Origin of the sequence: Amycolatopsis solani (assembly GCF_033441515.1) — a bacterium.
GTDB classification, from domain to species: domain Bacteria; phylum Actinomycetota; class Actinomycetes; order Mycobacteriales; family Pseudonocardiaceae; genus Amycolatopsis; species Amycolatopsis solani.
Map to the genome: position 1 here is coordinate 1,427,605 of NZ_JAWQJT010000003.1, position 57,671 is coordinate 1,485,275.

Consider the following 57,671-nt stretch of genomic DNA (forward strand, 5'->3'; position numbering starts at 1 on the left):
GTCGGCGTGCTCGGCCTCGCCGTGCCGGTCACCGCGAGCTTCATCATCGCCTGGGTGGTGATCGGCCCCGCGCTGGAGACGCTGGGCGTCGCCGACGCCGAGCGCGCGATGTTCATCTTCTACTACGCCGTGCTGTCCGAAGTCACGCCGCCGACCGCGCTCGCCGCCGTCGCTTCGGCGGCGATCACCGGCGGCTCGGTGCTGGGAACCATGTGGCAGTGCTGGAAGTACACGCTCCCGGCGTTCCTCGTGCCGATCGCCTTCGTGCTCACCGACAACGGCGCCGCGCTGCTGCTGGAATCCGACGCGCTGACCGCCGTCTGGGTGGCGGCGGTGTCCGCGCTGGCCGTCGCCGCGCTGGCGGTGGTGACCGGCGGCTGGCTGTTCGGGCCGGTCAGCACGCCCGTGCGGCTGCTGTTCGTCCCCGCCGCGCTGTGCCTGCTCTACCTGGAGCCGGTGCCGATCGCGATCGGTGCCGCGTGCGGTGCCGCCGCGCTGCTCGCCCACGCCGTGATCAAGAGGAGGACAGCATGAAACGCGCACTCGTCACCGCCGCGGTGCTCGCCTTGGCCGTCACCGGCTGCGGCGGGAAGCAGCAAACGGACTCGGCCGCACCCGGCGGTTCGCAGTCCTGCGAGGCCGGCGAAGGCCGGATCACCATCGCCACCGGCAACAGCGGCGGCGTCTACTACGTGCTGGGCGGCGGGCTGGCCCAGCTGATCAGCGGCACCACCAAGCTGCGCGCGACGGCGGCGGAGACCGGCGCGTCGGTGCAGAACATCCAGCAGCTCGTCGCCGGCAACTACGACGTCGCGTTCTCGCTGGCCGACACCGCGGCGGACGCGGTGAACGGCAAGGGATCCTTCGACGGCAAGCCGCAGAAGGTCCAAGCGCTGTCCCGGATCTACCCGAACTCGACGCAGGTGCTGGTCCGCGCCGACGCCGGCATCGACTCCGTCGCGGACATGAAGGGCAAGCGGATCTCGACCGGCTCGCCGAAGTCGGGCACCGAGGTCATCGCGAACCGCCTGCTGCAGGCGGCCGGCCTGAAACCGGACACCGACGTCCAGGCGCAGCGGCTCGACCTGGCCAAGACCGCGGACGGGATGAAGGCGGGCACCCTCGACGGGCTCGTCTGGTCCGGCGGCCTGCCGACCGCGCAGATCACCGACATCACCACCGCGTTGAAGGACAAGGTGAAGTTCCTCGACGTCACGCCGCTGCTGCCGAAGCTGAAGGCGGTCAACCCGGTCTACGACCAGGGCGTGATCCCCGCGAAGACGTACGCACAGCCGTCCGACGTGCCGACGGTCGTGGTGCCGAACCTGCTGCTGGTGCGCGAAGACTTCCCGGCGGGCAACGCGTGCGCGATCACGAAGCTGATCTTCGACAAGCAGGCGGAGCTGGCGAAGGTGCACCCGGCGGCGAAGGAGATCAGCAAGCAGCTGGCGCCGCGGACCGACCCGGTTCCGCTGCACCCGGGCGCGAAGCAAGCACTCGGCTAGGGTCGGGGGTGTGGACGCCGGCGAGTACCTCGAGACGGCGGTCCGCGACGTCCTGACCGCCGCCGACCCGAACGTCGACGCCCAGGTCGGGTACGCGGCTTTGCTGCTTGCCGTCTCCGGCGCGCTCGACGAGGCCGACCGGCTCGTGGCGCAGTGGCTGGCCCGCACGGAACGGCCGGTCGGCGCGCTCGCCGCGGACCCGGTGCGCGCCCGGGCGTGGGCGATGCTCTTCGAGGCCCGCGGCTCGCGCCCGGAGTGGGCCGAGGGGTTGCCGCCGCTGGACCTCGACGCCGAGGAGCGCGCCCACGCGGTGTCCTTGCGCCGTCCGGTTTCCGACCTCGAAGGTGTGCTGCCGCCGGGGCCGATCGCGGAGGTCGTCAAGCACGTAGCTCCTTCGCGCCCGGACCGCGTCCGCACGGCTCTGCTCGACGGCGACCTCGCCGGCTGGGCCGCGCTCGCCGGGCCCCACCCGGACGTCGCGACCCTCGCGGCGACGCGGGCACTGGCCCCGGCACTGGTGGCGGGCGCGGACCCGCTCGGGTTGCGCGACTGGGCCCCGGCCTGCGCGGGCGCGGTGATCGCGGCCATGCACGAGCGCTACCCGCCCGCCCTCGGCACGTGGCCCGAGCTGATCGCGGAGATCCGGCGCCTGCGCGGCGGTTCGCCGGCCCCTCCCCCGGCGTCCGAAGCGGCGATCCGCTCGGCCGAGCTGCGCCTCGGCGCCGACCTGCCGGACGACCACCGCGAGTTCCTGCGCACCTGCGACGGCCTGCCCGCCGACGTCGTCTTCCCCCGCCTGCTCGGCACGGCCGACCTGCGCGCCGAGAACGGCGTGGTCGTCCTGGCGGACCCCGCGATCCTGCTGCTGTCGGCCGGTCACGTGGTCGAGGTCGACCCGGTCCTCGGCACGACGGTCCACCCGTCCTTCCGCGCGGCGCTGGTCAAGCACGCCACCCTGCTCGCCCAGGCCGCCCGGTGACCACCCTCACCGCGGAGCCGATCACCCCGGCCAACGTCGCCGCCGCGTGCCAGCTGGCCGTCGAGCCGCACCAGAGGGACTTCGTCGCCCCCGTCGCCGTCTCCCTCGCCGAGGCCTACACCCAGCCCGAGGTCGCCTGGCCGCGCCTGATCCTCGACGACGGCGAACCGGTCGCCTTCGTGATGGGCGGCTTCGACCCGCACGCCGAGCTGGGCTTCTTCCGCTGCGGCATCTGGCGGCTCAACGTCGGCGCCGGCGTCCAGGGCCGCGGCTACGGCCGGTTCGCCGTCGAAACCGTGCTCGAGGAGGCCCGCCGCCGGGGCAACACCGCCGCGACCGTGCTGTGGATCCCGGCCGAAGGCGGCCCGGAGCAGTTCTACCTCAAGCTGGGCTTCCGCCCGACCGGCGAGCGGTTCAACGGCGAGGTCGTCGGCCGGATCGAGCTCTGAGTCGCCGCCGAACGGGCCGGCCGGTCCCCACGCCTGGCGCGGCACGGGTGCCGAGCCGGGAATCATCCCGAACCGGGCCCGGCCGCGGGCCTCGAGCTCTAAGCCTGCCCGCGCTTCTTGCGCTCGGTGTACTCGCGCATCCGCTTCGGATACCCGACCCGCGCGACCTCGTAGACCGGGATGGACCGGCGGTGGCCGAACTGCTGCGCGGCCTCCAGGCTGCCGATGCGGCGCCGGGTCCACTCGCCGTCGTGGGCGATCAACACCACTGTGGTCTCGGTGACATTGGTCCGAGGCTCCACGTAGGCCTCCACCCCCTGCCTCGAGGCCACCCACTCCTCGAGGTGACGGGTGTCTTCGGAGCTGGCTTTCCGCAGCGTGCCGGCCCGTTGCCCACCCTTGGCCCGCCTGCGCAGCGAGTCGAAGAGCCCCACCACGACCACCTCTCCTCCCGAGACATACCCCACTCATTATCCCGATGTCCGCGTGTGGTCGGCGTCGCACACCCGGCTAGGTCGCAGCCCCGTCCGGCGTAGTGACAAGATGGCGGGTGTCGCGCGCGCGGTTATACCGCGCACGGGCGACGACAGAGCACCACCCCACTGCTTGCCGAGGAGTTATACAAGTGACCGACACCTCCGCCGACCTCGTGATCCTGGGAGGCGGATCGGGCGGCTACGCCGCGGCGTTCCGCGCGGCCGAGCTGGGCCTTTCCGTCACGTTGATCGAGAAGGACAAGCTCGGCGGGACCTGCCTCCACCGGGGCTGCATCCCGACCAAGGCCCTGCTGCACGCAGCCGAGGTCGCCGACGAAACCCGCGAAGCCGAGGCGGTCGGCGTCAAGGCCGTCTTCGAGGGCATCGACATCGCCGGGGTCAACAAGTACAAGGACGGGATCGTCTCCCGGCTGTACAAGGGCCTGCAGGGCCTGGCCAAGGCGCACAAGGTGAACCTCGTCGAGGGCAGCGGCACGTTCGTCGGCGGCACGACCGTCGAGGTGGACGGCACCCGCTACACCGGCAAGAACGTCATCCTCGCCACCGGCTCCTACTCGCGCACGCTGCCCGGCCTGGAGCTCGGCGGCCGCATCATCGCCAGCGAGCAGGCGCTGTCCCTCGACTACGTCCCCAAGAAGGTCGTGGTGCTGGGCGGCGGCGTCATCGGGGTCGAGTTCGCCAGCGTCTGGGCATCCTTCGGCGTCGACGTCACCATCGTCGAGGCCCTGCCGCGGCTGGTCCCGAACGAGGACGAGTTCGCGTCCAAGCAGCTCGAGCGCGCGTTCCGCCGCCGCAAGATCGCCTTCAAGACCGGCGTGCGGTTCACCGGCGCGAAGCAGGACGACAACGGCGTGAGCGTTTCGCTGGAGTCCGGCGAGACCATCGAGGCCGACCTGCTGCTGGTCGCCGTCGGCCGCGGGCCGAACTCGGCCGGCCACGGCTACGAGGAGGCCGGCGTCAAGATCGAGCGCGGCTTCGTCATCACCGACGAGCGGCTGCGCACCAACCTGCCCAACGTCTACGCCGTCGGCGACATCGTCCCCGGCCTGCAGCTCGCGCACCGCGGCTTCCAGCAGGGCATCTTCGTCGCCGAAGAGATCGCCGGGCAGAGCCCGCGCGTGATCGACGAAAGCGGTATCCCGCGGGTCACCTACTCGCACCCGGAGGTCGCGTCGGTCGGGCTGACCGAGTCCCAGGCCAAGGACAAGTACGGCGCCGACGTCACGACGTTCACCTACGACCTCGGCGGCAACGGCAAGAGCCAGATCCTCAAGACCTCCGGCGGGGTCAAGCTGGTCAAGGCCCCGGACGGCCCCGTCGTCGGGGTCCACATGGTCGGCGACCGCGTCGGCGAGCTGATCGGCGAAGCGCAGCTGATCTACAGCTGGGAGGCTTTCCCGGAGGACGTCGCACCCCTCATCCACGCCCACCCGACCCAGACCGAGGCCCTCGGTGAAGCGTTCCTCGCCCTCGCGGGGAAGCCGCTGCACGTGCACAGCTGACGTCCCACCAGCAGAATCCAGACCACGCAGAACTTGGAAGAGGAGTCAGCGAACGATGGCCTACTCCGTCACATTGCCGGAGCTCGGGGAGAGCGTCACCGAAGGCACCGTCACCCGGTGGCTTAAGCAGGAGGGCGACACCGTCGAGGTCGACGAGCCGTTGCTCGAGATCTCGACCGACAAGGTCGACACCGAGGTCCCCTCCCCGGTGGCGGGCACGGTCGTGAAGATCAGCGCCGCGGAAGACGAGACCGTCGAGGTCGGCGGCGAGCTCGCCGTGATCGACGACGGCAGCGGCGGCGTGCCCGAGTCCTCCGCCCCGGCGCAGGAAGAACCGCAGGCCGAGCCGGAGCCCTCGCAGCCCGAGCCGCAGGCCCAGGACAGCGCCCCGAGCAAGCCGGACACCGCGCCGGCCGCGGGCGGCGAAGGCACCGAGGTGAAGCTGCCCGAACTGGGCGAAAGCGTCACCGAGGGCACCGTCACGCGCTGGCTGAAGGCCGTCGGCGACTCGGTCGAGGTCGACGAGCCGCTGCTCGAGATCTCCACCGACAAGGTCGACACCGAGGTGCCGTCCCCGGTGGCGGGCACGGTGCTGGAGATCCGCGCGGGCGAGGACGAGACCGTCGAGGTCGGCGGCGTCCTGGCCGTCATCGGGGCCGCCGGTGCGGCGCCGAAGGCCGAGGCCCAGCCGGAGCCCAAGCCCGAGCCGAAGCCGGAACCCAAGCCGGAGCCGAAACCCGAGCCCAAGCCGGAGCCGGTTCAGGAGTCCAAGCCGGAACCGAAGCCCGAGCCGCAGGCCGCGCCCGCGGCGAAGGCGACCGAGTCGGCGCCCGCCGCCGCTTCGAAGGACGGCTCGGCGGACGGCCCGTACGTCACGCCGCTGGTCCGCAAGCTGGCGACCGAGCACGGCATCGACCTCGCGTCGCTGACCGGCAGCGGGGTCGGCGGCCGGATCCGCAAGCAGGACGTCCTGGCCGCGGCCGAGGAGAAGCAGAAGGCGGCCGCCGCCCCGGCGCCCGCCGCTGCCGCTCCGGCGGCCGCTGCGGCCCCGTCGGCGCCGGCCGCTCGTCCCGCGGCCCCGGTGTCGCCGGAGCTCGCGGCGCTGCGCGGCACGGTCCAGAAGGCCAGCCGGATCCGCCAGATCACGGCCACCAAGACCCGCGAGTCGCTGCAGATCGCCGCGCAGCTCACGCAGGTCCAGGAGGTCGACGTCACGAAGATCGCCAAGCTGCGCCAGCGCGCGAAGGCGGCCTTCAAGGAGCGCGAGGGCGTCAACCTGACGTTCCTGCCGTTCTTCGCGAAGGCCACGGTCGAGGCGCTCAAGCAGCACCCGAACGTCAACGCGTCCTACAACGAGGACACGAAGGAGATCACCTACCACGGCGCCGTGCACCTGGGCATCGCGGTGGACACCGAGCGCGGGCTGCTCTCGGTCGTGATCCACGACGCCGGCGAGCTGAGCCTGGCCGGTCTCGCGCACCGGATCGCCGACCTGGCGGGCCGCGCGCGGTCGGGCCAGATCAAGCCGGACGAGCTGTCCGGTGGCACGTTCTCGATCACGAACATCGGCAGCGTCGGCGCGCTGTTCGACACGCCGATCATCGTGCAGCCGCAGTCGGGCATCCTCGGCACGGGCGCGGTCGTCAAGCGCCCGGTCGTGGTCGCGGACGCCGACGGCAACGACACGATCGCCGTCCGCTCGATGGCGTACCTGCCGCTGACCTACGACCACCGCCTGGTGGACGGGGCCGACGCGGGCCGCTTCCTGACGACGATCAAGCAGCGCCTGGAAGAGGGCAACTTCGAGGGCGAACTCGGCCTCTGAGTTTCCGCTGACGAAGGCCGCCACGGAACTTCCGTGGCGGCCTTCGCCGTGTCCGGGAATGCGGGCGCGCAGCGGATGCGCAACGATCGGGGCATGCGAGTACTGATCGCCGGAGCGAGCGGCTTGATCGGGTCGGCGCTGGGCGAGCGCCTGCTGAGCGAGGGCCACGAAGTCCGCCGCCTGGTGCGGCGGGAAGCGCGCGGCGGCGGGGAATTCCGCTGGGACCCGCCGTCCGGCACCATCGCCGCCGGCGCCTTCGAGGGCGTCGACGCCGTCGTCAACCTGGGCGGGAAGCCGCTGTTCCCCGGCCGGTGGAGCGCGATGCGCAAGCAGGAGCTCACCGACAGCCGCGTCGAGCCGACCGAGGTGCTCGCCGAAGCCGTCGCCGAGCACGGGGTCGGCGTGTTCGTCAACGCTTCCGCCGTCGGCTACTACGGGAACCCCGGATCGTCCACTGTGGACGAAACGGCGCCCCGCGGCCAAGGTTTCCTCGCCGAGCTGTGCGAAGCGTGGGAAGCGGCGACGGCGGGCGCCGGCGACGCACGCGTGGTCACCATCCGGACCGGGCTGGTGCTGTCCGCGAAAGGCGGGCTGTACGGCACCCTGCGGCCGCTCTTCCAGCTCTGCCTGGGCGGCCGGCTCGGCGACGGCCGCCAGTACATGCCGTGGATCGCCCTCGAAGACGAAGTCGGCGCGATCGTCCACGTCCTGACGCACGACGTCTCGGGCCCGGTGAACCTGACCGGGCCGGCCCCGGTGACCAACGCCGAGTTCACCCGCGCGGTCGGCCGCGCGCTGCACCGCCCGGCGCCGTGGTGGGTGCCCGGGTTCGCGCTCAAGGCCGTGCTCGGCCAGGCCGGCGAGGAGATGGCCCTGTTCGGGCAGCGGGCCGTCCCGGCCGCGCTGGAGCGCTCCGGCTACGCGTTCCGGCACCCGACCCTGGACAGCGCGCTCGCGGCGGCATGACGATCCCGCTGAAACGCTGGCTCGTTGTCGGCCTCGCGCTGACGGCGGCGTTCGTCGTGCTCGGGCTCAGCGTGGCGCGGCAGCCGCTGACCCTCGATTCCCAGGTGGCGAACGCCCTCCACGACGTCTACACGCAGCCGCTCGGGCGGGTGGCGCAGCTCGGCAGCGACGTCCTCGGCCCGGTGCTCCCCTTCGTGCTCGGCACGGCGCTGCTGGCGCTGGCGTTGCGGCAGCGCCGTCACACGGGGTTGTGCGTGCGGCTGGCCGTGGTGCTGGTGCTGTGCCGGCTGACGAGCGTCGTGTTCAAGCCGGTCTTCCTGCGGGAACGCCCGCGCGACTACCCGGACCTGAGCTACCCGAGCGGGCACGTGACGGCGGTGGCAAGCACCGGGTTCGTGCTGGTCCTGCTGTGCGCGTGGCTGTGGCCGCGGCTGGTCCGCCGGGTCGCGGTGGTGGCGGCGGTGGCTGTCGTGCTCAGCGCGGCCTGCCGGGTGGTGCTGGGCGTGCACTGGGTGTCCGACACGATCGGCGCAGTGCTGGCGGTGACCGGTGTCGGCCTGCTCTCAGCGTGCGCCTTGCGGCTGCTTCCCCCGGGTGACGGGCGTAGCCTCGACGGGTGAGTTCTTCGCGTACCACCTGCCGCGCCAGCACCGAAGCCGTCGACGTCCGGGAGCTCGGCACGATCGACTACACCGAAGCTTGGGAGCTCCAGCGGAGCCGGCTCATCGAGCGCGCCGACGGCACCGCGCCGGACACGATGTTCCTGCTGCAGCACCCGTCGGTGTACACCGCGGGCAAGCGCACGGAGCCGGCCGACCGCCCCACGGACGGCACCCCGGTGATCGACGTCGACCGCGGCGGCAAGATCACCTGGCACGGCCCCGGCCAGCTGGTCGGCTACCCGATCGTGAAGCTCGCCGACCCGATCGACGTCGTCCACTACGTCCGCCGCCTGGAAGAGGCCCTGATCCACGTGTGCGACCAGCTGGGCGTGACCAGCGGCCGCGTCGAGGGCCGCAGCGGCGTCTGGATCCCGGCCGACGACCGCGGCATCGAGCGCAAGATCGCGGCCATCGGCATCCGCGTCCAGCGCGGCGTGACGATGCACGGCTTCGAGCTGAACTGCAACGCCGACCTGGCGGCGTTCGACAGCATCGTCCCCTGCGGCATCCGCGACGCGGGCGTGACGTCGTTGTCCTACGAGCTCCAGCGCGACGTCACGGTGGAAGCGGTGCTCCCGCTGGCCCGCGACGCCGTCCTGGCGGCACTGGACGGCGAGCTGCCGGTGAGCGAGGACCGCTGGCTCCCCCGCCCGGCCGCCCCCGAAGCCCCCGGCGTCACCTTCGCCCTGCAGAACTGAAAAGCCGTGAAGGCCTCCTTACCGGCCATAAGAGCCGGTAAGGAGGCCTTCACGGCTTTTCTCAGTCCAGCTGCGGCGCGACTTCAGCGGCGATGAGGTCGATCTGGTCCAGGTCGGACATGTCCATCAGCTGCAGGTAGAGCCGGGTAATCCCGGTCTTCTCGCGCCACTGGCCGATCCGCTCGACGACCTCGCCCGGCGTCCCCGCGAGGCCGTTGGCCTTCAGCTCGGTGACGTCCCGGCCGAGCGTCGACGCCCGGCGCGCGACCTCGGCGTCGTCGCGGCCGACCGCGATCACCAGTGCCGCGGACCGCAGGATCTCCTTGGGGTCGCGGCCGATCTCCACCGCCGCCGCCTCGACCCTGGCGAACTGCGCGGCCGCGGTTTCGGCGTCGGCGAAGGGCAGGTTGAACTCGTCGGCGAAGCGCGCGGCCAGTGCCGGCGTGCGCTTCTTGCCGGCCCCGCCGATGATCACCGGCGGGGCCGGCTGCTGCGCCGGCTTCGGGAGCGCGGGCGAGTCGGTCAGCGTGTAGTACTGGCCGGCGAAGGAGTACGTCGACCCGACCGGGGTCTTCCACAGGCCGGTGACGATCTCGAGCTGCTCGGCGTACCGGTCGAAGCGCTCCTTCAGCGGCGGCAGCGTCAGGCCGTACGCAGTGTGCTCGGCGTCGTACCAGCCGGAGCCGAGCCCGAGCTCGACGCGCCCACCGGACATCTGGTCGACCTGCGCGACCGAGATGGCGAGCGGCCCGGGGTACCGGAACGTCGCCGCGGTGACGAGCGTGCCGAGCCGGATCCGGGTCGTCTCCCGGGCCAGGCCGGCCAGGGTGATCCAGGCGTCGGTCGGGCCGGGCAGGCCGTCGGCCGAGCCCATCTTCAGGTAGTGGTCGCTGCGGAAGAAGGCGTCGTAACCCGCCGCTTCGGTGGCCTTGGCGGCCCGCAGCTGGTCGTCGTAGGTGGCCCCTTGCTGGGGCTCGGTGAAGATCCTCAAGTCCACGACGTCAGCCTATCGACGGTGAGACCTCCGCGCCGTCCTGCTCGGTCCGCCGCAGCCGGACGAGCATGCGGACGATCACGTCCTCGATCTCGGCGCCGACCCGTTTCGGGTCCGGCGAGCTGGCGATTTCGGTCGCCGCGCTGGACAGCGCGCCGAACAGCAGCCGCGCGGTGACCTCCACCGGCACCGGCTCGACCTCGCCCGCGTCGATCAGCGACTGCAGGCCCGAGCGGACCAGCCCGAAGCTGCACCGCTCCTCGGCCTCGCGCCAGCGCTCCCAGCCCATGACCACCGGCGCCTCGTGGATGGCGATCCGCTGGTAGGCGGGGTCGAGGCAGCTGCGGATGAACGCGTTGAGCCCGCCGAGCGCCCGCTCCCACGGCGAGCCCTCGCCGGTCATGATCTTGTCGAGCCGGTCGTAGACGAGGCTCTCGACCTGGTCGAACGCGGCTTCGAACAACGCCTGCTTGCCGCTGAAGTGGTGGTACAGGGCTCCCTTGGTGACCCGGGCGCGTTTGGCGATCTCGTCGAGCGAGGTACCCGCATAGCCGCGTTTGGTGAACAGTTCGACCGCGCTGTCGACCAGCGCGGACCGGGTCGACTCGGAGTAGTCGAGTCGTCTGGACCTCATTGTCGCCACCTTCACAACTTTACGCCCGGAGGATCTCTCCATACTCATGGTATGTTCGCCGGGTCAGGTCCGTACCGGGAGTATGCCGCAGACCCGCGGTATGACCCGGGCCACGGAAGGGGAGCCACACCATGAGCTGGACAGACTTCTACCGACGTCAGGAAATCCTCGAAGCCGCCGTCCGCGTGGCCGCCCGCAACCCGGGCGCGCCGCTGCCGCTCGAAGAGGTGCCGGGCGCCGAGGAGCACTTCGGCACCGAAGAGAACGTTCTCACCGCCCTGCAGTACCAGTGGACGCGGACGCTCGGCGGGCGCCTGCGTGCCGAGGTCGCCGACCCGGACGAGGCCGACGGCCTCACCGACCACGTCGACGCCGTCACCCGCGCTTGGCGCGCCGCCGTCGAAGAGCACGCCGACCTGCGCGCGGTCCTCGACGGCGCGTACGAGCGGCACGCGTCGCTGCGCCGCATGCACGAAGGCGAGCTGCGGATGCTCGCCGTCACGGCCGGGCTGGCCGACCCGCGCGAGCCCGCCGACGAGATCGTCAAGGTGGGCCACGCGCTGGAGGCGTTGCTGCACACCAGCCGCGAGGAGCCCGCCCGGCGCCGTCCGGTGATGGGACACCTGCGGCGGCTACTCGCGCCTAGTGCGTAAACGGAGTTAAGTGTCACGCATGACACGGTGGACCGAGAACGACATCGCGGACCAGAGCGGCCGGACCGTCGTGGTCACGGGGGCGAACTCCGGGCTCGGTCTCCGCACCGCCGAGGTGCTCGCGGGCAAGGGGGCCCGCGTGTTCCTCGCCTGCCGTTCGCCCGAACGCGGCGCGAAGGCTTTGGACCAGGTCCGCGCGGCCGCCGCGGGCGCCGAACCCGAGCTCGTCCCATTGGACCTGAGCGAGCTCGCGTCGGTGCGCGCGGCCGCCGCGTCGGTGCGCGAACGGGCCGGTGACGCCCTCGACGTCCTGATCGCCAACGCCGGCGTGATGGCGACCGCCCGCGGCCGCACCGCCGACGGGTTCGAGCTGCAGTTCGGCACGAACTACCTCGGTCACGCGGTGCTGACCTGGCTGCTGCTCCCTGCCCTGCGCGGCGGGACGCACGCCCGCGTCGTCACGCTGTCGAGCCTCGCCGCGACCGGCGCCCGGATCGACCTCGAAGACCCCAACGGCGAGCACCGCCGCTACAACCCGGCGACCGCGTACGGGCAGTCGAAGCTCTCGAACCAGGTGTTCGCCCTGGAACTCGACCGCCGGCTGCGCGCGGCGGGCGACGACGTCCTGAGCGTCGCGGCCCATCCCGGCTACACCGCGACCGGTCTCGGCAGCGGCATGGCCCGCTCGTACTCGAACCCGGTCGTCCGCGGCGCCATCGCGGGCGGCCATCGCATCGGCGAGGCCCTGTTCGCCCAGAACGTCCGCCAGGGCGCGCTCCCGCAGCTGTACGCGGCCACGGCGGACGGCGTCGAAGGCGGCGACTACATCGCCCCCGGCGGCCTCGGCGGCCTGCGCGGCCACCCGGTCAAAGTGCGTCCGCTCACGCCCGCGCTGAGCGAGTCGCTGGGTGCCGCGCTGTGGGACGTGACGGCGAAGCTGACCGGCGTCACCCCCGACCCCGCTTAGCCCGGACGGGCGTACGGTTGAGGGTGTGAGTGCTGCGCCTGAAGGCCGGAAGCTGCTGCGTCTCGAGGTTCGCAACAGCGAGACGCCGATCGAGAAGAAGCCGCCGTGGATCAAGACGCGGGTGCGGATGGGGCCCGAGTTCACCGAACTCAAGGGCTTGGTGCGCCGCGAGGGTCTGCACACGGTGTGCGAAGAAGCCGGTTGTCCCAACATCTACGAATGCTGGGAAGACCGCGAAGCCACCTTCCTCATCGGTGGCGATCAATGCACCCGGCGTTGTGACTTCTGCCAGATCGACACCGGCAAACCCGCCGAGCTGGACCGCACCGAGCCCCGCAAGGTCGCCGAATCCGTGCAGGCCATGGGTTTGCGGTACTCGACCGTCACCGGCGTCGCGCGCGATGACCTTTCCGATGGTGGCGCGTGGCTGTACGCGGAGACCGTCCGGCAGATCCACGCTCTCAACCCGGGAACCGGTGTCGAGCTGCTGATCCCCGACTTCAACGCCGACCCGGCGCAACTGGCCGAGGTCTTCGGGTCGCGACCGGAGGTGCTGGCCCACAACGTGGAGACGGTGCCGCGGATTTTCAAGCGCATCCGGCCCGGCTTCCGATACGCGCGTTCGCTGGAAGTCATCACCGCCGCCCGCGAGGCGGGTTTGGTGACGAAGTCGAACCTGATCCTCGGCATGGGTGAGACCCCCGACGAGGTCGCGCCGGCGATGCAGGACCTGGTCGACGCGGGCTGCGAGATCTTGACGATCACGCAGTACCTGCGTCCCTCGCCGCGGCACCACCCGGTGGACCGGTGGGTGAAGCCGGAGGAGTTCGTCGAGCACTCCAAGGCCGCCGAAGCCATGGGCTTCGCGGGTGTGATGGCGGGTCCGCTCGTGCGTTCCTCGTACCGCGCGGGACGCCTGTACGCCCAGACGAAGGCGCACCGCGGCGAAGTGCTGCCGGAGAACCTGGCCCACCTGGCCGTCGAGGGTCCGGCCGCGCAGGAAGCGGCGTCGCTGCTGGCGCGGTGACGCACGTCACCCCACCATCCTTAAAGGATCGGTAAAGTGGCGGCATGGCCCTGGTTTCGGACCTCCTCAGCTGGTTGCAAGGACTCCCGGAACCGGGGCTCGTCGCGGCCACCGGCGGCCTGGTGTTCGCCGAATGCACGATCGGGCTGGGTTTCCTGGCCCCCGGCGAATCCGGCCTGCTCATCGCGGCGACAACGGCGAACACGGTGGCGCGCTTCCTCGCCCTGTGGGCGGTGGTGACCGTCTGCGCGACGGCCGGCGACGCGCTCGGCTACTTCATCGGCCGCCGCTTCGGGCCCCGGCTGCGCGAGACGAAGCTGATCCGCAAGTACGGCCTCGACGCCTGGGACAAAGCCACCGGAGTCCTCGAACGCCGCGGCGCGTGGGCGGTGTTCTTCGCCCGCTTCCTCCCGGTGATCCGCACCCTGACCCCGGCCGCGGCGGGCACGTCGGGCCTCCCGTTCCGCAAGTTCCTCCCCGCCGCGGCGGCGGGCGCCTTCTGCTGGTCCCTGATCCACATCAGCATCGGCGCGGCCCTCGGCGAAGCGGCGAAACGCATCGAGGGCGCCCTCAACACGGGCGGCCTGATCGTGGTCGCCCTCCTCGCGGCGGCGGCAGTGTTCTTCTTGCTGCGCTTGAAGAAGCGCAAGACCCTGGCGGCACCGGACCCGGATCGCGAGCCGGAGCGCGTCCCCTGACCCCAGCGCCCCAATGTGGCGTTGGGTGCACTGGACGCACCCAATGTGGCGTTCGGTGCGTCTGACGCACCGAAGGCCACATTGGGGCGCTTGGGACCGGGCCCGGCTGAAGCCGAGCCGGTGAGCCACGAGGGTGCGACCCGGGAAGCGGGCCGCACCCTCCCGGCGTCAGCGGCGGGCGCGCGCCGCCTTGCCGGTGGCCCAGCCGATCAAGCCGAGCGCCAGCAGCGCCCCGCCGGCGGCGAACGGCCAGGAACCGGTGCCCGGCGCCGGCAGCGGGGTCGCGGCGAGGTCGTACCCGCCGAGCTTGCCCTGCTCCCGGTAGGCCGATCCGGGCAGCTTGTCGCCGTACAAGCGGTGCACCAGCTGCTGGTACGCCGCCACCGCGACGCCCTCGCCGACCCGCTGGCGGGCCGGGTCGTTCAGCGGGAGGACGCGGTCGTCCCGCAGCCGGTACCACGCGTTGACCTGCGGTTCGGTGAACACCAAGTCCCCGTGCGCCTGCGCCGGGTAGGTCAGCTCCTCGGTGCCGGTCGTGAAGTTGGTCGCGGTCAGCCCGCCCGCCTCGCGGGTCACCCACACGGTGGCCTGCCGCCCGGTCGAAGCCTGCGCCTTCACCGCGTAGTACGCGAACGCCGCCGGCTTCGCGCCCGGTGTCCCGGCCACGAACGCGGGATCCAGCGAGTAGACGCTCTGCGGCTCACCCCCGACCGAAGGCGACTGCACGACGTCGGCGCGCGCGACGCCCGCCCGCCGGTCGAGCTGGCCGAAGAACGCCGACAGCTGGGCGTCCGCCGACCTGACCGCGGCGGCGACCTCGTCCGACGACGGCGAGGAAGCCGAAGCCGTGCCACCGAAGCCCAGTACCAGTGCCGTCCCCGCGAAGAGCGTGACGAGTCCACGGAAGAGGTTCACGCCTCACGCCCCGATCCGGTAGAGGGACTGCGCCCACTGGAACTGCCCGTTGCGGACGTAGCTCGAGTGCGCCATCGCGCTGTAGCGCTGGCTGCTCGGCCACGGGTCGCCGTAGTACACGAGCCCGCTGGCGTCGTAGCCGTAGATGACCTGGGCGTGCCCGCCGCCCGCGGTCCAGTAGATGCCGGTTTCGATCGGGCGGCGGCCGGTGATTTCGCTCTGCACCGACGCGAAGCTCAGCGCGCCGGTCACCGTGCCGGGCCGCAGGCCGAGCGCCTGGTAACCGCGCTGGACGTAGGTCAGCTCGCCGGGCTGGTTGGGGCACTGCGAACCGGCCGGGTAGCCGCGGGAGTAGTCGCAGAAGGTGTTCTGGCTGGTGCTCGTGCCGTAGCCGAGGAACCGCGCGATGGTCAGGCCGCTCGCGGCCCAGCACCACTGGTTCTGCTCCTGGACCAGCTGGCTGATGGACAACGTCGTCGCTTCGGTGGTCGCGCTCGCGGGCGGGGAGAGCAGGCCGGTGAGGGCCACGCACAGCGCGCCGAGCGCCATTGCTCGTCTGAAGTGCATTCGTTGCTCCTTGTCGGCAACAGGTGGGGACTTCGTGAGCTTCTCCCGTTGCCGCGCCGGGCAGTAATCCCAGCGGGGATAACACCGGCGTTATGCCGCCTATCGGGCCGTGACGAGCCGTTCGCCCGGATTCCGGCCGCACCACCGCGCGAAGTGCGGGTTCCGGTGCCGGGACGCCTGGTGCGCGACCTCCGCGCACCGGAACACGTCGTCGGTCGCCGGCGTCCGGGCGTCGTCCTCGCGCGTCGCGAACAGCAGCGTCGTCCAGAGCGGGTCGCCCGCCAGCGGCAGCGCGAGCAACCCGCGCGGTGGCGCCGATGCCGCCTGCGCGAGGCACACGGCGCCCTGCGCGATCAGCGTGCCCGCCGTCCCCGCCTCGGACGTGAAGTGCCGCACCCGCGGCGTGAACCCGGCGGCCGCGCAGGCCTGCGCGAACCGCACGCGCACGCAGTTTTCGTGCGGTGGCGGCAGGATCCAGTCGCAGCCGGCCAGGTCCGCGAGGTCGACGACGCCGCCGCGGATCGCCGGGTGCCCGTGGGCGATCCCGACGAAGATGGGCTCGGTCGCGAGCGTCCGCACGGCCAGCCCGGCGAAGTGGTGCGCTTCGGTGCCGTCGAACTGTTCCAGCAGGGCGACGTCGACGCGGCCGGTCGAGAGCAGCTTCAACAGGGTGAGCGACGCCGGTTCGGCGTACGTCTGGACGTCGAGGTCCAGCTCCCCCAGCTCTTCGATGAACCGGCCGATGACGAGCAGCGGCACGTACCCGATCCGCAGGGTCTCGGGCTCGCGTTCGCCGTGGCGCCGGGCGGACGCGACGAGCGCCTGCATGTCCGACAGCAGCGCGTCGGCGCGGGCGAGGACGAACCGGCCGAGCTCGGTGGGGCGGACGCCGCTGGGCCCGCGGACGAACAGGTCGCCGCCGAGGATCCGTTCGATCCGCTTGAGCTGCGCGGTGAGCGCGGGCTGGCTGACGCCGAGCACGGTGGCGGCGCGGCTCACGCTCCCGCCGTCCGCGACGGCGCGGACGGCTCTGAGATGGCGCAGCTCCAGCTCGGCCACGCCCAGCAGGTTAACGCCGTCTTCACGGCCCGCACGACCTGCGAAAGTCGGGCTTACTACATTCGGCGGTATGAGTCTCGCGGATCTTCCCCGGCCGGTCGGCTTCGTCCTCGGCGGTGGCGGCAGCCTCGGCGCCATGCAGGTCGGCATGCTGCGCGCGCTGACCGAAACCGGAGCCTCGCCGGACCTCGTGACGGGCACGTCGGTCGGTTCGCTGAACGCCGCCGTCCTCGCCCGTTCCGGCGGCGACGCGCTGAAGGACCTGCACGGCATCTGGGCGCACATGACGCGTGCGGAGGCCTTCCCCGGCGGCGTGCTGAGCCGCGTCCGGACGCTGACACAGAGCAAGACGCACCTGTTCCCCAATTCCGGGCTGGCCGGGATCATCGCCGACCACCTCGGCGCCGAAACGCGGTTCGAGGACCTGACGCTGCCGCTCGGCGTCGTCACGACGCAGGTCGACTCGGCCGAGCCGTTGCTGATCCGGTCCGGCCGGCTGCTCGAGCCGCTGCTGGCGAGCTGCGCGATCCCGGGCATCTTCCCGCCGGTCGAGCACGAAGGGCGGCTCCTGTACGACGGCGGGCTCGTCGCGAACGTGCCGATGCGCCAGGCGCTGACCATGGGCGCGAAGTCGCTGGTGGTGCTGGACTGCGCGTTCCCGGGCAAGATGCCGGACGCGCCGCGGACGTTCGCCGAGGTGATCATGTTCACCGCGATGATCAGCATGCGGAACCAGGCCGTGCTGGAAGCGCCGGTCGCCGCGGCTTCGGTACCGGTGGTGTACGTGCCGGGGCCCGCACCCGTACGTGTGAACCCGCTCGACTTCGGGCACACGGAAACGCTGGCGGAAGAGGCGTACTCGGCGGCCCGCGAGTACCTCGACGGGCTCACGATCAGCGGCCCGGGACTCTACGGTGCGCCGGGGCTCGTCGTCACGTGATCCGCGTCACGCCGATGCACCGATCCGCCGGGAAGAACGTCATCGCTATCGCGTAGTTTTGATGACGAATGCCCGCCGATCCCAATTCCCAAAAAGAGACAATATGCTCCCCAAGAAGATTTTACTTTCGGTGGCCGGAATCCTCGCCGGGGCTCTGCTGCTGTCCGCTTGTTCCTCCGGTGACGACGGCGGTTCCCCCGCCGGCGGCACCCCGGCGCCGGGTTCCGCCTCGGCGTCCGAGACACCGGTCGCGGTGACGTTCGAACCCGCGGGCGGCACCGGCGTCAACCCGGCGACGCCGATCGTCGTCAAGGCGGCCAACGGAAAGCTGCTCGACGTCACGGTGACCAACAGCGCCAAGGGGAAGACGGTCGCCGGCAAGCTCGCCGGCGACGGCTCGAGCTGGACGTCCAGCGAGCCGCTCGGCTACGGCTCGACGTACAAGATCGTCGCGCACGCCCAGGGCGCCAACGGGAAACCGATCGAGCAGGACAACCAGATCAGCACGATCGCGCCGAAGAAGCAGGCGAACGCCAACCTGATCCCGGCCCCGTCCGCCGCGGCGAGCACGGGTGTCGGCGTCGGCCAGCCGATCGTGTTCAGCTTCGGCAAGATCGCCGTCAAGAACAAGGCGGCGGTGGAGAAGGCCCTCACGGTCGAGTCGACGCCGAAGCAGGAGGGCAGCTGGTACTGGATCGACGACTCGAACGTCCACTACCGCCCGAAGGAGTACTGGCAGGCCGGCACGACGCTGAAGGTTTCCGCGAAGATCTACGGCGTCGATTTCGGCGGCGGCGTGTTCGGCGCGGAAGACCGTTCGGAAACGTACAAGGTGCACGATTCCTGGATCGCGAAGGCGGACGGGAACACCGAGCAGATGCAGATCTTCCACAACGGCGCGATGGTCAAGTCGATGCCGATCTCGATGGGCAAGGACGCGACGCCGACGCATTTGGGCGCGCACGTCATTTCCGACAAGCAGGCCAACTACACGATGGACTCGTGCACGTACGGGGTCTGCCCGCCGGACCCGAAGGCGTACCGGTCGAACGAGAAGTGGTCGGAGCGCATCTCGAACGACGGCGAGTTCGTGCACGAGAACCCCAACAGCGTGGGGCAGCAGGGCAGCTCGAACGTGTCGCACGGGTGCATCAACCTGAACGGCGCGAACGCCCAGTGGTTCTTCCAGAACATGGGGCTGGGCGACGTCGTGGAGGTGACCAACTCGGGCGGCCCGCAGCTGCCGGTGTGGGACCTGTACGGGGACTGGTCGAAGTCGTGGGCCGACTGGCAGGCCGGGTCGGCGTTGAAGTAGGGCTGCTCTTCGGGAGTGGTTGTTCGGCAGCAGTTGGTTTTAGGTCGGCGGGAAGGGCCGGGGCTCGTGGAGCTCCGGCCCTTTTTCATGCCCTGGTTCCCGGGCTGGTTCAGGTGCTGGTTCCCGGGCTGGGCGAGTTGCGGGGCCGGCGCTCTCCTGCGCTCGCCGGACTGGGCGGGTTTGCGGACCGGTGCCCTCCTGCGCTCGGCGGGCCGAGGGTCTTCCCCCTTGGGTCCGGCCCCCTTGGCGCGGGTGCGGGGCGCGTGCGGATCCGCTCGCGCCGGAGGTGCCGCTCCAGGCGGCCGCCGTCGGGCCAGGACTGATCGCCGCGGTGCAGGGGGGCGGCCGCGGGCGTGAGTGCCGGCGGCTCGTGACCCGGGCATGAAAAAGGGCCTGGACCGGGAGACATTTCGTCTCAACCGGGCCAGGCCCTTCCTTCACGTTAAGTTCGGCGGTGTCCTACTCTCCCACAACCCTTCGGTTGCAGTACCATCGGCGCTGTCAAGCTTAGCTTCCGGGTTCGGAATGGGACCGGGCGTTTCCCTGACGCTAAAACCACCGAAACACTCCGAAACAACACACGCACCTAGCGTGGTGTTTCAGAACCGTAGAGTGGATGCGTAACATCTTCGTAGACAAGTCCTCGGCCTATTAGTACCAGTCAACTCGACAACACATTACTGTGCTTCCATTTCTGGCCTATCAACCCAATGGTCTATTGGGAGCCTTAACCCACAAAGGGTGGGATACCTCATCTTGGAACAGGCTTCCCGCTTAGATGCCTTCAGCGGTTATCCCTTCCGAACGTGGCCAACCAGCCATGCCCTTGGCAGAACAACTGGCACACCAGAGGTTCGTCCGTCCCGGTCCTCTCGTACTAGGGACAGCCTTCCTCAAGTATCCTACGCGCGCGGCGGATAGGGACCGAACTGTCTCACGACGTTCTAAACCCAGCTCGCGTGCCGCTTTAATGGGCGAACAGCCCAACCCTTGGGACCTACTCCGGCCCCAGGATGCGACGAGCCGACATCGAGGTGCCAAACCATGCCGTCGATATGGACTCTTGGGCAAGATCAGCCTGTTATCCCCGGGGTACCTTTTATCCGTTGAGCGACACCCCTTCCACCAGGAGGTGCCGGATCACTAGTCCCGACTTTCGTCCCTGCTCGACATGTCTGTCTCACAGTCAAGCTCCCTTGTGCACTTGCACTCAACACCTGATTGCCAACCAGGCTGAGGGAACCTTTGGGCGCCTCCGTTACTCTTTAGGAGGCAACCGCCCCAGTTAAACTACCCATCAGGCACTGTCCCTGAACCAGATCATGGCCCGAGGTTCAGATTCCCAATTCGACCAGAGTGGTATTTCAACAACGACTCCACACCCACTAGCGTGAGCGCTTCACAGTCTCCCACCTATCCTACACAAGCCGAACCGAAAACCAATACCAAACTATAGTAAAGGTCCCGGGGTCTTTCCGTCCTGCCGCGCGTAACGAGCATCTTTACTCGTAGTGCAATTTCGCCGGGCCTGTGGTTGAGACAGCCGGAAAGTCGTTACGCCATTCGTGCAGGTCGGAACTTACCCGACAAGGAATTTCGCTACCTTAGGATGGTTATAGTTACCACCGCCGTTTACTGGCGCTTAAATTCTCAGCTTCGCCCCGAAAGGCTAACCGGTCCTCTTAACGTTCCAGCACCGGGCAGGCGTCAGTCCATATACATCGTCTTGCGACTTCGCATGGACCTGTGTTTTTAGTAAACAGTCGCTTTCCGCTGGTCTCTGCGGCCACCCACCCCTAGCTTGCAAGAAGCTTCAGGATGTTTGGCCCCCCTTCTCCCGAAGTTACGGGGGCATTTTGCCGAGTTCCTTAACCACAGTTCACCCGATCGCCTTGGTATTCTCTACCTGACCACCTGTGTTGGTTTGGGGTACGGGCCGTGCATGCACTCACTAGAGGCTTTTCTCGGCAGCATAGGATCACTCTACTTCGCCTCAAACGGCTACGCATCACGTCTCAGAGTATATAAAGCACGGATTTGCCTATGCTTTCTCCTACACGCTTACACCAGGACAACCATCGCCTGGCGGAGCTACCTTCCTGCGTCACCCCATCGCTTGACTACTACGAAATCAGGTCCCACGCTCCACAATGCCAACTAGGCCCGAAGGCTTCGCCGGCACGCTTCGGGTGGTTAGTATCAAACGCCTCGTCATGGGCGCACATGCTCGGGTACGGGAATATCAACCCGTTGTCCATCGACTACGCCTGTCGGCCTCGCCTTAGGTCCCGACTTACCCTGGGCGGATTAGCCTGGCCCAGGAACCCTTGGTCATCCGGCGGCAGAGTTTCTCACTCTGCATTCGCTACTCATGCCTGCATTCTCACTCCCACACCCTCCACGACTGGCTTCCGCCGCCGCTTCCCTGGATGCAGGACGCTCCCCTACCCATCAACACGACTAGATGTTCGCCTCAAGGACGAACACCGATCTATTGTGTCAATGACACAGCTTCGGCGGTGTGCTTAAGCCCCGCTACATTGTCGGCGCAGGACCACTTGACCAGTGAGCTATTACGCACTCTTTCAAGGGTGGCTGCTTCTAAGCCAACCTCCTGGTTGTCTGGGCAATCCCACATCCTTTCCCACTGAGCACACACTTAGGGGCCTTAGCTGGTGTTCTGGGCTGTTTCCCTCTCGACGACGAAGCTTATCCCCCGCCGTCTCACTGCCACGCTCTCACTAACCGGTATTCGGAGTTTGGTTGATTTCGGTAACCCGGTAAGGCCCCTAGACCATCCAGTAGCTCTACCCCCGGCAAGAAACACGTGACGCTGCACCTAAATGCATTTCGGGGAGAACCAGCTATCACGGAGTTTGATTGGCCTTTCACCCCTACCCACAGCTCATCCCCTCAGTTTTCAACCTAAGTGGGTTCGGGCCTCCACGACGTCTTACCGTCGCTTCACCCTGGCCATGGGTAGATCACTCCGCTTCGGGTCTAGACCACGCGACTATGGACGCCCTATTCAGACTCGCTTTCGCTACGGCTACCCCACACGGGTTAACCTCGCCACGCAGCACTAACTCGCAGGCTCATTCTTCAAAAGGCACGCCATCACCTATTACAGCTCTGACGGCTTGTAGGCACACGGTTTCAGGTACTCTTTCACTCCCCTCCCGGGGTACTTTTCATCTTTCCCTCACGGTACTCGTCCGCTATCGGTCTTCAGGAAGTATTTAGGCTTACCGGGTGGTCCCGGCAGATTCACAGCAAATTCCACGAGCTCGCTGCTACTCGGGAACACCAAACAAACAATCAACGACATGTTTTCGCGTACGGGGCTCTCACCCACTCCGGCCGCCCATCCCAAGGCGTTCCACTAACACACGTGATCATTCCGAGGACTGTCAGATCCTCGACGCTGGGTCCCACAACACCGCACATACAACGCCTGACAGCTTGACATATGCACGGTTTAGCCTCTTCCGCTTTCGCTCGCCACTACTCACGGAATCACGGTTGTTTTCTCTTCCTACGGGTACTGAGATGTTTCACTTCCCCGCGTTCCCTCCACACACCCTATATATTCAGGTGCGGGTAACACCACATCACTGGTGCTGGGTTTCCCCATTCGGAAATCCTCGGATCACAGCTCGGTTGACAGCTCCCCGAGGCTTATCGCAGCCTCCTACGTCCTTCATCGGCTCCTGAAGCCAAGACATCCACCATGTGCCCTTAACAACTTGACCACAAAGATGCTCGCATCCACTCTACAGTTCTCAAACACCACACCAGAAACAAACGTCCCCAGGGGGGTAAGCCCCTCGGCGTGTTGCCTCAGGACCCAACAGTGTGCTTCGTGAACACCCGACCACCCGGACTCGTTGGACCCGTTCCACGCAGGCAAGCCTGCAGTACTTGGCATCGAACTCATCCACCGTCGCCGGCGATAACCAGTAGTTCCACAATTCCTTGAGCAACCCCGGCAACACCACAGGCGGGTGTTAAACCGTGGCCACTCCCAACCGTAGCTGGGATGTGTTGTGCTCCTTAGAAAGGAGGTGATCCAGCCGCACCTTCCGGTACGGCTACCTTGTTACGACTTCGTCCCAATCGCCAGTCCCACCTTCGACCACTCCCTCCCCTTACGGGGTTGGGCCATGGGCTTCGGGTGTTACCGACTTTCATGACGTGACGGGCGGTGTGTACAAGGCCCGGGAACGTATTCACCGCAGCGTTGCTGATCTGCGATTACTAGCGACTCCGACTTCACGCAGTCGAGTTGCAGACTGCGATCCGAACTGAGACCGGCTTTAAGGGATTCGCTCCACCTCGCGGTATCGCAGCCCTCTGTACCAGCCATTGTAGCATGTGTGAAGCCCTGGACATAAGGGGCATGATGACTTGACGTCATCCCCACCTTCCTCCGAGTTGACCCCGGCAGTCTCCCACGAGTCCCCGCCATAACGCGCTGGCAACGTAGGATAAGGGTTGCGCTCGTTGCGGGACTTAACCCAACATCTCACGACACGAGCTGACGACAGCCATGCACCACCTGTACACCAACCACAAGGGAAGCCCCATCTCTGGGGATGTCTGGCGCATGTCAAGCCCAGGTAAGGTTCTTCGCGTTGCATCGAATTAATCCACATGCTCCGCCGCTTGTGCGGGCCCCCGTCAATTCCTTTGAGTTTTAGCCTTGCGGCCGTACTCCCCAGGCGGGGCGCTTAATGCGTTAGCTACGGCACGGACAACGTGGAATGTCGCCCACACCTAGCGCCCAACGTTTACAGCGTGGACTACCAGGGTATCTAATCCTGTTCGCTCCCCACGCTTTCGCTCCTCAGCGTCAGTATCGGCCCAGAGACCCGCCTTCGCCACCGGTGTTCCTCCTGATATCTGCGCATTTCACCGCTACACCAGGAATTCCAGTCTCCCCTACCGAACTCAAGTCTGCCCGTATCGACCGCACGCTCCACGTTAAGCGTGGAGATTTCACGGCCGACGCGACAAACCGCCTACGAGCTCTTTACGCCCAATAAATCCGGACAACGCTCGCACCCTACGTATTACCGCGGCTGCTGGCACGTAGTTAGCCGGTGCTTCTTATCCAGGTACCGTCACTTGCGCTTCGTCCCTGGCGAAAGAGGTTTACAACCCGAAGGCCGTCATCCCTCACGCGGCGTCGCTGCATCAGGCTTGCGCCCATTGTGCAATATTCCCCACTGCTGCCTCCCGTAGGAGTCTGGGCCGTGTCTCAGTCCCAGTGTGGCCGGTCACCCTCTCAGGCCGGCTACCCGTCGTCGCCTTGGTAGGCCATTACCCCACCAACAAGCTGATAGGCCGCGGGTTCATCCTGCACCGCCGGAACTTTCAACCACCCACCATGCGGTAGGTGGTGATATCCGGTATTAGACCTCGTTTCCAAGGCTTATCCCAGAGTGCAGGGCAGATTACCCACGTGTTACTCACCCGTTCGCCACTCATCCCCACCCGAAGGTGGTTCAGCGTTCGACTTGCATGTGTTAAGCACGCCGCCAGCGTTCGTCCTGAGCCAGGATCAAACTCTCCAACAATGAATAGTTTAATCGAGGCAAATTTTACTTGCTCTCAAAGGAACCTCATACGAGGTTTCATATATAAGCTCTACTGGCTTAGTTCACTAGCACACTGTTGAGTTCTCAAGCAACACACTTCGGACCGCCGCGCCGCGAAGCGCCTTGGTCTTCGGCATTTTGTTTCAAGCTTTGTTCCAGGGATACCACCCTGGTTCGGGACCACCCACTCTACCACGACTGTGGGAGCTTGGTTCGTGTTCCCGGCGGCCACCCGGTTTCCCTGGCGACTTGGAGAACTTTACATGGCCTCCGAACCCCCTCGCACAGGGGGGTCCCTTTTATCGCGTCAGGCCGCTGACCTGCACCGATCCGCGCTCACCCCGGCTGGGGCTCCCCGTGCGTCGCGACGACCGTCAGCGCGACGAGCGCGGCCGCCAGGAGCGCGGTGACGTGGATGGGCGCCGGCGTGAAGGACGCCGCCAGGACGAGGACCGCCGTCACCGGGAAGCCGATGGCGATCGGGCGGCACTCGTTGGTCGGGCCGATGTGCAGCAGCCACACGCTCAGCAGGAAGACCGCGACCGGCACCGTCGTCGGCAGCGCCGCGGCCACCCCGCCCAGGTGCAGCGTCCCCGTGTCGTAGGCGACCGCGACCTCGAGCCCCGCGCCCACCGCCGCGGCCGACGCGAAGATGAAATAGTGGCCGTAGCCCCAGCTCATCGACGTGAACATGGTCGGGCGGCGGACGAGCCGCGCGTGGCCGGGGCGGTCGAAGTACAGCCACCACATCGAGAACACCAGCACGAGCGCGGCCGCGGCCAGCGAGATCAGCGCGCCGAGGTGGCCCGGCTCGGCGGTCCCCTCCTTGAGCGCGTTCGTCGCGCTGAGGATCACCTCGCCGAGCACGATCAGGGTGAACAGGCCGTACCGCTCGGCGATGTGGTGGGGGTGCCACGTCGTCCCCTTGCGGCGTTCCGCCCACACCGGCACGGCCAACTCCACGACGGCGAACACGAAGAACGCGGGCACCTGGACGCCGTGCGGCACCCACAGGAAGGCGATCCACAGCGCCTGGGCCACCGCGATGCCGCTCGCGTACCGCAGCGCGGCCGGGCGGCAGCCCGGGTCGGACCGCGCGGCGCGCAGCCACTGGACCACCAGCGCCAGCCGCATCAGGACGTAGCCCGCGACCATCAGCCGGAAGTCGCCTTCGAAAGCGCTCGACACCGCCGCCGCGACGGTCAGGCCGCCGGCGATCTGCACGAGCGTGGCCAACCGGTACGGCACGTCGTCGGTGTCGAACGCCGAGGCGAACCAGCTGAAGTTCAGCCAGCCCCACCAGATCGCGAAGAACACCATCGCGAACGAGAGGACGCCGTGGCCGGTGTGGCCTTCGGCGAGTGCGTGGTGCAGCTGCGCGGCCGCCTGGCCGACCGCGACCACGAAACAGAGGTCGAACAGCAGTTCCAGCGGCGTCGCGACGCGGTGGTGCTCATCGCGGTCACGGGATCGCATGGGACGGCGCCACACCCGGGTCGGCTGCTCGGTCATCGGTGCTCCCCGGGCTCGTGCCAGTCGGACGCCGCCATCTGAACATGATCACGAGCCGGGACGGAAGCACGACACGAAGAACGGACGGGCCCGGTTCCCCCTCACCCGGGCCCGCCCGCGCCGTCACGCGCCGGCGGCACCGGCGGGCAGCCCTTCCGCGAGTGCCGGACGGTCCCCCGCGGACGCCGACGACTCACTGGACGGAAGGTGACCGAGTGTGTCCATTCCCTCGAACTCCGGACGCCTCGATCGCTCGAGCCGGTCACCCCATCCCCGGGTGGCCGACTGATTGCCACTGTCGGTAGCCGAAGCCGCGCAGTGAAGGCTCCATAAGATCTACCCGGTTGCTCTGCGTAGCACCAGGGAATTCCCGCGCGCGTCACCCGGATGGAGCATCGCGAATCTGCGGAAAGTAGTGTCTCAGCTCCGGTGGACGTCCGCGGCCGAGGTTTCGGCCTCCCGCGCCTCGCGCTCCTCTACCGAGGCACGCTGCCGGCGCGCCCGGAGCTCGGCGACCGACAGCGCCAGCGCACCGCACGTCACGACGGCCGCGCAACTGAGCGACACGGTCAGCGCCACCGGGTACGACGACCCCGCGCCCACGACCGCGCCGAACACCGAAGCGAGCACCGCGGTGCCGATCGCGGTCCCGATCCGCTGCCCGGTCTGCAGCGCGCCACCGGCGACGCCGGCCATCCGGACCGGCACGCATTCGAGCGTCAGCGTCGTGTTCGGCGAGATCACCATCCCGCCGCCCACGCCCGCGAACAGCAGTGGCAGCGAGAAGGCCCAGCCGGACGCCGCGGGCGGGACCAGCTCGGCGAGCACCGCGACGGCCAGCAGGCCGAGGGCGACCGTGCCCAGCCCGGTGACGGTGAGCAGCCTGCCGAAGCGGGGCACCAGTCGTCCGGCGACGGCCGCGGACACCGCCGAGCCGAGCGCGAACGGCGTCACCGAAAGCCCGGACTGCAGCGGCGAGTAGCCGAGGCCCTGCTGGAAGAACATCGCGAAGACCAGCCAGATCCCGGCGAACCCGCAGAAGTAGAGCGCGCCGACCGCCGCGCCGGTGGCGTAGCCGGGGGTGCCGGTGAACAGGCGGGTGTCCAGCAACGGCGGCCGGCCGCGCCGGACCACCGAGTGCTCCCAGCGCACGAAGGCGACCCCGAAGACGAGCGCGACGGGGAACAGCCACCACAGCCGGGTGAGCCCGCCCTGGTCGGATTCGACGACCGGGAGCAGGACGCCGAGCACGGCGACGGCGAGCAGCACGATGCCGGCGAAGTCGATCTCCGACCGGATCCTGAGCCGCTTCTTCTCACTGCGCGGCAGCAGCCGCAGGGCCAGCGCGAACGCGAGCACGCCGATCGGGACGTTGACGTAGAACACCCAGCGCCAGCCGTCCTGGGCGCCGAAGATCGCGATGATGGCGCCGCCGAGGATCGGGCCGACCGCCGTCGAGATCCCGACGACCGCGCCGAACATCCCGAACGCGCGGCCGCGCTCGGCACCGCGGAAGAGGTCCTGGATGAGCCCGGTGTTCTGCGGCGTGAGCATGCCCGCCGCGACGCCCTGGGCGAGCCGCGCGATGACCAGCGTCGTCTCGTTCGGGGCCGCGCCGGCCAGCGCGCTCGTGAGGACGAAGGCGGCGAGGGCACCGAGGAACATGGTGCGGCGGCCGAACGCGTCCCCGAGGCGCCCGCCGGTGACCAGGACCAGCCCGAACGCCAGCGCGTACCCGGACACGACCCAGCGGATCCCGCCGCTGCTCGCGTGCAGCCCGGACTGCATCGACGGGAGGGCGACGTTGACGATGCTGACGTCGAGCAGCCCCATGAACCCGGCCGTGAGCGAAACGGCCAGCGCTTTCCAGCGGCGGGGATCGGGTTCGTGAGTCATCCCGCTCAGCAAACACGAAAGGCGGAGTCCGCGCGCGTTGTGCGCGCGGACCCCGCCTTGCCGTGGCTCACGTCGAAGCGGTGATCCCGCGGATGCCCTTGAGCTCGCCGATCAGCATCGAACTGACCTTCACCGGGTAGTCGTGGAGCGCGAACAACGTCTGGCTGCGCCCCACCAGCTTGAGGTGGACCATCGTTTCACCCTTGTGGGCGAGCAGCGTGGACCGCAGTTCGCTGACCACCGACTGGTCGATCTTCTCCGCCGCGGCCAGCAGGACCAGCGGCGGCTCGTCGTCGCCGTTGCCGGTGCCGACCTCGGACAGGTCGAGTGTCGCGAGGCCGCCGCCGAAGATCGACATCTTGTCCTCGCGCCAGTTGACCCGGCCCTTGACCAGCACGGCGTTGTCTTCGATCAGCTCACTCGAGAACAGCGCGTACGACTTCGGGAAGAACAGCACCTCGAGCGAGGCGTCCATGTCCTCGACCGTGCAGATCGCCCAGGGCTCGCCCTTCTTGTTGACCCGCCGCTCGAGCGACGTGATCAGCCCGGAGATCACGATCTCGCCTTCGCGCGGCGGATCGGCGAGGATCCCCGCGATCGGCTTCGGGGCGTGCTTGCGCAGGATCCGCTCGGCGCCGTCGAGCGGGTGCGCCGAGACGTACAGGCCGAGCATCTCGCGTTCGTAGGCGAGCAGCTGCTTGCGCGGGTACTCCTCCTCGCCGAACTTCAGGTGCGCGAGCGGCGAAGACGACGGAGCCGCCTCGCCGTCGTCGCCCCCGAAGCCGAACAGGTCGAACTGGCCCATCGCCTCCTGGCGCTTGAGCGGGACGACGGCTTCCACCGCGTCTTCGTGGACCTGGATCATCGACAGCCGGGTGTGGCCGAGCGAGTCGAACCCGCCCGCCTTGATCAGCGATTCGATGACCCGCTTGTTGCAGGCCACGAGCTCGGACTTGTCGAGGAAGTCGGTGAAGGAGGCGTACTTGCCCTTCTCCTCGCGGGTCTTGATGATCGACTCGACGACGTTCGCGCCGACGTTGCGGACGGCACCCATGCCGAAGCGGATGTCGTCCCCGACGGCCGCGAACCGCAGGGCCGATTCGTTGACGTCCGGCGGGAGCACCTTGATGCCGAGGCGGCGGCACTCGGACAGGTAGACCGCCGACTTGTCCTTGTTGTCGCCGACCGAGGTCAGCAGCGCCGCCATGTACTCCGGCGTGAAGTTGGCCTTGAGATACGCCGTCCAGTAGGAGACCAGGCCGTACGCGGCCGCGTGGCTCTTGTTGAACGCGTAGCCGGCGAACGGGAGGATCGTGTCCCAGAGCGCCTTGACGGCCTCGGCGGAGAAGCCGCCGGGGACCAGGTCGCTGGCCTTCATGCCGGCTTCGAAGCCCTCGTACTCGAGGTCGAGGACTTCCTTCTTCTTCTTGCCCATCGCGCGGCGGAGCACGTCCGCGCGCCCCATGGTGTACCCGGCCACCTTCTGGCCGATGTGCATGATCTGCTCTTGGTACACGATCAGGCCGTAGGTGTCGGCCAGGATCTCCCGCAGCGGCTCGTCGAGCTCCGGGTGGATCGGCTTGACCTTCTGCCGGTTGTTCTTCCGGTCCGCGTAGTCGTTGTGCGCGTTCATGCCCATCGGGCCGGGGCGGTAGAGCGCGCCGACCGCGACGATGTCGTCGAACACCGTGGGCTCCATGCGGCGGAGCAGGTCGCGCATGGGGCCACCGTCCAGCTGGAACACGCCGAGCGTGTCGCCGCGGGCGAGCAGCTTGTAGGTCTCCGGGTCGTCGACGCCCAGGGTGTCGAGGTCGATGTCGATCCCGCGGTTGGCCTTGATGTTGTCGATCGCGTCACCGATGACCGTCAGGTTCCGCAGGCCCAGGAAGTCCATCTTCAGCAGGCCGATGGCCTCGCACGACGGGTAGTCCCAGCCGGTGATGATCGAGCCGTCGTCACGCTGCCAGAGCGGGATCGCGTCGGTCAGCGGGTCGCACGACATGATGACCGCGCAGGCGTGCACGCCCGCGTTGCGGATCAGGCCCTCGAGACCGCGGGCGGTCTCGAAGATCGTCTTGCACTCTTCGTCGGTCTCGACCAGCGCACGGACCTCGGCGGCCTCGCCGAAGCGCTCGTGCTTGGGGTCGACGATGCCCGAGAGCGGGATGTCCTTCGCCATGATCGGCGGCGGCAGCGCCTTGGAGATCTTGTCCGCGATCGCGTAGCCCGGCTGCCCGAAATGCACCCGGGCGCTGTCCTTGATCGCCGCCTTCGTCTTGATGGTGCCGAAGGTGATGACCTGGGCGACCTTGTCCGCGCCGTACTTGTCGGTCGCGTACCGGATCATCTCGCCGCGCCGGCGGTCGTCGAAGTCGATGTCGATATCGGGCATCGAGACGCGCTCGGGGTTCAGGAACCGCTCGAACAGCAGCTTCTGCGGGATCGGGTCCAGGTTGGTGATGCCGAGGACGTACGCGACGAGCGAGCCGGCGGCCGAACCACGGCCCGGGCCGACCCGGATGCCGACGCGGCGCGCGTAGCTGATGAGGTCGGCGACGATGAGGAAGTAGGCCGGGAAGCCCTTCCCGATGATGACGTCGAGCTCGATCTCGATCCGCTCGTTGTAGTACTCGTCCGGCACGCCGTCCGGGAAGCGCCACTTGAGACCGCGCTGGACCTCTTCGCGCAGCCAGCCGCCCTGGTCGTAGCCCTCCGGCACCTCGAAGAACGGCAGCCGGTCCTTGTGCGCGTAGACGTCGTCGTAGGACTGGACGCGCTCGGCGATCATCAGCGTGGTGTCGGCCGCGCCGGGGACCTCCTTGTCCCAGTATTCGCGCATGTCCGCGGCGGACTTGAGGTAGTAGCCGTCGCCGTCGAACTTGAACCGCGTCGGGTCGTTGAGGGTCTTGCCCGCCTGGACGCACAGCAGCGCCGAGTGCGTGTCCGCCTGGTCCTTGGTGACGTAGTGCGAGTCGTTCGTGGCGAGCGGCTTGAGGTCGAGCAGGCGGCCGACCTCGAGGAGGCCCTCGCGGACCGACCGCTCGATCGGCAGGCCGTGGTCCATCAGCTCGAGGAAGAAGTTGTCCGCGCCGAAGATGTCCTTGTAGTCGGACGCGGCCTGGATCGCCGCTTCCTTCTGCCCCAGCCGCAGCCGGGTCTGCACCTCGCCGGACGGGCAGCCGGTGGTGGCGATGATGCCTTCGTGGTTCTCCGAGATGAGCTCGCGGTCCATCCGCGGCTTGCGGTAGTAGCCCTGCATGCTGGCCAGCGAGGACAGCTTGAAGAGGTTCCGCAGGCCGGTGGCGTTCTCGGCGAGCATGGTCATGTGGGTGTAGGCACCGGCGCCCGAAACGTCGCCGCCCTCACCCAGCTCGTCGGCCCCACGCTGGTTCGACTGACCCCAGAAGACCGGCTTCTTGTGGAAGCGGCTCTCCGGCGCGACGTAGGCCTCGATGCCGATGATCGGCTTCAGGCCCGCCTTCTTGGCCTGCTGGTAGAACTCGTCGCCGCCGTACATGTTGCCGTGGTCGGTCATCCCGACCGCGGGCATGCCGAGGCGTGCCGCCTCCGCGAAGAGAGGGGCGATCTTCGCCGCACCGTCGAGCATCGAGTACTCGGTGTGGACGTGCAGGTGGACGAAAGAATCGTTCGACACCAGCGAAAACCTCCCCTGTGTGGATGGGACCGGCGCGCCCGGGTCCCCCAGCCTATCCCGCACTCGCCGGACTCGATTTTGCACCTCTGGAGGCCGCGCCGGGCGCGCGACGCGCCACCGTTTCGGGCGGTGGTGATCACGGCACGGGCTGCGTCCGGGCGGTCACGCGGCGCTGGGTGGCGGAGCCCGGGTGGGCGGGGGCGTGTGGCCGCGAATGACTCATTCGCGGCGCTGGAGGTCAGGGTCCCGGCAAAGTCGCGGTGGTCCGGTACCCCAGGCCGGTCCCGCGCCGCTCGCGACGTCCTGAAGGGGACCCGCGACTTTGCCGGGACCCTGTCGCCGGAGGTCCCGAATGAGTCATTCGCGGCTCCGGGCGGGCGGGGCGGCGCGTGGCGGCGCAGCAAAGAGAGGCGCGGCTGCGCGGGCAGGCAAGCCGGCCGTGGAGCGCGGCGCGACCGGGCGCACGGCAAGTGGGGCACCTCCGAGACGACGTGAATGACTCATTCCTGTCGTCGGACGACAGGAATGAGTCATTCACGTCATCCGCCCGGGACCGGTGAGGTGAGCCACACCCGCCGGGCCCCGCGTTGACAGCCGCAGCCCCGGCACCGAGCATCCCTCCCATGAACCTGTCTGACAGCCAGACAGCCGGACAAGGTGGTCCTCGCCGGGTGAGTGCCATGGAAGCCGTGCTGGCCCACCTGCGGCAGCTCATCGAGCGCGGCGACTACCCCGTCGGCGCCAAGCTTCCCTCCGAAGCGTCCCTGAGCAGGGAGTTCGAGGTCAGCCGCTCGGTCATCCGCGAAGCCCTCCGCGGTCTGCAGGCGCTCGGCATGACCGAGTCGAAGACGGGTAAAGGCACCTTCGTGACCGCCGCCGGACCCGCCGACAACCCGACCTTCGGGCCCTACTCCGCCCGGGACCTCATCGAGGTGCGCCGGCACGTCGAGATCCCCGTCGCCGGCTACGCCGCGCTGAGACGGGACCAGGACCACCTCGATCTGCTCGGCCACCTCGTCGAGCGGATGGACGCCGAGACCGACAACACCGCGTGGGTCGCGCTCGACTCGCTCTTCCACATCACCATCGCCCAGGCCTCGGGCAACCCCGTGTTCGGGAAGGTGATCGAAGAGATCCGGGACGCGCTCGCCCGCCAGTCCGCGTTCCTCAACCAGCTCGGCGACCGGCGGCGGCAGTCGAACGCCGAGCACCGCGCGATCGTCACGGCCATCGAGCGCGGTTCCGAAGAACAGGCCGTCGCGGCCATGACCGCGCACCTCGAGCACGTCGAGGCCACCCTGACCAGCATCGTGAACGGGGACCAGTGACCGAACAGACCCTCACGCCGTCCGCCGACGCGGGCGACGCCGGCTACCAGAAGGCGCTCAAGCCCCGGCACGTGAACATGATCGCGATCGGCGGGGCGATCGGCACCGGCCTGTTCCTCGGCGCGGGCGGCCGGCTCGCCCAGGCCGGGCCCGCGCTGGCGATCGTCTACGCCGTCTGCGGGCTCTTCGCCTTCTTCGTCGTCCGCGCGCTCGGCGAGCTCATCCTGTACCGGCCTTCCAGCGGCGCCTTCGTCTCCTACGCCCGCGAGTTCATGGGCGAGAAGGGCGCGTACGTCGCCGGCTGGATGCACTTCCTCAACTGGTCGACCACCGGCATCGCCGACATCACGGCGATCGCGCTCTACGCGCACTTCTGGTCGTTCTTCTCGCCGGTCCCGCAGTGGGTGCTCGCGCTGATCGCGCTCGCCGTGGTCCTGACGCTGAACCTCGTCTCCGTGAAGCTGTTCGGCGAGATGGAGTTCTGGTTCGCCATCGTCAAGGTCGCCGCGCTCGTGCTGTTCATGGCGATCGGGATCTTCCTGCTGGTGACGCAGACGCCGATCGACGGCGCCGCGCCCGGCCCGCAGCTGATCACCGAGCACGGCGGGATCTTCCCCACCGGGCTGCTGCCGATGGTGCTGATCGTGCAGGGCGTCGTGTTCGCCTACGCCTCGGTCGAGCTGGTCGGCGTCGCCGCCGGCGAGACCGAGAACCCGGAGAAGATCATGCCGAAGGCGATCAACTCCATCATGTGGCGGATCGCGGTGTTCTACGTCGGCTCGGTCGTGCTGCTGGCGATGCTGCTGCCGTGGAGCGCCTACTCGAAGGACCAGAGCCCGTTCGTCACCGTGCTCTCGCACCTCGGCGTGCCCGCCGCGGACAGCGTGATGAACCTGGTCGTGCTCACCGCCGCGCTGTCCAGCCTGAACTCCGGCCTCTACTCGACCGGCCGCATCCTGCGGTCGATGGCGACGGCGGGCTCGGCGCCGAAGTTCACCGGCGTGATGAACCGCAACCACGTCCCCTACGGCGGGATCCTGCTCACCGCGGCCGTCTGCGTGCTGGGCGTCGGGCTCAACTACGTCGTGCCGAAGGACGCCTTCGACATCGTCCTGAACTTCGCCGCGATCGGCATCCTCGCCACCTGGGCCATCATCGTGCTCTGCCACCTGCTCTTCGTCCGCAAGGCCGAGCGCGAAGGCCTCGAACGGCCGTCGTTCCGGCTGCCGTTCTCGCCGTACACCGAGATCGCGACGCTGGTGTTCCTCGCCGCCGTCGTCGTCCTGATGGGCTTCGACGAGACCGGCCGGATCACCCTCCTCGCGCTCCCGGTGATCCTCGTGGCGCTGGTCGTCGGCTGGTTCGCTGTGCGCAAGCGGATCGACATGCGCGCGTTCGACGAGGAGGGCGTGTGAGCCACGAACCCCTGGTCGAGCTGATCCGGGACGGCCTGGTCGAAGGCGTGCACCACGGCTCCCTGGTGGTGCTCGCCCCGGACGGCACGACGCGGTTCGCCGCGGGCGACCCGGACGCCGTGATGTACCCGCGGTCCACGGCGAAACCCCTGCAGGCCACGGCGATGGCGCGGCTCGGGCTGCTCCTGTCCCCCGCCGGGTTCGCCATCGCCGCGGCCAGCCACTCCGGCGAGCAGGTGCACCTCGACGCCGCTTCCGCGGTGCTCGACGGCCACTCCCCCGACGAGCTGGGGAATCCGGCCGACTTCCCGTACGACCCCCTCGAGCGCGACCGCTGGCTCGCCGGGGGACGGGCGCCGAGCCGGCTGGCGCACAACTGCTCCGGCAAGCACGCCGCGATGCTCAAGACGTGCCGGCTCAACGGCTGGGCCGTCGACGGCTACCTCGACCCGGCCCACCCGCTGCAGCGCGCGATCGCCGCGACCGTCGAGGACCTGACCGGCCGCGGCATCGAGCGGGTCGCGGTCGACGGCTGCGGCGCGCCGCTGTTCGCGACGACGTTGCGCGGCCTCGCGACCGCCGTCTCGAAGCTCGCGACCGCCGCGCCCGGCACGCCCGAGCACCTGGTCGCGGACGGGATCCGGACGCACCCGGAGCTCGTCGGCGGCAGCCGCCGCGACGTCACCGCCGTCATGCGCGCGGTGCCGGGGCTGATCGCGAAGGACGGCTTCGAGGCCGTCCAGGTCGCCGCGCTGCCCGACGGCACGGCGATCGCCTTCAAGATCGCCGACGGCGGTGACCGGGCGCGGTACCCGGTGCTGGCCGCGGCGCTGAAGCTGTGCGGGATCGACGTCCCGCCCGGCCCGGACAACCTGCGTTTCACCGGAAACCTCTCTGTGGGGAGCCTGCGATGACCACCCGCCGCGAACACGACCTGCTCGGTGACAAGGACGTCCCGGCCGACGCGTACTGGGGTGTGCACACCGCCCGCGCCCGCGAGAACTTCCCGATCACCGGCACGACGATCTCCGCCTACCCGCACCTGATCGAGGCGCTGGCCGCGGTGAAGGAAGCCGCGGCGCGCGCCAACGCCGAGCTGGGCCTTTTGGAACCCGAGATCGCCGACGCGATCCGCGCCGCGTGCCGGGAAATCCGCGAAGGCGCGCTGCACGGCGAGTTCGTCGTCGACGTCATCCAGGGCGGGGCCGGGACGTCGACCAACATGAACGCCAACGAGGTGATCGCCAACCGTGCGCTGGAACTGCTCGGGCACGCCAAGGGCGACTACCACGTCGTGCACCCCAACGAGCACGTCAACCTGAGCCAGTCGACCAACGACGCCTACCCGACCGCGGTCAACGTCGCGACGATCCTCGCCGTGCGCGAGCTGGCCGAGTCGATGGTCGTGCTCGAGAAGGCGTTCGCGGCCAAGGCCGTCGAGTTCCACGACGTGCTGAAGATGGGCCGCACGCAGCTGCAGGACGCGGTCCCGATGACGCTCGGCCAGGAGTTCGGCACCTACGCGGTGATGCTCGGCGAAGACCGGCTGCGGCTGAACGAAGCCGTCGCGCTGCTGCACGAGATCAACCTCGGCGCGACCGCCATCGGCACCGGCCTCAACGCCGCGCCGGGCTACGCCGAAGCCGCGTGCCGCCACCTGCGCGAGATCACCGGGCTGCCGGTCGTCACCGCCGCGGACCTGGTCGAAGCCACCCAGGACTGCGGCGCGTTCGTGCACCTGTCCGGCGTGCTCAAGCGGATCGCCGTCAAGCTCTCGAAGAGCTGCAACGACCTGCGGCTGCTGTCCTCGGGCCCGCGCGCCGGGCTCAACGAGATCAACCTGCCGCCGGTGCAGGCCGGGTCGTCGATCATGCCCGGCAAGATCAACCCGGTGATCCCCGAGGTCGTCAACCAGGTCGCATTCGAGGTGATCGGCAACGACGTCACGGTGACCATGGCCGCCGAAGCCGGGCAGCTGCAGCTCAACGCGTTCGAGCCGGTCATCCTGCACGCGCTGTCGGAGAGCATCACGCACCTGGGCGCGGCCTGCCGGACGCTGGCCACGAAGTGCGTTTCCGGGATCACCGCGAACGTCGACGTGCTGCGCTCCTACGTCGAGAATTCGATCGGGCTGGTGACCGCGCTCAACCCGAGCATCGGCTACGCGGCCGCGACGGAGATCGCGAAGGAGGCGCTGGCCACCGGCCGGGGCGTGGCCGAGCTCGTCGTCGAAAAGGGCCTGATCCCCGCCGAAGAGCTGGCCCGGCTGCTGCGTCCCGAGACGCTCGCGCGCGCGAACTGAGGTACCGTCGGATCCGGAAGGACCGACTCCACTTCGGATGACCGGGAGACGCCCCGTGCTGGACCGACTTGTCGACAAGCTGTTCGGGCTCCCGCGTGCCGAAGGGCCGAAGCCGGTCGTGACGCGCGACCTGGCCGCGCCGATGCCCGACGGCGTCACGCTGCTGGCCGACCGGTGGGCCCCGGCCGGCACGACGTCGGCGCCGGTGGTGCTGATCCGCACGCCGTACGGGCGTTCGGGCCTGTTGGGGCGGCTCTTCGGCGACACGTTCGCCCGGCACGGGCTGCAGACGGTCGTCCAGAGCACCCGCGGCTCGTTCGGCTCGGGCGGTGAGTTCCGGCCGTTCCACCTCGAGCGCGAGGACGGCGTGGCGACCGTGGAATGGCTGCGCGCCCAGCCGTGGTGCGACGGCCGGGTCGCCATGGCGGGCGCCAGCTACCTCGGGCACACCCAGTGGGCGGTCGGCCCGTACCTCGACCCTCCGCTCGAGGCGATGTGCCTCGGGGTGACGGCGTCGGAGTTCGTCTCGACGTTCTACCCGGGCGGCGTGCTCGCGGCGGACAACATGGTGTCGTGGTCGGCGATGATCGGGCGGCAGGAAGAGCGGTTCGCCGCGCTGCCGAACCCGGTCCAGAAGCGCAAGACCCGCCGCGCGATGGCGCACCTGCCGCTCAGCGGCGCCGACGTCGCCGCGATCGGGAAGCCGGTGCAGTTCCTCCAGGACGTCACCTCGCACTTCGTGCCGGACGACGACTACTGGGTGATGTCCGACCACAGCGCCGAAGTCGCGAAGCTCGACGTCCCGGTGTCGATGGTCACCGGCTGGTACGACCTGTTCATCCGGGGGCAGCTGCGCGACTTCCGGACGCTCGCCGAAGCGGGCAAGGAGCCGCGGATCACCATCGGGCCGTGGGCGCACGGCGAGCCGGCGAGCATGGGCCCGATGATCCGGGACCAGCTCGGGTTCCTGCGCGCACACCTGCTCGGCGACCGCGCCCAGCTGCAGCGCTCGCCGGTCCGGTTGTTCCTGCAGGGCGCGAACTCCTGGCTCGACTTCGAATCCTGGCCGCCGCCCTCGACGCCGACCGCGTCCCACCTCCGGCCGGTCGGCGGGCTCGGCGAGACCGCGGACGAGGCGCGCCCGACGACGTTCACCTACGACCCGGCCGACCCGACCCCGGCGGTCGGCGGCCCCCTGCTCACCGGCGAATGGAAGCAGCGCGACAACCAGGAAGTCGAGGCCCGGCCGGACGTCCTCGTCTTCACCGGCGAACCGCTGCCCGCGGACCTCGACGTCATCGGCGAGGTGGCCGCGACCGTGCACGTGCGCACCGAGCTCGGCCACGCCGACGTCTACGTCCGGCTCTGCGACGTCGACCCGGACGGCGTGTCCCGCAACGTGACCGACGGGATCCTGCGGCTGCGCCCGGGTTTCCCGTCGGCCGACGAGGAAGGCGTGGTGACGGCGGAGGTCGGCCTCGACCCGACGGCCTACCGCTTCCGCCGCGGCCACCGCCTGCGCGTCCAGGTCGCGGGCGGCGGCTTCCCCCGCTTCGCCCGCAACCACGGCACGGGCGAACCGGTCACGTCGGCGGTGGACGGCAAGCCGAACCGCTTCGAGGTCTTCCACGACGCGGCCCGCCCGTCCCGGATCACCCTCCCGGTGTTCAGCGGCTCGTAACGCCGGGGCCGTGGTCGCCGACCTACGCGCGTGACTGGATCGCGCACCCGGAAGATCGTCGCCGCGCTGAGCGCCGGCCTGCTGCTCACCGCGGGCTGTGACGGCGGCCGGCCGGAGGCGAGCCCGTCGTCGGCGACGGCGACCGAAGCACCGACGACGTCCGAGACGCCGACGGACACGACCGCGCCCAAGTCGAGCGAGCCGGAAACCACCACCGAGGAAGAGACGATGACCGCCGCCGAAGAGGCGAGCGAGCCCCCGGCGGGCTCCTACGAAGTCACCCTCTCCGGTTCGGTCGAGGGCCGCTCGTTCCGCCGGTCCGCCACCCTGCGCGTCGTCGAGACGATCTCCTCGACCGGCACCACGAACGACATCAACCCGGTGGACGTCTGCCTGGCGTCGGGCAACCCGGCCGCGCAGCCGCAGCTCGGGGCGATCCGGTTCGGCTCGAACTCCGGCTGCCTCCCCGGCACCGCGGCGGCGGACCTCGACCTGGCGGAGGTCGACGCGGACGGCGGCGAGATCACCGTCGAACCCGTGGAGAACGTGGCAGCGACCGGGGGCAACCTCTTCACGGCGTCGACGAGCGTCGCGGCGTGCCCGTACTACCCGGTGTCGGGACGGCTGCGCGTGACGATCGACGGCGGCGACGTCTCCGGGAGCGTCGAGGTCACCGGGTACGGCGGCGCGTTCTGCGGCAAGACGGCCTACGACGCGACGATCTCCGGCTGAGCCGTCAGCACGGGACGACGCGCTGGTGGCTGGTCACCCGGCCGTCGTCGTGCAGGACGTGCAGCAGCAGCGACGGCGGCCGCTCGTGGTCGAGCGGGCCGCCGTCGGCCCAGCCGCGGCCCCCGCCCGGCTCGGCCGGGAGCAGCGACTGCGAAACCACGCCGGGCGCGATCCGCAGCGGCACGCCCGCGAACGTCGTCGACGCGCCCGTGTGGACGTGCCCGGCCAGCAGCGCCACCACGCGCGGGTGCCGGGCGAGCACCGCCGCCAGCCGCTGCTCGCCCGACTGCCGGATCGCGTCCACCAGCGGGACCCCGACCTCGACCGGCGGGTGGTGGAACGCCACGAACGCCGGGCCGTCGCCGCCGGAAAGCACGCCGTCGAGCCAGTCCAGGGTCTCGTCGGCGAGGAAACCCTCGCCACGGCCCGGGATCGTCGAATCGCACAGTGCGAAGAGCACGCCGCCGACCTCGTGGGCCTGGTCGATCGGGCCGTCCGACGGCGACGCCCCGAGCAGCCCAGCCCGGAAAGCCGCCCGGACGTCGTGGTTTCCCGGGCACACCAGCACCGGCGCCGGGTGCTTCAGCAGCTCCGCGGCGCGCGCGTACTCCGGCGGCGCGCCGTGGTCGGCGATGTCGCCGGTGACGACGACGGCGTCGACCGCGAGATCGGCCAGGTAGTCCATGACGGCGGCAACGCGTTCTTCGGCCCGCGGCTCGCCGTCGAGGTGCAGGTCGCTCAGGTGCGCGATGATCATCTTTCGTCCTTCCCCAGGTAGGCCAGCGCTTTCACCCAGTTGCGGACGAGCACCGCGGACGCGGTCGCCAGGTCGCCGTCGCGCAGGGCCGCCGCGATCCGGCGGTGCTCGCCGATGCTCTCGCCGGCCCGGCCCGCACCGCCGAAGTAGCACGACTCGTAGCGCTTGAGCAGCGGTTTGGTCTGCCCGATCAGCCGCAGCAGGTGCGGGTTGGGGCAGCGGGACAGCAGCAGCGCGTGCCACCGGTCGTCCACTTCGGACAGATCGCCGCCGTCGGCCAGCACGGCGTCCATCTCGCCGGCGACGGCGTCGAGCGCGTCCGGCAGCCCGGCCAGCTCCAGCGGCGACGTCCAGCGCAGCGCGAGGGCTTCGAGCTCGGCGACCAGCGGGTAGAGGCGGCGGGCCTCGTCCGGGTCGAACGGCGGCACGAGGAAGCCGCGGCCGGGCGCGGAGACGAGCAGGCCGCGGTCGGCGAGCCCGATCAGCGCCTCCCGCAGCGGCGTCCGGCTGACGCCCAGCTCGCGGGCCAGGTGCACCTCGTTGACGCGGCTGCCGGCGGCGAGCCTGCCGTCGAGCACGCGGGTGGTGATCTGCTCGATGAGGTCGCTGCGCAGCGGGGTCCGGGCCATGACCGGCAGTATTGCATACAGTACCTATCTACTGTATTCAGTTGGGTATGGACTTCGACGTCGAACGCGCGCGCCGTGAGACCCCTGGCTCCGCCGAGGTGGTCCACTTCAACAACGCGGGCTCCGCGCTCCCGCCGTCCATCGTGACCGACACCGTCGTCGACTACCTGCGCCACGAAGCGCTGGCCGGCGGCTACGAGGCGATCGCCGCGGCATCGGACCGGCTGGACGCCGTGTACGCGTCCGCGGCCCGGCTGGTGGGCGCGGAACCCGACGACATCGCGCTCACCGACAACGCGACGCGGTCGTGGCAGGCGATCTTCTACGCGCTGCCGTTCGGCCCCGGCGACCGGATCCTCACCTCCCGCGCCGAGTACGCCAGCAACGCCATCGCCTTCCTGCAGGTCGCCAAGCGCACCGGCGCGGTCGTCGAGGTGATCGGCGACGACGCGTCGGGGCAGCTGGACGTCGAAGAGTTGCGACGGCGAGTGGGCGACGACGTCAAGCTGATCGCCGTCAGCCACGTGCCCACCCAGGGCGGGCTGGTCAACCCGGCCGAGGAGATCGGCGCGATCGCCCGGGCCTCCGGGATCCCGTTCCTGCTCGACGCCTGCCAGTCGGCGGGCCAGCTCGACCTCGACGTCGCCCGCCTGAACTGCGACGCGCTGTCGGCGACCGGCCGCAAGTACCTGCGCGGCCCGCGCGGCACCGGCTTCCTCTACGCGCACCCGCGGCTGCGGGAGCGGCTGGAGCCGGCGATGCTCGACCTGCACTCCGCGAGCTGGACGGCGCCGGACGAGTACGTCGTCGACCCGACCGCCAAGCGCTTCGAGGTGTGGGAAAAGGACTTCGCCGCCGTGCTCGGCCTCGGCGCGGCCATCGACTACGCGCTCGGCTGGGGACTGCCGGCCATCGAAGCCCGGGTCACGTCCTTGGCCGCGACGCTGCGCGAACGGCTGACCGACGCCGGCGCCCGCGTCCACGACATCGGCGCCCGCCAGTGCGGCATCGTCACCTTCACCGTCGAGGGCACCCCGGCCAAGGAGATCAAGGCCCGGCTGGCCGAAGCCGGCATCAACACGTCGGTGTCTTCGCGGACGTCGGCCCAGTACGACTTCACCGCGCGCGGCCTGCCGGACCTGGTCCGCGCGTCGGTGCACTACTACAACACCGAGGACGAGATCGACCTGCTGGTGCGGCAGGTGGAGAAGCTCTAGAAGGCGTCGACCCCGGTGAGCTCGGCCGAAACCGCCCACAGGCGCTCGGCCAGGACCGCGTCGATCGCGTAGTCCTTGACGCCGGCCCGCACGTCACCGGCGGGCTCCGCGACGTCGCAGTCCTCGAGGTACAGCCCGCCAAGGCCGTCGAGCCGCGGGGACGTCGCCGCCCAGACCTGCGTCGCGGCGCCCTGCTCCGGCGTCTTCGCGCCGCCGGTGACCCGGCCTTCGGCGTCCACCATCCCGGCGTCGACCAGCTCCTGGCGGTCGAGGTGGCGGACGAGGTCGGTCAGGATCCGGCCCGGGTGCAGGGCGAACGCGCGGACGCGGTCACGGGCCAGCTTGTCGAGCCGGACCGCGAAGAGCACGTTCGCCGTCTTCGCCTGGCCGTAGGCGAGCCACTTGTCGTAGCCCCGGCGGAATTCGAGGTCGTCGAAGCGCACCGGGCCGTAGTGGTGGCCACGCGAGGACACCGAGACGACGCGGGCGCAGTCGCCGAACGCGGGCCAGAGCCGGTTCACCAGCGCGAAGTGGCCGAGGTGGTTGGTCGCGAACTGCGCCTCCCAGCCCGGTCCGACGCGGGTCTCCGGCAACGCCATGATGCCGGCGCTGCCGATGAAGACGTCGATCCCCCGGCCCGACGCGAGGAACCGCTCGGCGAAGGCGCGGACGCTGCCGAGGTCGGCCAGGTCGAGTTCGTCGACCTCGACGTTCCCGAGTCCCCGCAACGCTTCTTCGGCCGTCGCGCGCCGGCGGGCCGGGACGACGACGTGCGCACCCGCCCCCGTCAGCGCGCGGGTCGTCTCCAGGCCGATGCCCGAGTAGCCGCCGGTGACGATCGCGAGCTTGCCGGTCAGGTCGATCCCCGCGACGACCTCGGCCGCGGTGGTCCCGGCCCCGAACCCGGAGCCGATCTTGTGCTGTGCGGTGGTCATGCCGCCGACAGTAAGAGCTGGAGTGAACTCCAGCGCAAGTTCAGTCCTTCAGCAGCTGACGCGCGATCACGAGCTTCTGAATCTCGCTGGTGCCCTCGTAAATGCGGAACAGCCGTGCGTCCCGGTAGATCCGCTCGACCGTCACGCCGCGGACGTAGCCCATCCCGCCGTGCACCTGCACCGCGCGGTCGGCGACCCGGCCGAGCATCTCCGTGCAGAACAGCTTCGCCGACGACGGGCCGAGCTTGCGGTCCTCCCCCGAGTCGTACTTCGCGGCGGCTTCGTGCACCATCGCGCGGCCGGCCGCCAGCTCCGCGTGCGACTCCGCGAGCAGCGCCTGGACCAGCTGGTATTCGCCGATCACCCGGCCGCCCTGGCGCGCGGTCCGCGCGTACTCGACGGCTTCGGACAGCGCGCGTTCGGCCATGCCGACGCACAGCGCCGCGATGTGCAGCCGGCCGCGGGCGAGCGAGGCCATCGCGATGCCGAACCCCTTGCCCTCCTCGCCGACCAGCGCGTCGGCGGGCAGCTCGACGTCGTCGAAGACCACCTCCGACGTCCACGCGCCGGCCTGGCCCATTTTGGCGTCGTGCGGGCCGACCGTGACGCCGTCCGCTCCGGCCGGAACCAGGAACGCCGAGATGCCCCGGCTGCCGGTGCTGTCGAGGTCGGTGCGCGCGAAGGCGACGAAGACCTCGGCGAGCGGCGCGTTCGTGATGAACCGCTTGGTGCCCGAGAGCCGGTAGCCCTCACCGTCGCGAACGGCGCGGCTGGTCAGCCCGCCCGGGTCCGAACCGGCTTCGGCCTCGGTGAGCGCGAACGACGCGATCGCCTGGCCGGCGGCCAGCCGCGGCAGCCAGCGGGTGCGCTGCTCCGGCGTCCCGTAGTGCACGATCGCCTGGCCGGCGATGCCGTTGTTGGTGCCGAACAGGGACCGGAACGCGGGCGTCGTCCAGCCGAGCTCGATCGCGAGCCGGACGTCTTCGGCCATGGCGAGGCCGAGTCCGCCGTACTCCTCCGGCAGCGCCCAGCCGAACAGGCCCAGTTCGGCCGCTTTGTCCCGGATGCCGGCCGGGATCTCGTCGTGCTCGTCGATCTCCGCCTCGCGCGGCACGACCTCCTTGCGCACGAACTCCCGCACCGCGTCGAGGACCTGCCCGAAAACGTCCGCGTCCATGCGTCGCACGGTACCCGGTAGCGTGCGAGGCGTGAGCACCTTCTTCGACGTCGCCGAGCAGCACCCGGACCGGCTCGCGGTGCTCGCGCCCGACGGGACGGCCGCGACGTTCGGCGAGCTGGCCGCACGGGCCAACCGGCTGACGCACGCCCTGCACCGGCTGGGGCTCGGGCCCGGCGACGGCGTCGTCGCGATCGTCCACAACGGACTCCCGTACTTCGAGCTGCTGTTCGCGACGCTGCAGGCCGGGATGTACTTCACCCCGGTCAACCACCGGTCCTCCCCCGCCGAAATCGCTTACGTGGTCGAGAACAGCGGCGCGCGGGTCGTCGTCGCGGAGGCGGACATCGCGCGGGGGTGCGACCTCGACGTGCCGCGGTTTTCGATCGGCGCGACCGAGGGCTGGGGCGACTACGCGTCCTGGGGCGAGGACGAGCCCTCGGCGCCGCCCGAGCCGCGGACCACCGGCCAGACCATGCTCTACACGTCGGGGACCACCGGGCGGCCCAAGGGCGTCCGGCGCGCGCTGAGCGGGAAACCGCCGTCGCTGCACCCGATCCACCGCGATCTGATGGCGCTGTTCGACGTCCGGCCGGGCCCGGGTGTGCACCTGGTGGCCTGCCCGCTCTACCACGCCGCGCCCGGCTCGTTCGCCGTCAACGCCCTGCACCTGGGGCACAGCGCGGTGCTGATGGACCGCTTCGACGCCGAAGAGGTGTTGCGGCTCATCGAAAAGCACCGCGTCACCGGCACGCACCTGGTGCCGACCATGTTCCACCGGATGCTGCGGCTGCCCGGAGACGTCCGCGCACGGTACGACCTCTCGAGCCTGGTGAGCGTGATCCACGGCGCGGCGCCCTGCCCGCGCGAGGTCAAGGAGCGGATGATCGCCTGGCTCGGCCCGGTGGTGCACGAGTACTACGGCGCTTCGGAAGGGCTGATCTGCGGCGTCACGGCGGCCGGGTGGCTGGCGGCGCCGGGGACGGTGGGCCGGCCGCTGACCGGCGTCCGGCTGAAGATCCTCGACGACGACGGCGCCGAGGTGCCGGACGGCGAGCCGGGCACGATCTGGTTCAGCTCCGCCCACACCGAGATCGCCTACCTCGGCGACCCTGGCAAGACCGCGGCCAACCGGTCCGGCGAGTTCATCACCGTCGGCGACTTCGGCCACCGCGACGCCGACGGCCGCGTGTTCCTGCTCGACCGGCGGACCGACCTGATCCTTTCCGGCGGCGTCAACATCTACCCCGCCGAGATCGAAGCGCGGCTGCTCTCGCACCCCGACGTCGCCGACGCGGCCGTGATCGGCGAGCCGGACGACGAATGGGGACAGCGCGTGATCGCCGTCGTGGAGCCGGTGCCCGGTGTTCTTCCGGGCGACGACCTGGCCGCGCGGCTGGCCGAGCACTGCCGGGCCGAGCTGGCGGGGTTCAAGACGCCGAAGCGGTTCGACTTCACCGATCGCCTGCCGCGCACCGAATCGGGCAAGATGATGCGGCGCACCCTGCGCTCGTCGTGAGGAGTACTGCCCGATGCGCAAGATCTGCACGATTCTCTCCGTGACCGCGCTGGCCGTCACGCTGGCGTCCGGAACCGCGTCCGCCACGCCCGGCAGCGGCGTCGCCGGCACGATCCTGGCCCAGAAGACGATCGGCCACACCGACTACACGCTGCGGGAGATCACCATCCAGCCCGGCGGCTACACCGGCTGGCACTTCCACGACGGCACGCTCTACGCCTACGTGAAAGCCGGGACGCTGACGCACAACCTGGCCGACTGCAGCATCGACGGCATCTTCGGCGCCGGGCGCGCCTTCACCGAAAAGCCCGACCAGGTGCACATCGGCCGCAACCTCGGGCCGACGCCGCTGGTGCTGGAGGTCCTGTACGTGCTGCCGGCGGGCAGCCCGCTGTCGGATGACGCGCCGGACCCGGGCTGCGGTTTCTAGCCGGTGAACCAGCCCGCGGCGTCCAGCCGGTAGGCCGCGGGCCCGACGACCTTGCGCAGGTCGGCTTCGAGCGCGCCGATCCGCTCGGCGCCGACCGCGCGCGCCCACTCCGCGCGCAGGTCGTCGAAGATTTCCGCCGACTTCCGGAGCGCGTCGACGCCGTGCGCGCTGAGCCGCACGATCTTGCGGCGGGCGTCGGCGGGGTCGTCGGCGCGCTCGGCGTACCCGAGGGCCTCGAGGCGTTCGACGGTCTTGCCCGCGGCCTGCTTGGACACGCCGAGGCGGCGGCCGATCTCCGACGCGGTGGCGCCTTGGACGCCGATGGCCTGCATGGCGAAGCCGTACGACGGCCGCACGTCCGGGTGGCCGCGGCGCGCGAGCTCGGCGTGCAGGCGGTCGATGAGCGTGCGGAAGCCGCCGAAGAGCAGGAAGGGCAGCTCGTAGCCAGGCTGATCGGCCATCAGCCCTTGCCCTTTTCGACAACCAGGTTTACTGTTTCGACAACCACGTTGTCGATCCTACGTCTGGAGACGTCTTGTTCCCCGATCACACCCCGGAGTCTGCACCCCCGGCCGCGCGCCCGGCGATGGCGGCCACCGCGAAGAAGTTCGGCCACGTCCCGGCGGCCGTCGCCCGGATGGCGACGTCGCCGGAGCTGCTGAACGGCTTCCTCAAGCTCAACTCGATCTTCGAGACCACCACGCTGACGGCGCTGGAGCGCGAAGTCCTGGTCATGACGGTGGCCGCCCGCAACGGCTGCCACGTCTGCGTCGCGATGCACACGGCTTCACTGGAAGCGCTTTCGGCGTCACCGGAACTGGTGACGGCGCTGCGCGCGCAGGCTCCCCTGCCGTCCGCGCGGCTCGAGGCGTTGCGGCGGTTCGCCTCGACGGTAATGGACACGACGGGCGACGTCCCGCCCGCGTCGCTGGCCGCCTTCGCCGAAGCCGGGTTCACGCCGCGCAACGCGCTGGAGGTGGTGCTGGGGATCGGGACGTACACGGTTTCGACGTACGCGAACCGGTTGATCCAGGCGCCGCTCGACGATGCTTTCGCAGGTCACGCCTGGGTTCCCGAAACTGTCGGTGCCTCGCGGTAGCTTCTTTCCACCGGCGGCAAGGGGCGGCCGGCGAAGGGGGATTCACCATGGAGTTCCGGCGAAGAGCGGCGGTACTGGGCGCGGTGTTCGCGGTGCTGACGGGGGTAGTGGGCGTCCCGGCCGCGGCGGCCGCGGGCATCGGGGAGCTGCACGGCCTGGTCTGGTTCGACCGCGACGGCAACTTCCGGCACGACCCGGGCGACCCCGGCCGGGCGGGCGCCAAGGTCACCGCCCACCTGGCCAGCCCACCGACCGACTACGTCACGGTCACCGACGCACAGGGCGGCTATTCGTTCACGGGCCTGCCCTTGGGCGACTACCGCATCTTCGGCAACGACGACGGCTACCGGTCGATCAGCTCGAACACCCACGACCGGACGCTGACGGAGCAGTACTGGTCCGGCTACGACGAATTCGCCCAGATCGGCGGCCGCCTCCACGGCCGGGCCTGGGACGACACGAACGGCGACGGCATCCGCCAGAGCACGGAACCCCGGCGTGAAACGCAGATTTCACTGGTGGGCCCGAGCGCGTTCGAAGGCCTGCTGAACCGCACGGTCACCACAACGGGCGGCGAGGACTACTACATCGAGGACATCCCGCAGGGCACGTACAAACTGCGCACCACTCCCCCACCGGGCCTGACGGCGACCAAGTTCCACGCGGGCACGGAGTGGTACCTGGACTCCGACTTCCACGGCGGCTTGGGAAGCACGCTGTCGACCGACCCGATTTCCGTCTGGCCGGACACCTACGAGCCGAACAACGACGTGGGCTTCGTCCCCCGCTGACCCCACCCCGGCTCAGCGCGCTCCGCGCTGAGCCGGGCCACGGGGGAAGACCGCGGCCGTCACCTGATCGAGTCCCTGGCAGGACAGCGGCGCCACGCGCTTCGATACTGAGGCCGTGGACGGGGACGCGGAACTGGCGCGAGTCGCCGCCGTGCGCGCGCTCGAGCTGCTCGACACCCCCAGCGAGGAGCGGTTCGACCGGATCACCCGGCTCGCCCAGCACACCTTCGGCGTGCCGATCGCGCTGGTGTCGCTGGTGGAGCTCGACCGGCAGTGGTTCAAGTCGTGCGCCGGGCTGGACGAACGGGAAACCCCGCGCAGCGTTTCGTTCTGCGCTCGCGCCATCGAACGCGACGACCTGATGGAGATCCCGGACGCCCACCTGAACCCGCGTTTCGCCGACAACCCGATGGTGACGGGGCCGCCGTACATCCGGTTCTACGCCGGGCAGCCGCTGACCACGCCGTCCGGGCACAAGGCCGGGACGCTGTGCGTGATCGACCGCGAGCCGCGGCGCCTCACCGCGGCCGAGCGCGACCGGTTGCGGGACCTCGCGCACTGGGTCGAGCTCGAAGTGGCGGTCGTCCAGGCGCAGCGCGACGCGAACCGCGCCCGCGAGGTGCGCGAGGAACTCGTCTCGCTGGTCAGCCACGAGCTGCGGACGCCGCTGACGTCGATCCACGGCTCGCTGGAGCTGGTCGCCTCCGGCCGGTTCGGCGAGCTCGGCGAGCGCGCCGCGCGGCTGGTGGCGATCGCGGCGAAGAACACCGACCGGCTGATCCGGCTGTCCAACGACGTGCTCGACCTGACCCGCCTGCAGGGCGGCAGGCTGCGCCTCCGGCTGTCCGATGTGGACATGGCGGGCGTGCTGGAGAGCGCGGTCGACAGCGTCGAGGGCGCGGCCGAGCGGATGGGCGTCCGCATCGAGCGCGCGGGCGAAACGGGCCCGGTCCGCGGCGACGCCGACCGCCTGGTCCAGGTGTTCACGAACCTGCTGGCCAACGCGGCGGCGGTCGCACCCGAAGGCACGACCATCACGGTCGGCGCCCGCGACGACCAGACGTGGGCCGAGGTGTCGGTCCGCGACCGCGGCCCAGGCGTCCCCCCGGGCGAAGAGGAGCGCATCTTCGAGCCGTTCGCCCAGGTCGGCGCCCCCTCCGGCGGCGCGGGCCTCGGCCTGGCGATCACCCGCGGAATCGTCCACGCCCACGGCGGAACGGTCCGCGCGACCGCGGCAAAAGGCGGCGGCAGCGCCTTCACGGTCCGCCTGCCCTCCGCGGGCCCGGACACCGAACGCGCCTGGTGGTAGAGAGCCCGGCCCCGCTTCACCCCTCCCAGCGCAGCAAACCCGCCAGCCGCGTCCCGATCCCCAGCGGGTCGAACGGCTTCGCCAGCACAGCGAGCGCGCCCAGCTCCGCCAGTCCCGTCGTGTCCGCGGCCGCCGTCAGGAACACCACCGGCAGCGCCGCGTGCGCCGCCCGCAGTTCGCGCAGCGTGCGGCGGCCGTCGTAGCCCGGCATCTCCACGTCCAGCACGACCGCGTCCACCCCGCCGGATCCGCACCGCAGCACCGCCTCCGCGCCGCCCGCCGCCGTCTCCACCCGCCAGCCCGAAAACGCGCTCAGCGCCAGGCTCAGGATCTCCCGCACATCCGGGTCGTCGTCGACGACCAGGACCGTGCGCGTCACCGGACGCTCCGGTCGATCCGGTAGCCGACCCCGCGCACGGTCGCGATCAGCCCCGGCGCACCCGCCGCCGCCAGCTTGCGCCGCAGGTTCGACAGGTGGACGTCGACGGCGTGGTCGTCGGCCAGCCAGCTCTCGCCCCACGCCCGGCGGCGCAGCGCCTCGCGGCTGCTCACCGCGCGGACGTTCTCGGTGAGCGCGTCCAGCAGCTCGAACTCGATCCGCGTCAGCTCGACGTGCACCCCCGAAACGGTGACGTCCCGGGCCTCGACGTCGATGCGCACCGGCCCGACCACTCGCCCCGCCGCCGGAGGAGCGTCGGCGCCGAAAGCACGCGGCCGGCGCAGCATCGCCTGGATCCGCGCGACCAGCTCGCGCGGCGAGAACGGCTTCGTCAGGTAGTCGTCGGCACCGCTGGCCAGTCCGACCAGCTTGTCGACCTCGTCGGCCTTCGCCGTGAGCATGACGACGTACGCCTGCGAGAAGCCGCGCAGCCGTCGGCAGACTTCGAGGCCGTCCGGGCCGGGAATGTTCAGGTCGAGCACGACCACGTCCGGGTCCCACGCGCGCAGCTCGGCCAGCGCGCCGTCGCCGTCGGCCGCGGTGCGCACTTCGAAGCAGGCATCGTCCAGCGCGAGCTCGACGACCTCACGGATGCTGTCGGTGTCCTCCACCACCAGAACCTTGGCCATGGTCGCGATTGTGACCGGCCGCGGCCCGGTCGGCAGCCTCACCGCCGGTCCCACAACGCCCGCTTCGCCGCGACGAGCAGGCACACGCCGGCGAAGACGATCACCGCGACGCGCACCCCGCCGTACTGGCCGAGCAGCGCCACGCGCCCGATCCACGACACGTGCCCCACGACCACGGGCACCGTCGAAGACGTGATGCGCAGGCGCTGCGGGTCGGCGGCGGCGTTGTTGTCGCCCTTCGTCCGCACGAGCGGCTCGGCCGGCGACCGGTCGAGTTCGACGACGCGGTGGGCGTACCGCTCCCCCGGCGCGTCCGGGCGAGGCAGCACGACGACGTCGCCGACGTCCACCGATCGAGCGTCCACCTGACGGGTGACGAGCAGGTCTCCCGGCGCGAAGGCGGGCTCCATGCTCGGCGACAGCACCGGCGCGAACCCGAGCCGCAGCACGAAGACGGCGACGGCACCCGCGACGGCGAGCACCGCGACCAGGCCCAGCAGCACGGTCGGGAGCCGGCGCGGCGGGCGGCTCGCGCGGTGCCGTGCGGGGGCGGGCGCGGTGGTGACCATGGCGTGGCTCCTACGAGTTCGAGGTGGTGGCGGCGCGGATCTGGGTGCGGGACACGGAGACGCCGACCGTGGCCGTGGTCGTGACCCCGGTGCCGGTGAGCGAAACCCGGAGGCTCAGCTGGTCGCCGACCCCGAGCGCGCGGACGACGGACGACGAACCCGCGGCCGAGTCGGTCAGCGCGACGACCGTTCCCGGGCACGAGCCGCCCGACCAGGTGCCGCCGGCGCAGGCGTCCAGGCGGACGCCGGCCGGGAGCAGCCCGCCGGTGACGGTGACCGCGTAGGTCTCCCCCGTCAGCGCGACGGTCCCGTTGTTGCGGACCGACGCGTAGCGCGGCGCGGTGTCGAACAGCCCCCACGAGACGGTGAGCGGTTTGCCGGTCTGGACCGCGCCCGAGCTGTCGGCCAGCACCGCGGACCACGTCACCGTCGTCGCGCGGACCGCGTCGGAGGCGGTGGCGAGACCGGCCGCGCCGGCGGTGGCGGGCACGGCGGCCAGCGCGGCGGCCGTCGCGGTGACGGCCGCCGCCCGGACGGACCAGGACCGGGGCACGGCTCAGGAGTTCGTGGTGGTGGCCGAGCGCTGCGTCTCGGCGAAGGTGTAGGTCAGGTTCGCGGTCAGGCCCTGGATCGTCGCCGTGGGCAGCGTGCCGTTGACCGTGGTCTCGTTCTGGTCCGGCAGCTGCACGGAGACCTGCAGGTGCGCGACGGACCCCGCGGCCACCGCGCCGGCGATCAGCGACTGGGCGCTGCCCAGGCCGCTCAGCGCGGTCGCCGGGAGCAGCGTCGAGGCGGTGCCACCGCTGCACGCGCCGGTCGAGGTGTTCCAGGTGCCCGGGCACTGCTTGACGGTGACGCGCAGGGCCTTGGTGGTGGCGCCGTCGGTGACGAGCGCGCCCGAGCCGGTGGCCGCGACCTGCATGGTCAGCGCCTGGGCGTCGAGGCTGCCGCCGCTGGTGAGGTCGACGTAGCGGTTGACGACGTCGCCGGGGGCGAGGTTGGAAACCGCCTGGTCGAACCCGGCGCCGTTGGCCGCGAGGGTGAGCTTGAGGGTGCCGCTGCTGATCGTCTCGGGCGTCACGTTCGCGGCGGTGGCCGAGAGCGTCGCCCAGACGCCGGCACCCATCGCGACGAGGACGGAGCCACCGACGACGGCGAGGGCGACGGGACGCCAGGCGGAGCGGCGGCGGGCGGGGAGGGCGTGGTTGGCCATGTCGGTCCTTGTCCGGCGGGCACCACCTGGTGTGGTGCGCTGGAACCAGGTTCGGTCCCGGACCTCCGCCGTCCCTCCGCCGTTCCTCAAGATCGCCTCAAGAAAGTTCCCGCGCCCGTGTCCGGTCCGCGCGGACGGCTCCGACCCCCTGGTGATCGCACCACGAAAAGGAGTCGAAATGGACAAGCCGGCCGGACGGCGGGAGTGGCTGGGCCTGGCGGTGCTCGTGCTGCCCACCCTGCTCGTCGCGATGGACATGACCTCGCTGTTCCTCGCGTTGCCGCAGCTCAGCGCCGACCTCGGGGCGAGCGCCACCGAGCAGCTGTGGATCACCGACAGCTACGGCTTCGTCGTCGCGGGCTTCGTCATCACGATGGGCACCCTCGGCGACCGCATCGGCCGCCGCCGCCTGCTCCTGACCGGCGGCGCGGCCTTCGGCGCCCTATCGATCGTCGCGGCGTTCTCGACGAGCCCGGAAATGCTGATCGTGGTCCGCGGCGCGCTCGGCGTCGCCGGAGCGACACTGATGCCGTCGACACTCGCCCTGATCACGAACATGTTCCGCGACGCCGGCCAGCGCGGAAAGGCCATCTCGATCTGGGCAACGTGCCAGTTCGCGGGCGGCGCGGCCGGCCCGGTGTTCGCGGGTTTCCTGCTGCAGCACTTTTCGTGGGGTTCGGTGTTCCTGGTCGCGGTCCCGGCGGTGGCGGTCCTGCTGGCCGCGGGCCCGTTCCTCCTCCCGGAGTTCCGCGCCCCCGCGTCCGGCCGCCTGGACCTCCCCGGCGTCGCGCTTTCCCTGGCGGCGGTGCTCCTGATCGTGTTCGGCCTGAAGCAGCTGACCACCGGCTCTCTGTTCCTGCCCCTGGCCGCGATCGCCGCCGGCACCCTGCTCGGCGCGCTCTTCGCCCACCGCCAGCTGACGACGTCGTCCCCGCTGCTGGACCTGCGCCTGTTCCGCAACCGCCCCTTCACGGCGGTCCTGGTCTCGTTGGTGTTCGCCGGCGTGGCGATGGCGGGCGTCGGCCTGCTGGTCACGCAGTACCTGCAGAGTGTCCTGGGCTACTCACCGCTGGTCTCGGCGGTCCTGTTCGCCCCGATGGGCTTGGGCGTGGCGCTGGGCACGATGACGGCCCCGTCGTTGACCCGCTGGCTGTCCCCGGCCACAGCAATCGCAGGCGGCTTGGTCATTTCGGCGGCAGGCAGCCTGCTGCTGGCCTTCACCGACGGCCCGGCGCTGGTGATGGCGGGAATCGCGATCCTGACCCTGGGCACGGGCCCGCTGTTCGCCCTGGGCATCGGCTTGGTGATGGGTTCGGTCCCGCCGGAGCGCGCAGGCTCGGCGGCCTCGATGGCGGACACGGGCAACTACCTGGGCGGCTCACTGGGCCTGGCCCTGATCGGCCTGACGGCAACAGCGGTGTACCACGCCGTCTTCCCCGCCGGCTCGACTCTCGCGACGGACGTCGCCCGTCCGGAGGTGGCGGACCAGGCGAAGGAGGCTTTCACGACGGCGCTGAACGCGACGGGCGTGATCGCGGCGGTGCTGTTCACGGGCCTGGCGGTGCTGGTGCGGACGATGCGCCCGGCGCCCGTCCCGGAAACCGCGATGGCCGGGTGATTGCTGCGTCACGGTACTACCCGGGACACGGGCGACCGAGGCCACAGATGTGGGCGCAGCAGGGTTCGAACCTGCGACCGCTCGGGTGTAAACCGAGTGCTCTTCCGCTGAGCTATGCGCCCCGCCGGCGGCGGGCCCCACGAAGGGGACCGCCGCCGGGGAGAAATCAGACCAGTTCGGCGACGGCCTTCTTCCAGCCCTGCTGGTCGCGCGCCTCGCCCGGGGCGTTGACCTCGGCGAACCGCACCACGCCGGACGTGTCGATCAGGAACGTCCCGCGGACCGCCAGGCCGGCGTCCTCGTTGAAGACCCCGTACGCGCGCGCCACTTCGCCGTGCGGCCAGAAGTCGGACAGCAGCGGGAACTGGTAGCCCTCCTTCTCGGCCCACGCCTTCAGCGAGAACGGCGTGTCGACCGAGACGCCCAGTACCTGGACGCCCTTGCCGTCGTAGTCGGCGAACTCGTCGCGGAGCTGGCAGAGCTCGCCGGTGCAGATGCCGCTGAACGCGAACGGGTAGAAGACCACCAGCACCGGCTTGTCGCCCCGGAAGGAGGACAGTTGCACCGGCTGCTTGTTGTAGTCGTTGAGCGTGAAGTCAGGGGCCTCAGAACCGACCTCGACGGCCATACCGCTTTTCCTCTCCCGTACGGACACGTGCCTGCGACGACAACCCTATCGTGTCCGACGGGCGGGGCCGGGTCAGCGCTGCTTCGACTTCGACTTCGGGGACACCAGCCGGGTGCCGATCCAGTTCGCTCCCACACTCATGTTGGCGGTCTGGGCCAGGCCCACGGCCGGCACGGCTTCGGCGATCTCGCTCGGCTCGACGTGCCCGGGCTGCCCGTTCTTCGGGGTCAGCACCCAGATCACGCCGGTCTCTTCCAGGGGGCCCCTGGCGTCGATGAGCGCGTCACCGAGGTCGCCGTCGTCTTCGCGCCACCACAGCAGCACCACGTCGATGACCTCGTCGGCGTCCTCGTCGAGGATGTCCCCGCCGATCTGCTCCTCGATCGCCGCGCGGACGTCGTCGTCGACGTCCTCGTCCCAGCCGATCTCCTGGACCACCATCTCGGGCTTGATGCCGAGCCTCTCGGCGACGCTTGACTGATCAGCGTCTCCCGCGGCGACCACTGCTTTCACTCCTCCAACTACGACGGAGCGTGGCGTTGCCCACCCTCGCCTGAGGGTACGGCTCCGCCACACTCGGCTACCCGGTTGCCGATAGCGAACACTGGTAGGGCTCCGCGCGCAACCGTCCACACCGGATCTTTGACAACTCGTGTCGCAGGATACGGCCCGCAGGGGACCTTCCGCGACGGCGTTTCGGGTGCCTCGCGCGACCGGTCTGCCACCCCTTCGGGTGCCGTCCCCTAGGGTGGGGGAGAAGAAAACGCGCGCGCGATACACCGCGCGCGGGGAGTGGCCCGACCGGGTCGGCCCATGTTACCGCCGAGTAGCGGTGCGGAAGCCGGGACGGAAGACGACGATGGAGAGTCGTACACGCCCGCGGACGAGCACCACCGGCTACAACTTTTCGCAAGGAGACCCCTTGGCCCCGCAGAACGACGGCGCCTCCGGCAAGGAGACCCCGGCACGCGTACGCGTCATCCGTGACGGACTGGCGGCGCACCTGCCCGACATCGACCCGGAGGAGACCGCCGAGTGGCTGGACTCCTTCGACGAGGCTCTGGCGAGGGGCGGGCAGCAGCGGGCCCGGTACCTGATGCTGCGCATCCTCGAGCGGGCCCGTGAGCGGAACGTCGGCGTCCCGGCCCTCACCTCGACGGACTACGTCAACACGATCCCCACCGAGAACGAACCGTGGTTCCCCGGTGACGAGGAGATCGAACGCCGCTACCGCGCGTACATCCGGTGGAACGCGGCGATCATGGTGCACCGCGCGCAGCGTCCCGGCGTCGGCGTCGGCGGCCACATCTCGACCTACGCGTCCTCGGCGGCGCTGTACGAGGTCGGCTTCAACCACTTCTTCCGCGGCAAGGACCACTCGGGCGGCGGCGACCAGATCTACATCCAGGGTCACGCCTCCCCCGGCATCTACGCCCGCGCGTTCCTCGAGGGCCGCCTGAGCGAGCAGCAGCTCGACGGGTTCCGCCAGGAGTACAGCCACGCCGGCGAGGGCGGCGGCCTGCCGTCGTACCCGCACCCGCGGCTGATGCCGGACTTCTGGGAGAACCCGACGGTGTCGATGGGCCTCGGCCCGATGAACGCCATCTACCAGGCGCGGTTCAACCGCTACCTGCGCGATCGCGGCATCAAGGACACCAGCGACCAGCACGTCTGGGCATTCCTCGGCGACGGCGAGATGGACGAGGCCGAATCGCGCGGCCTGATCCACATCGCGGCAGGCGAAGGCCTCGACAACCTGACCTTCGTGATCAACTGCAACCTGCAGCGGCTCGACGGGCCGGTGCGCGGCAACGGCAAGATCATCCAGGAGCTGGAGTCGTACTTCCGCGGCGCCGGCTGGAACGTCATCAAGGTCATCTGGGGCCGCGAGTGGGACTCGCTGCTGCACGCCGACCGCGACGGCGCGCTGGTCAACCTGATGAACGTGACGCCGGACGGCGACTACCAGACGTACAAGGCCAACGACGGCGCCTTCGTCCGCGAGCACTTCTTCGGCCGCGACCCGCGGACGAAGGACCTGGTCAAGGACCTCTCCGACGCCGACATCTGGAACCTCAAGCGCGGCGGCCACGACTACCGCAAGGTGTACGCGGCGTACAAGTCCGCGCTGGAGCACCACGGCCAGCCGACGGTGATCCTGGCCCACACCATCAAGGGCTACGGCCTGGGCCCGGCGTTCGAGGGCCGCAACGCCACGCACCAGATGAAGAAGCTCACCCTCGACGACCTGAAGCTGTTCCGCGACTCGCAGCGGATCCCGATCAGCGACGAGGAGCTCGAGCGCGACCCGAAGCTGCCGCCGTACTACCACCCGGGCGCGAACTCGCCCGAGATCGAGTACCTGATCGGCCGCCGCAGGGCGCTCGGCGGCTTCCTGCCGGAACGCCGCCCGAAGGCCGCGAAGGCGCTGGTCCTGCCCGGCGACAAGATCTACGAAGGCGTCCGGAAGGGCTCCGGCAAGCAGGAGGTCGCCACGACGATGGCGTTCGTCCGGCTGGTCCGCGAGCTGGCGAAGGACTCCGAGATCGGCAAGCGCGTCGTCCCGATCATCCCGGACGAGGCCCGCACCTTCGGCCTCGACTCGATGTTCCCGACGGCCAAGATCTACAACCCGCACGGCCAGACGTACACGTCGGTCGACGCGAGCCTGATGCTGGCCTACAAGGAGTCCGAGAAGGGCCAGCTGCTGCACGAAGGCATCAACGAGGCGGGCTCGACCGCGTCGTTCACCGCCGTCGGCACGTCGTACGCGACGCACGGCGAGCCGATGATCCCGATCTACATCTTCTACTCGATGTTCGGGTTCCAGCGCACCGGTGACGGCCTGTACGCCGCCGCCGACCAGATGGCCCGCGGGTTCGTCATCGGCGCCACCGCCGGCCGCACCACGCTGACCGGTGAGGGCCTGCAGCACGCCGACGGGCACTCGCTGCTGCTGGCGGCGACCAACCCGGCCGCGGTGGCCTACGACCCGGCGTGGTCGTTCGAGATCGCGCACATCGTCAAGGACGGCCTCCGCCGGATGTACGGCGAGACCGGCCCGGACGGCAACGGCGAGAACGTCTTCTACTACATGACGATCTACAACGAGCCGTACCAGCAGCCCGCCGAGCCGGAGAACCTCGACGTCGACGGCCTGCTGAAGGGTCTGTACAAGTACGCCGACGCCCCCGAGGGCGACGGTCCCGAGGTGCAGATCCTGGTTTCGGGCGTCACGATGCCGGACGCGCTCAAGGCGCAGAAGCTGCTGGCCGAGGAGTGGGGCGTGCGGGCCGCGGTGTGGTCGGCGACGTCGTGGACCGAGCTGCGGCGCGAGGCCGTCGAGATCGACCACGACAACCTGCTCTACCCGGGCAGCGAGCCGCGCGTGCCGTTCGTGACCGAGAAGCTGCGGGGCGCGAACGGGCCGGTCGTGGCGGTGTCGGACTGGATGCGCGCGGTGCCGGACCTGATCCGCCCGTACGTGCCGACCGACATGCTGACGCTGGGCACGGACGGCTTCGGCTTCTCCGACACCCGGCCGGCGGCGCGGCGGAAGTTCCTGATCGACGCGGAGTCGATCACCGTCGGCGCCCTGTCGATCCTCGCCAAGCGCGGCGAGGTCGAGCAGGCGAAGGTCCTCGAAGCGGCCACGAAGTACCGGCTCGACGACATCGCGGCCGCCGGGCCGCAGACGTCGGATTCCGGCAGCGCGTGATTCGATGCTAGAAAGGGACCC

At 70.0% G+C, this 57,671-nt stretch carries 50 protein-coding genes, 1 tRNA gene and 3 rRNA genes (1 of these 54 running past the window's edge); 29 read left to right on the forward strand and 25 right to left on the reverse strand.

Annotated features, from left to right (window positions below):
• The 4 genes in view from SD460_RS39220 to SD460_RS39235 are tightly spaced (at most 10 nt apart) and all read left to right on the forward strand, a layout consistent with a single transcriptional unit that may run on beyond the window.
• Nucleotides 1-534, forward strand: partial view of a TRAP transporter permease gene (locus SD460_RS39220; RefSeq protein WP_290062037.1) — the 3' end only. 1,431 nt of this gene lie to the left of the window's left edge; the window shows 534 of its 1,965 coding nt (coding positions 1,432-1,965); its start codon lies beyond the left edge, outside the window; its stop codon occupies nt 532-534.
• Nucleotides 531-1,505: a TAXI family TRAP transporter solute-binding subunit gene (locus SD460_RS39225; protein WP_290062038.1), complete on the forward strand. Its 975-nt coding sequence runs from the start codon at nt 531-533 to the stop codon at nt 1,503-1,505. Before SD460_RS39220 ends, SD460_RS39225 begins: the two co-directional genes overlap by 4 nt.
• Nucleotides 1,506-1,515: 10 nt before the next feature.
• Complete coding sequence (locus SD460_RS39230) at nt 1,516-2,484, forward strand: SMI1/KNR4 family protein (protein WP_318307495.1); 969 nt, start codon at nt 1,516-1,518, stop codon at nt 2,482-2,484.
• Nucleotides 2,481-2,933, forward strand: a complete 453-nt coding sequence (locus SD460_RS39235) for a GNAT family N-acetyltransferase (protein WP_318307496.1) — start codon at nt 2,481-2,483, stop codon at nt 2,931-2,933. The genes SD460_RS39230 and SD460_RS39235 overlap by 4 nt, the downstream gene beginning before the upstream one ends.
• Before the next feature lie 98 nt (nt 2,934-3,031).
• Here SD460_RS39235 and SD460_RS39240 read toward each other — a convergent pair whose 3' ends face one another.
• Nucleotides 3,032-3,376 (reverse strand): oxidoreductase, encoded by a 345-nt coding sequence (locus SD460_RS39240; RefSeq protein ID WP_290062043.1) that lies wholly within the window; start codon nt 3,374-3,376, stop codon nt 3,032-3,034.
• A gap of 182 nt (nt 3,377-3,558) precedes the next feature.
• Here SD460_RS39240 and lpdA point away from each other — a divergent pair, with 182 nt between their 5' ends.
• From lpdA to lipB, 5 genes are all read left to right on the forward strand, one after another.
• A complete protein-coding gene (gene lpdA, locus SD460_RS39245; RefSeq protein ID WP_290062041.1) occupies nt 3,559-4,932 on the forward strand; it encodes a dihydrolipoyl dehydrogenase in 1,374 nt (457 codons plus the stop codon).
• Between the two features lie 55 nt (nt 4,933-4,987).
• On the forward strand, nt 4,988-6,757 hold the full coding sequence (gene sucB / locus SD460_RS39250) for a 2-oxoglutarate dehydrogenase, E2 component, dihydrolipoamide succinyltransferase (RefSeq protein ID WP_318307497.1): 1,770 nt from the start codon (nt 4,988-4,990) through the stop codon (nt 6,755-6,757).
• 93 nt (nt 6,758-6,850) lie between these two features.
• On the forward strand, nt 6,851-7,723 hold the full coding sequence (locus SD460_RS39255; protein WP_290060962.1) for a TIGR01777 family oxidoreductase: 873 nt from the start codon (nt 6,851-6,853) through the stop codon (nt 7,721-7,723).
• The gene (locus SD460_RS39260; RefSeq protein WP_290060961.1) at nt 7,720-8,343 is read left to right on the forward strand and encodes a phosphatase PAP2 family protein; all 624 of its coding nucleotides are present in this window, start codon (nt 7,720-7,722) and stop codon (nt 8,341-8,343) included. Before SD460_RS39255 ends, SD460_RS39260 begins: the two co-directional genes overlap by 4 nt.
• Nucleotides 8,340-9,083 carry a lipoyl(octanoyl) transferase LipB gene (gene lipB, locus SD460_RS39265; protein WP_290060960.1) on the forward strand — a complete coding sequence of 248 codons (744 nt, stop codon included), beginning with the start codon at nt 8,340-8,342 and terminating at the stop codon, nt 9,081-9,083. The genes SD460_RS39260 and lipB overlap by 4 nt, the downstream gene beginning before the upstream one ends.
• Before the next feature lie 61 nt (nt 9,084-9,144).
• Here lipB and SD460_RS39270 read toward each other — a convergent pair whose 3' ends face one another.
• The gene (locus SD460_RS39270; protein ID WP_290060959.1) at nt 9,145-10,080 is read right to left on the reverse strand and encodes an LLM class F420-dependent oxidoreductase; all 936 of its coding nucleotides are present in this window, start codon (nt 10,078-10,080) and stop codon (nt 9,145-9,147) included.
• Nucleotides 10,081-10,084: 4 nt separating this feature from the next.
• Nucleotides 10,085-10,711, reverse strand: coding sequence for a TetR/AcrR family transcriptional regulator (locus tag SD460_RS39275; RefSeq protein ID WP_318307498.1), 627 nt, complete (start codon nt 10,709-10,711; stop codon nt 10,085-10,087).
• 131 nt (nt 10,712-10,842) lie between these two features.
• Here SD460_RS39275 and SD460_RS39280 point away from each other — a divergent pair, with 131 nt between their 5' ends.
• Genes SD460_RS39280 through SD460_RS39295 form a run of 4 tightly spaced genes read left to right on the forward strand, consistent with a single transcriptional unit; the run spans nt 10,843 to nt 14,056 of the window.
• The gene (locus tag SD460_RS39280) at nt 10,843-11,364 is read left to right on the forward strand and encodes a hypothetical protein (RefSeq protein WP_290060957.1); all 522 of its coding nucleotides are present in this window, start codon (nt 10,843-10,845) and stop codon (nt 11,362-11,364) included.
• Between the two features lie 19 nt (nt 11,365-11,383).
• A complete protein-coding gene (locus SD460_RS39285) occupies nt 11,384-12,331 on the forward strand; it encodes an oxidoreductase (protein WP_290060956.1) in 948 nt (315 codons plus the stop codon).
• Nucleotides 12,332-12,356: 25 nt separating this feature from the next.
• Nucleotides 12,357-13,358, forward strand: a complete 1,002-nt coding sequence (gene lipA, locus SD460_RS39290; RefSeq protein ID WP_290060955.1) for a lipoyl synthase — start codon at nt 12,357-12,359, stop codon at nt 13,356-13,358.
• A 44-nt stretch (nt 13,359-13,402) separates the two neighbouring features.
• Nucleotides 13,403-14,056: a DedA family protein gene (locus SD460_RS39295; protein WP_290060954.1), complete on the forward strand. Its 654-nt coding sequence runs from the start codon at nt 13,403-13,405 to the stop codon at nt 14,054-14,056.
• A gap of 168 nt (nt 14,057-14,224) precedes the next feature.
• On the opposite strand, the gene SD460_RS39300 is transcribed toward SD460_RS39295, so the two are convergent.
• The 3 genes from SD460_RS39300 to SD460_RS39310 all read right to left on the reverse strand — a co-directional run bounded on the left by SD460_RS39300 (nt 14,225) and on the right by SD460_RS39310 (nt 16,597).
• Nucleotides 14,225-14,971, reverse strand: a complete 747-nt coding sequence (locus SD460_RS39300; RefSeq protein WP_318307499.1) for a hypothetical protein — start codon at nt 14,969-14,971, stop codon at nt 14,225-14,227.
• A gap of 3 nt (nt 14,972-14,974) precedes the next feature.
• The gene (locus SD460_RS39305; protein WP_290060952.1) at nt 14,975-15,538 is read right to left on the reverse strand and encodes a papain-like cysteine protease family protein; all 564 of its coding nucleotides are present in this window, start codon (nt 15,536-15,538) and stop codon (nt 14,975-14,977) included.
• Nucleotides 15,539-15,637: 99 nt separating this feature from the next.
• Nucleotides 15,638-16,597 carry a LysR family transcriptional regulator gene (locus SD460_RS39310; protein ID WP_318307500.1) on the reverse strand — a complete coding sequence of 320 codons (960 nt, stop codon included), beginning with the start codon at nt 16,595-16,597 and terminating at the stop codon, nt 15,638-15,640.
• A 70-nt stretch (nt 16,598-16,667) separates the two neighbouring features.
• On the opposite strand from SD460_RS39310, the gene SD460_RS39315 reads away from it, so the two are divergent.
• Nucleotides 16,668-17,537, forward strand: coding sequence for a patatin-like phospholipase family protein (locus SD460_RS39315; RefSeq protein WP_290060950.1), 870 nt, complete (start codon nt 16,668-16,670; stop codon nt 17,535-17,537).
• A gap of 103 nt (nt 17,538-17,640) precedes the next feature.
• A complete protein-coding gene (locus SD460_RS39320; RefSeq protein ID WP_290060949.1) occupies nt 17,641-18,852 on the forward strand; it encodes a L,D-transpeptidase in 1,212 nt (403 codons plus the stop codon).
• 446 nt (nt 18,853-19,298) lie between these two features.
• Here SD460_RS39320 and rrf read toward each other — a convergent pair.
• The 6 genes from rrf to dnaE form a co-directional block, all read right to left on the reverse strand.
• Nucleotides 19,299-19,415 (reverse strand): 5S ribosomal RNA (rrf, locus tag SD460_RS39325).
• Nucleotides 19,416-19,483: 68 nt separating this feature from the next.
• Nucleotides 19,484-22,604, reverse strand: a 23S ribosomal RNA gene (locus SD460_RS39330).
• Between the two features lie 305 nt (nt 22,605-22,909).
• Nucleotides 22,910-24,431: ribosomal RNA gene (locus tag SD460_RS39335) — 16S ribosomal RNA — on the reverse strand.
• Together the 16S, 23S and 5S rRNA genes form the textbook arrangement of a ribosomal RNA operon.
• Before the next feature lie 357 nt (nt 24,432-24,788).
• Nucleotides 24,789-25,964 (reverse strand): low temperature requirement protein A, encoded by a 1,176-nt coding sequence (locus SD460_RS39340; RefSeq protein ID WP_290062325.1) that lies wholly within the window; start codon nt 25,962-25,964, stop codon nt 24,789-24,791.
• Nucleotides 25,965-26,384: 420 nt separating this feature from the next.
• Nucleotides 26,385-27,860: an MFS transporter gene (locus SD460_RS39345; RefSeq protein ID WP_290062324.1), complete on the reverse strand. Its 1,476-nt coding sequence runs from the start codon at nt 27,858-27,860 to the stop codon at nt 26,385-26,387.
• A 67-nt stretch (nt 27,861-27,927) separates the two neighbouring features.
• Complete coding sequence (gene dnaE, locus SD460_RS39350; RefSeq protein WP_290062323.1) at nt 27,928-31,515, reverse strand: DNA polymerase III subunit alpha; 3,588 nt, start codon at nt 31,513-31,515, stop codon at nt 27,928-27,930.
• 680 nt (nt 31,516-32,195) lie between these two features.
• Between dnaE and SD460_RS39355 the strand changes: the two genes are divergently transcribed.
• From SD460_RS39355 to SD460_RS39380, 6 genes are read left to right on the forward strand one after another with little or no spacing between them, the layout of a single operon-like run.
• Entirely contained in the window at nt 32,196-32,843 is a 648-nt protein-coding gene (locus tag SD460_RS39355) for a FadR/GntR family transcriptional regulator (RefSeq protein ID WP_290059256.1), read from the forward strand.
• Entirely contained in the window at nt 32,840-34,258 is a 1,419-nt protein-coding gene (locus SD460_RS39360) for an amino acid permease (RefSeq protein ID WP_290059255.1), read from the forward strand. The genes SD460_RS39355 and SD460_RS39360 overlap by 4 nt, the downstream gene beginning before the upstream one ends.
• On the forward strand, nt 34,255-35,172 hold the full coding sequence (locus SD460_RS39365; RefSeq protein WP_318307501.1) for an asparaginase: 918 nt from the start codon (nt 34,255-34,257) through the stop codon (nt 35,170-35,172). The genes SD460_RS39360 and SD460_RS39365 overlap by 4 nt, the downstream gene beginning before the upstream one ends.
• The gene (gene aspA / locus SD460_RS39370; protein ID WP_290059253.1) at nt 35,169-36,560 is read left to right on the forward strand and encodes an aspartate ammonia-lyase; all 1,392 of its coding nucleotides are present in this window, start codon (nt 35,169-35,171) and stop codon (nt 36,558-36,560) included. Before SD460_RS39365 ends, aspA begins: the two co-directional genes overlap by 4 nt.
• A gap of 55 nt (nt 36,561-36,615) precedes the next feature.
• The gene (locus SD460_RS39375) at nt 36,616-38,241 is read left to right on the forward strand and encodes a CocE/NonD family hydrolase (RefSeq protein ID WP_318307502.1); all 1,626 of its coding nucleotides are present in this window, start codon (nt 36,616-36,618) and stop codon (nt 38,239-38,241) included.
• Nucleotides 38,242-38,271: 30 nt separating this feature from the next.
• Nucleotides 38,272-38,973, forward strand: a complete 702-nt coding sequence (locus SD460_RS39380; protein WP_290059251.1) for a hypothetical protein — start codon at nt 38,272-38,274, stop codon at nt 38,971-38,973.
• Between the two features lie 4 nt (nt 38,974-38,977).
• On the opposite strand, the gene SD460_RS39385 is transcribed toward SD460_RS39380, so the two are convergent.
• Nucleotides 38,978-39,730, reverse strand: coding sequence for a metallophosphoesterase (locus tag SD460_RS39385; RefSeq protein WP_318307503.1), 753 nt, complete (start codon nt 39,728-39,730; stop codon nt 38,978-38,980).
• On the reverse strand, nt 39,727-40,359 hold the full coding sequence (locus tag SD460_RS39390; RefSeq protein WP_290059249.1) for a GntR family transcriptional regulator: 633 nt from the start codon (nt 40,357-40,359) through the stop codon (nt 39,727-39,729). The genes SD460_RS39385 and SD460_RS39390 overlap by 4 nt, the downstream gene beginning before the upstream one ends.
• A gap of 47 nt (nt 40,360-40,406) precedes the next feature.
• Between SD460_RS39390 and SD460_RS39395 the strand changes: the two genes are divergently transcribed.
• Entirely contained in the window at nt 40,407-41,576 is a 1,170-nt protein-coding gene (locus tag SD460_RS39395; RefSeq protein ID WP_290059248.1) for an aminotransferase class V-fold PLP-dependent enzyme, read from the forward strand.
• On the opposite strand, the gene SD460_RS39400 is transcribed toward SD460_RS39395, so the two are convergent.
• Both SD460_RS39400 and SD460_RS39405 read right to left on the reverse strand, forming a co-directional pair.
• Nucleotides 41,573-42,511, reverse strand: coding sequence for an SDR family NAD(P)-dependent oxidoreductase (locus SD460_RS39400; RefSeq protein WP_290059247.1), 939 nt, complete (start codon nt 42,509-42,511; stop codon nt 41,573-41,575). The genes SD460_RS39395 and SD460_RS39400 overlap by 4 nt on opposite strands.
• A 40-nt stretch (nt 42,512-42,551) precedes the next feature.
• Entirely contained in the window at nt 42,552-43,688 is a 1,137-nt protein-coding gene (locus SD460_RS39405) for an acyl-CoA dehydrogenase family protein (RefSeq protein WP_290059246.1), read from the reverse strand.
• 31 nt (nt 43,689-43,719) lie between these two features.
• On the opposite strand from SD460_RS39405, the gene SD460_RS39410 reads away from it, so the two are divergent.
• Together SD460_RS39410 and SD460_RS39415 are read left to right on the forward strand one after the other, a co-directional pair.
• Entirely contained in the window at nt 43,720-45,207 is a 1,488-nt protein-coding gene (locus SD460_RS39410; RefSeq protein WP_290059245.1) for an AMP-binding protein, read from the forward strand.
• A 13-nt stretch (nt 45,208-45,220) separates the two neighbouring features.
• A complete protein-coding gene (locus SD460_RS39415; protein ID WP_290059243.1) occupies nt 45,221-45,637 on the forward strand; it encodes a cupin domain-containing protein in 417 nt (138 codons plus the stop codon).
• Here SD460_RS39415 and SD460_RS39420 read toward each other — a convergent pair.
• The gene (locus SD460_RS39420; RefSeq protein ID WP_318307504.1) at nt 45,634-46,098 is read right to left on the reverse strand and encodes a MarR family winged helix-turn-helix transcriptional regulator; all 465 of its coding nucleotides are present in this window, start codon (nt 46,096-46,098) and stop codon (nt 45,634-45,636) included. The two genes, SD460_RS39415 and SD460_RS39420, sit on opposite strands and share 4 nt — an antisense overlap.
• 74 nt (nt 46,099-46,172) lie before the next feature.
• On the opposite strand from SD460_RS39420, the gene SD460_RS39425 reads away from it, so the two are divergent.
• From SD460_RS39425 to SD460_RS39435, 3 genes are all read left to right on the forward strand, one after another.
• A complete protein-coding gene (locus SD460_RS39425; RefSeq protein ID WP_318307505.1) occupies nt 46,173-46,736 on the forward strand; it encodes a carboxymuconolactone decarboxylase family protein in 564 nt (187 codons plus the stop codon).
• A 47-nt stretch (nt 46,737-46,783) separates the two neighbouring features.
• The gene (locus tag SD460_RS39430) at nt 46,784-47,527 is read left to right on the forward strand and encodes an SdrD B-like domain-containing protein (RefSeq protein WP_290059238.1); all 744 of its coding nucleotides are present in this window, start codon (nt 46,784-46,786) and stop codon (nt 47,525-47,527) included.
• A 115-nt stretch (nt 47,528-47,642) separates the two neighbouring features.
• On the forward strand, nt 47,643-48,836 hold the full coding sequence (locus tag SD460_RS39435) for a GAF domain-containing sensor histidine kinase (RefSeq protein WP_290059236.1): 1,194 nt from the start codon (nt 47,643-47,645) through the stop codon (nt 48,834-48,836).
• Nucleotides 48,837-48,852: 16 nt separating this feature from the next.
• On the opposite strand, the gene SD460_RS39440 is transcribed toward SD460_RS39435, so the two are convergent.
• The 5 genes from SD460_RS39440 to SD460_RS39460 are packed head-to-tail and all read right to left on the reverse strand — an operon-like array spanning nt 48,853 to nt 51,686.
• Nucleotides 48,853-49,215, reverse strand: a complete 363-nt coding sequence (locus tag SD460_RS39440; protein WP_290059234.1) for a response regulator — start codon at nt 49,213-49,215, stop codon at nt 48,853-48,855.
• Complete coding sequence (locus SD460_RS39445) at nt 49,212-49,904, reverse strand: response regulator transcription factor (RefSeq protein WP_290059232.1); 693 nt, start codon at nt 49,902-49,904, stop codon at nt 49,212-49,214. The genes SD460_RS39440 and SD460_RS39445 overlap by 4 nt, the downstream gene beginning before the upstream one ends.
• 38 nt (nt 49,905-49,942) lie before the next feature.
• Entirely contained in the window at nt 49,943-50,473 is a 531-nt protein-coding gene (locus SD460_RS39450; protein ID WP_290059230.1) for a signal peptidase I, read from the reverse strand.
• Between the two features lie 10 nt (nt 50,474-50,483).
• Nucleotides 50,484-51,026, reverse strand: coding sequence for a hypothetical protein (locus SD460_RS39455; protein WP_318307506.1), 543 nt, complete (start codon nt 51,024-51,026; stop codon nt 50,484-50,486).
• 3 nt (nt 51,027-51,029) lie between these two features.
• Nucleotides 51,030-51,686, reverse strand: a complete 657-nt coding sequence (locus SD460_RS39460) for a TasA family protein (RefSeq protein WP_290059839.1) — start codon at nt 51,684-51,686, stop codon at nt 51,030-51,032.
• A 178-nt stretch (nt 51,687-51,864) separates the two neighbouring features.
• Between SD460_RS39460 and SD460_RS39465 the strand changes: the two genes are divergently transcribed.
• On the forward strand, nt 51,865-53,304 hold the full coding sequence (locus SD460_RS39465) for an MFS transporter (protein WP_290059841.1): 1,440 nt from the start codon (nt 51,865-51,867) through the stop codon (nt 53,302-53,304).
• A gap of 50 nt (nt 53,305-53,354) precedes the next feature.
• On the opposite strand, the gene SD460_RS39470 is transcribed toward SD460_RS39465, so the two are convergent.
• From SD460_RS39470 to SD460_RS39480, 3 genes are all read right to left on the reverse strand, one after another.
• Nucleotides 53,355-53,426, reverse strand: a tRNA-Val gene (locus SD460_RS39470).
• 44 nt (nt 53,427-53,470) lie between these two features.
• A complete protein-coding gene (locus SD460_RS39475; RefSeq protein ID WP_290059843.1) occupies nt 53,471-53,932 on the reverse strand; it encodes a peroxiredoxin in 462 nt (153 codons plus the stop codon).
• 72 nt (nt 53,933-54,004) lie between these two features.
• Nucleotides 54,005-54,436: a DUF3052 domain-containing protein gene (locus tag SD460_RS39480; RefSeq protein ID WP_290059845.1), complete on the reverse strand. Its 432-nt coding sequence runs from the start codon at nt 54,434-54,436 to the stop codon at nt 54,005-54,007.
• A gap of 418 nt (nt 54,437-54,854) precedes the next feature.
• On the opposite strand from SD460_RS39480, the gene aceE reads away from it, so the two are divergent.
• Nucleotides 54,855-57,650: a pyruvate dehydrogenase (acetyl-transferring), homodimeric type gene (gene aceE / locus SD460_RS39485; RefSeq protein ID WP_290059847.1), complete on the forward strand. Its 2,796-nt coding sequence runs from the start codon at nt 54,855-54,857 to the stop codon at nt 57,648-57,650.
• Nucleotides 57,651-57,671 lie beyond the last annotated feature (21 nt).

Excerpts from the sequence above, each read along its gene's own strand:
- SD460_RS39225 (WP_290062038.1), top strand. The coding sequence starts at position 531 with ATGAAACGCGCACTCGTCACCGCCGCGGTGCTCGCCTTGGCCGTCACC.
- sucB (WP_318307497.1), top strand. The coding sequence starts at position 4,988 with ATGGCCTACTCCGTCACATTGCCGGAGCTCGGGGAGAGCGTCACCGAA.
- SD460_RS39255 (WP_290060962.1), top strand. The coding sequence starts at position 6,851 with ATGCGAGTACTGATCGCCGGAGCGAGCGGCTTGATCGGGTCGGCGCTG.
- SD460_RS39260 (WP_290060961.1), top strand. The coding sequence starts at position 7,720 with ATGACGATCCCGCTGAAACGCTGGCTCGTTGTCGGCCTCGCGCTGACG.
- SD460_RS39275 (WP_318307498.1), bottom strand. The coding sequence starts at position 10,711 with ATGAGGTCCAGACGACTCGACTACTCCGAGTCGACCCGGTCCGCGCTG.
- SD460_RS39280 (WP_290060957.1), top strand. The coding sequence starts at position 10,843 with ATGAGCTGGACAGACTTCTACCGACGTCAGGAAATCCTCGAAGCCGCC.
- SD460_RS39285 (WP_290060956.1), top strand. The coding sequence starts at position 11,384 with ATGACACGGTGGACCGAGAACGACATCGCGGACCAGAGCGGCCGGACC.
- SD460_RS39295 (WP_290060954.1), top strand. The coding sequence starts at position 13,403 with ATGGCCCTGGTTTCGGACCTCCTCAGCTGGTTGCAAGGACTCCCGGAA.
- SD460_RS39305 (WP_290060952.1), bottom strand. The coding sequence starts at position 15,538 with ATGCACTTCAGACGAGCAATGGCGCTCGGCGCGCTGTGCGTGGCCCTC.
- SD460_RS39315 (WP_290060950.1), top strand. The coding sequence starts at position 16,668 with ATGAGTCTCGCGGATCTTCCCCGGCCGGTCGGCTTCGTCCTCGGCGGT.
- SD460_RS39320 (WP_290060949.1), top strand. The coding sequence starts at position 17,641 with ATGCTCCCCAAGAAGATTTTACTTTCGGTGGCCGGAATCCTCGCCGGG.
- SD460_RS39340 (WP_290062325.1), bottom strand. The coding sequence starts at position 25,964 with ATGACCGAGCAGCCGACCCGGGTGTGGCGCCGTCCCATGCGATCCCGT.
- SD460_RS39345 (WP_290062324.1), bottom strand. The coding sequence starts at position 27,860 with ATGACTCACGAACCCGATCCCCGCCGCTGGAAAGCGCTGGCCGTTTCG.
- SD460_RS39355 (WP_290059256.1), top strand. The coding sequence starts at position 32,196 with ATGGAAGCCGTGCTGGCCCACCTGCGGCAGCTCATCGAGCGCGGCGAC.
- aspA (WP_290059253.1), top strand. The coding sequence starts at position 35,169 with ATGACCACCCGCCGCGAACACGACCTGCTCGGTGACAAGGACGTCCCG.
- SD460_RS39385 (WP_318307503.1), bottom strand. The coding sequence starts at position 39,730 with ATGATCATCGCGCACCTGAGCGACCTGCACCTCGACGGCGAGCCGCGG.
- SD460_RS39390 (WP_290059249.1), bottom strand. The coding sequence starts at position 40,359 with ATGGCCCGGACCCCGCTGCGCAGCGACCTCATCGAGCAGATCACCACC.
- SD460_RS39395 (WP_290059248.1), top strand. The coding sequence starts at position 40,407 with ATGGACTTCGACGTCGAACGCGCGCGCCGTGAGACCCCTGGCTCCGCC.
- SD460_RS39400 (WP_290059247.1), bottom strand. The coding sequence starts at position 42,511 with ATGACCACCGCACAGCACAAGATCGGCTCCGGGTTCGGGGCCGGGACC.
- SD460_RS39405 (WP_290059246.1), bottom strand. The coding sequence starts at position 43,688 with ATGGACGCGGACGTTTTCGGGCAGGTCCTCGACGCGGTGCGGGAGTTC.
- SD460_RS39415 (WP_290059243.1), top strand. The coding sequence starts at position 45,221 with ATGCGCAAGATCTGCACGATTCTCTCCGTGACCGCGCTGGCCGTCACG.
- SD460_RS39420 (WP_318307504.1), bottom strand. The coding sequence starts at position 46,098 with ATGGCCGATCAGCCTGGCTACGAGCTGCCCTTCCTGCTCTTCGGCGGC.
- SD460_RS39430 (WP_290059238.1), top strand. The coding sequence starts at position 46,784 with ATGGAGTTCCGGCGAAGAGCGGCGGTACTGGGCGCGGTGTTCGCGGTG.
- SD460_RS39445 (WP_290059232.1), bottom strand. The coding sequence starts at position 49,904 with ATGGCCAAGGTTCTGGTGGTGGAGGACACCGACAGCATCCGTGAGGTC.
- SD460_RS39450 (WP_290059230.1), bottom strand. The coding sequence starts at position 50,473 with ATGGTCACCACCGCGCCCGCCCCCGCACGGCACCGCGCGAGCCGCCCG.
- SD460_RS39460 (WP_290059839.1), bottom strand. The coding sequence starts at position 51,686 with ATGGCCAACCACGCCCTCCCCGCCCGCCGCCGCTCCGCCTGGCGTCCC.
- SD460_RS39465 (WP_290059841.1), top strand. The coding sequence starts at position 51,865 with ATGGACAAGCCGGCCGGACGGCGGGAGTGGCTGGGCCTGGCGGTGCTC.
- SD460_RS39475 (WP_290059843.1), bottom strand. The coding sequence starts at position 53,932 with ATGGCCGTCGAGGTCGGTTCTGAGGCCCCTGACTTCACGCTCAACGAC.